Below are 57,228 nucleotides of genomic sequence, written 5' to 3'. Positions count from 1 at the left end.
GCCCGGAGCCTAAGCCGGAGATTACCAGGCGGTGACGATGGAGTCCTTGAATTCCTTGTTCACGTAGGCCTTCACTTCGGCGCTGTGGTAGGCCTTGATCAGCTTCTTGAACTCGGGCTTGTCCTTGTCCTGCTCACGCACGGCAATCACGTTAGCGTAGGGCGACTTGGGTGCTTCGATGGCAATCGCGTCGCGCGTCGGGACGAGGCCGGCGGGGATGGCGTAGTTGGTGTTCACCGCCGCGGCATCGACTTCGTCGAGCGCACGCGCCAGTTGGGCGGCGTCGAGTTCGACCAGCTTGATCTTCTTGGGGTTGTCGATCACGTCGAGCGGGGTGGCCTTGAGGCCGGCGCCGTCTTTCAACTTGATCACCCCGTTGGCCTGGAGCAGCAGCAGCGCGCGGCCGCCGTTGGTCGGGTCGTTGGGCAGCGCGACGCGGGCGCCGCTCTTCAGGTCGGCGAGCGACTTGACCTTCTTCGAGTAGATGCCCATCGGGAAGACGATGGTCTGGGCGATCGAGACGATCTTGTAGCCGCGATCCTTGACCGTGTTGTCGAGGTAGGGCTGGTGCTGGTAGCTGTTGGCGTCGAGGTCGCCGGCGGCGAGCGCGGCATTGGGCTGGACGTAGTCGGAGAACTCGACGACCTGAATCTTCAGGCCATCCTTCTCGGCGATCTTCTTCACCACTTCGAAGATCTGGGCGTGCGGGCCGGCGGTGACGCCGATCTTGAGCGGTTTGTCATTAGCTTGGGCGCTGGCGCCGACGGCGAAAGCGGCGATGCTCGCAGCCAAGAGGCCACGCAACAGACGGGAAACGTTCATCGGGATTCTCCTTGAAAGATGAATGGCGGGATTAAGGGTTTAACGATGGCTCAAGCGGCGCACGAGGCGGTCGCCGGCCGACTGGACGATTTGCACGAGGACGATCAGCACGACGACCACGAGGGCCATGACGTCTGGGAGGAAACGCTGGTAACCGTAACGGATGCCGAGGTCGCCGAGGCCGCCGCCGCCGACCGCGCCGGCCATCGCCGAGTGGCCGATCAGGCTCACCAGGGTGATGGTCAGGCCGGCGACGATGCCGGGCATGGCTTCGGGAATCAAGGCGGTGCGGATCACCTGCCAGGGCGTGGCGCCCATCGCCAGCAGGGCTTCGATCAGGCCGCGGTCGACTTCACGCAGCGCGGTTTCGACGAGGCGGGCGATGAAGGGAATGGCGGCGATGGTCAGCGGCACGATGGCCGCGGCGGTACCGATCGAGGTGCCGACCACCCAGCGGGTGAAGGGGATCACCGCGACAAGCAGAATGATGAAGGGCGTCGAGCGTACGGCGTTGGCGATGACGCCGAGGACACGGTTGAACGGCAGGTGCTCAAGCAGGCCCTGGCGGTCGGTGACCACCAGCAGCACGCCGATGGGCAGGCCCAGCAAGGTGCCGAGCGCGGCCGAGACACCGACCATCCACAGGGTTTCGATCAGCGAAGTCTGGAAAAGATTGAGCAGTTCGGGGCTCACAGCGCCACCTCCTCGACGTGGAATTCCTGCGTGGCGAGGTAGGCTTGCGCCTCGCGCAGCGCCTCGGGCGCGCCCTGCGCCGCGACGGCCGTGACGACCAGGGCGCCGAAGGGCAGGCCCTGGATCTCGTCGATGTAGCCATGCAGGATGTTGAAGACAATGCCGAAGCGTTCGCCGGCGACGGTCAGCGCCGGGCGGTCGACGGCCTCGCCGCGGAAGGTCAGGCGCCAGATGTGGCCCTGGCCGCCGGCCAGCAAGCGCTCGGCGCGTTCGCGCACGCCGGGCGGAATGTCGCTGCCGATCACTTCGCGCAGCATCGTGCGGGTGATCTCATGCTTCGGCTCGGTGAAGATGTCGGCAACGTCGCCCTGCTCCACGAGCTTGCCGTGCTCGAGCACCAGGACGCGGTGGGCGACAGCCTTGATCACCTGCATCTGGTGGGTGATGAGGACGATGGTCAGGCCCAGGCGGCGGTTGATGTCGGCCAGGAGTTCGAGGATGGACTGCGTCGTCTCCGGGTCGAGCGCCGAGGTCGCTTCGTCGCACAGCAGCACGCGCGGCTCGTTGGCCAGCGCGCGGGCGATGCCGACGCGCTGCTTCTGGCCGCCGCTGATCTGTGCCGGGTAACGGTCGCGCTGCGCGGCGAGGCCCACGAGTTCGAGCAGCTCGTCGACGCGCGCGGCGATGCGCTCCTTGGGCAGGCCGGCGAGTTCGAGCGGCAGCGCCACATTCTCGGCGACGGTCCGCGAGGAGAGCAGGTTGAAATGCTGGAAGATCATGCCGATGCGGCGGCGGACGTTGCGCAGCTCGGCGGGTTCGAGCGCCAGCAGGTCGCGGCCGTCGAACTGGACGCTGCCCTGCGTCGGGCGCTCAAGCAGGTTGAGCACACGCAGCAGCGTGCTCTTGCCGGCGCCGCTGCGGCCGATGATGCCGAAGATCTCGCCTTCGCGGATGTCGAGGTCGATGCCGTGCAGCGCCTGCACCCCGCCCGGGAAGGATTTTTCGATGCCGCGCAATACGTAGAGCGGCGTTCCGGCGGGCGAACCTGCGCCGCCCTGCCCGCCGTGACCGGTCTCGGTCGAGGACGGTGCGTCGGCCGCGGAAGCGGAAGCGGAAGCGACGGAAGAAGACGATTGCGGCGCGGCGGAGGCTCCGGTCTTGGCGATCGGCAGGGCACGGAGGACGCGCGTCAGCCACGCGGGGCGGGCGGCGGGGCGGGCCTCGAAAGGCAGGTGGCGGGTGACAGTCGTACTCATGCGTATTCCTCGGTCCGGGGCGCGTTGTGCGGCCTTTTGCCGCCCCTCGCGGCGCACGCCGGATCTCGGACGAGGGCTGCGGGGGGGCGTTGAGGAACGCACTCTACCAGCCCCGCATATACCGCCAAAGGAATGCTTTTCGATAAACATAAATCTTGCAGTTATAAGCAAATGGGAAACGATTACATTACCTTGTAAACAAAGGAATTTCCAGAAAACCGGCGCAAAACGGCGCTTCCCGAGCCCATGACCGGTTCGCCCGGCCACACTCCGGCGCGGCCCGCCGCCGCCCGTCCGCTGCGCGCAAGGGCGGCGCAAGGGAGTAAAATCGCGGCTCACCGGCCTGCGCCGCTCACCGCCTCTTGCCTTCCGTCCATGCGTTCCCTGCGCCCCCTGCTTCCGCTGCGCCTCCGTTCACGCCGTCTCCGGAGCGCCGCATGATCGGCATCTTCGACAGCGGCCTCGGCGGCCTCTCGGTGCTCGCCGCCATCGCCCGCGCCCTGCCGCGCGCCGACATCACCTACGTCGCCGACACCGCGCACGTGCCCTACGGCCCGCGCGACGACGCCTTCATCCGCGGCCGCGTGCTGGCCATCGGCCAGCTGCTCGTCGAGCGCGGCTGTACGCTGATCGTCGTCGCCTGCAACACCGCCACCGTCGCCGCCGTCACGGCGCTGCGCGAGGCGCTGCCCGGGATTCCGGTGGTCGGCGTCGAGCCGGGCGTCAAACCCGCCGCCGCGAGCACGCGGAGCGGGCGCATCGCCGTCCTGGCGACCGAACTCACGGCGCGCAGCGAGCGCCTCGCTCAGCTGATCGCCGCGCACGCCGGCGGCGTCACGGTCGACGTGCTGGCCTGCCCCGGCTGGGCGACGCGCGTCGAAACCCTGCGCCTGGGCGAACCGGGCTTTGCTGCCGAATTCACCGCCGAAGCGCGCCGCCACCTCGAAGCGACGCTGGCCGCCGGCTGCGACCGCGTCGTCCTCGGCTGCACCCACTACGCCTTCCTCGCCGAACACCTCGCGCCGCTCGTCGCCGGGCGCGCCGAACTCGTCGACGTTGCCGAGGCCGTCGCCCGCCAGTGCGAACGCCTCGCCGGCCCGGCCGCCGAGGGGACGGGCCGCCTGACCCTGCTCGCCACCGCCCGCCCCGAACGCCTCGAACAGGCGCTCATCGCCTTCGGCCTCGCCCACCTCGCCCCGCGCCTCACCGGCCCGGGCGCGTGCGTCGACGAGCGAGCGGCAACGACCTGAACCCACGCATGAACTCCGTCCTCGCCCAGATCCAGCACGACGCGCAGCAGTTCAGCGAGGCCATCGCCGGGATCATCGACTGCGACGTTGAAGTGGTCGACGTCGGCATGGTGCGCGTCGCAGGAACCGGTGCCTTCCGCCAGCGGGTGAACGAAAACATGGGCAGCCAGGGTTACGTGTATCGCCACGCGATGCAGGTCAACCGCACCATCCTGATCGAGAATCCCGGCCAGAGCGCAATCTGCACCCTTTGCGACAACAAGCTGCTGTGCGAGGAAATGCTCGACCTGGCGACCCCGATCTCGCTCGACGGCGCGGTCATCGGGGTCATCGGCATCATCTGCTCGACGCCGCGCCAGCGCGACCATCTACTCGCCGGCAAGGACAAGTACATCAGTTTCATCGAACAGATCGCCCAGCTGATCGCCGGCAAGGCTTACGAATACCGCGAGCGGCAGCGCGAGAAGGACACCTTCGCGGTCTTCCGCCGCATGATCGAGACGATGAACCACGGTGTCGTCGCCCTCGACGGCAACGGGATCGTCTGGCACGCCAACCAGTCGGCCGCGCGCCTGTTGCAGCGCCCCGACGACCTCGTCGGACGCCGCCTGTCGGTCGAACTGTCCGGCGACGTGCTCTACGATTTCGAGGAGGCCTGGCTCGACCTCGGCACCTTCCGCCTGCACGTGCTATGTACGCGCATCCGGCTGACCACCGCCGAACGCGGCGAGGTGACGCTGATCGTCTTCCAGGATGCGGCCGACTACATGGCTCCGTCCGGCATGCCGCCCCCGGAAAATCTTTCTCCCGACCGTTTCATCGGCGACTCGCCGGCGATCCGCCAGGTGCGCGCCCTCATCGACAAGATCGCCGCAGGCAAAGCCACCGTCCTCATCACCGGCGAGAGCGGCACCGGCAAGGAGGTCGTCGCCGCCGAAATCCACCGCCGCAGCCCGCGCCGCGACGCGCCCTTCGTCACCATCAATTGCGCCTCGATTCCCGAACCCTTGCTCGAAAGCGAGCTGTTCGGCTACGTCAAGGGCGCCTTCACCGGTGCCGACCCCAAAGGCCGGGTCGGAAAATTCGAGCAAGCCAACGGCGGCACCATTTTCCTCGATGAAATCGGCGACATGCCGGTCTACCTCCAGGCCAAGCTGTTGCGCGTACTGCAGGAACGGGTGGTGACCCGCGTCGGTTCGAACCAGGCGATTCCCATCGACGTGCGCCTGATTACCGCAACCAACAAGGACCTCATCGCCCTGATCGCCGACAAACAGTTCCGCGACGACCTCTACTACCGCATCAACGTCATCGAACTCACCCTGCCCTCGCTGCGCGAACGTCGCGAAGACATCGCCGAACTCACCCAGCATTTCTGCGACGAATTCGCCGGAGGTTACGGCCAAACGCGCACCAAGCTGCCCGAAGAGTTGACCAACGCGCTCTATTTCTACGATTGGCCGGGCAACGTGCGCGAACTGCGCAATGTCGTCGAGCACCTTTTCGTCATGCGCGGCGAGGCGCCCGATTTCAATTTGAGCCACCTGCCGCGGCGCATCCAGCCACAGCGCGGCGCCCGTCCAGGGGCAGCGCCAAGCGCCCACCCCGCCGCCGTCCGGCGCGACGAAGCAGCCCGCCTGGTCGAACTGCTCGAGCGCCACGGCTGGGACGTCGAGGGCAAGAAACGGACCGCGCAGGCGCTCGACATCGGCATCGCCACGCTCTACCGCCGTCTGGCCAAACACGGGCTGAACAAACGCTAGGCGCAGCCGCATTGCCGACGCGCCGGGCGAAAAAAACCGCGTACACCGAAACGACGCACGCGGAAAATACGGAGAGCGGGACGGGTGGGGGGGGGAGTGCGTCCCCGGCCTCCGGCGAGTCAGCGCCAGGCGATGGCTTCAACCTCGACCTTCACGCCGCGCGGCAAAGCGGCGGCTTGAACGCAGGAACGGGCCGGCGGCGTCTCGCCGAAATAGCGCGCATAGATTTCGTTGAAGGCCGCAAAATCGCCCATGTCGCTCAGATAGCAGGTGGTCTTGAGCACCTGACCGGCGTTCGAACCGGCGGCTTCAAGCACGGCGAACAGGTTTTTCATCACCTGTTCGGTCTGCTCGACGACACCGCCCTCGACGACGGCCATGCTGACCGGATCGAGCGGAATCTGCCCGGACGTGAACACCAGGCGCTCGAACAGGGTAGCCTGCACATAGGCGCCGATGGCGGCCGGCGCGCCAGCGGTGGCAACGATTTCTCTTTCCATGTTGTTTCCTTTCCTGCGCGGCATGCGCGCCGCGCGACATCAAAAAACCGGCCGTCACGCAGAAAGAGACGGCCGGTTTGCCAAAAACAGGCTCAGATTTCCGCGGCCTGCCCGGAAGTGTTCTTCAGCATCGCGGTAACCACCGCCGAAGCGGCGAGCGCGATGATCATGAACCAGAAGGCGCTGTCGTAGCGTCCGCCGCTCGTCTGGATGAGGTAGCCCATCACCGGGGCGGAGACGACGCCAGCCATCTGGCCGCCGAAGTTCACGATGCCCGAGGCGCGGCCCATGATCTTGGTCGGGATCTGGTCCATCAGGATGCCCCAGAAGAGCGCCATGGCGAGGAACATGAAGAAGGACGAGATGCACTGATAGAACACGGCCATGTCGGCACTCTCGACGCTGAACACGAGGTAGAGAAAGCCGGCGCTGATCACCGAGGCCACGACGTAGATCCACTTGCGCGCGTCCTTGCCCTTGTCCGACAGGTAACCGCCGAGCAGCGTGCCGACCGTGCCGCACAGGAAGGGGATGGCGGCCATGATGCCGGTCTTGGCGAGCGAGAAGCCGCGGACTTTCATCAGGTAGCTCGGCAGCCAGGACGAGAAGCCCCAGAAGGTGATGTCGAAGAGGAACCAGATCAGCGCCATCTGCCACAGGATCGGCGACTTGAGCACCTTGGAGAAGGGAATCGTCGTCTCGGCCGAGCCCTTCGGCCCGTTCTCGGCTTGCCTGTCGGCCTCCAGTTCGGCGAGTTCAGCCGGCGTGATGTGCGGGTGATCCTTCGGATCGTTGCGGATCCAGAGGTACATCCCCAGCGCGATCAAAAGCCCCGGAATGCCCATGATGATGAACACCATCTGCCAACCGAGCGTACCGATGATCGCCGCAGCGACGACGGCGGCCAAGGCCGGGCCGAGGGTATTGACCGAGGACTGGATGGCCGTCGCGCGACCGCGTTCCTTGCTCGGGAAATACGTGGCGATGGTCTTCCACGACGAACCCGGGAAGGCGCCTTCACCAAGACCGAAGAGGAAGCGCACGGCGAGCATCATCGGCAAGGTAAACACGAAACCGGTGAGCGTGGTGAAGATCGACCACCACGTGATGGCAAACGCCATCACCTTGCGCGGCCCGAACTTGTCGCCGAGCCAACCGCCGGGAATCTGGAAGCCGGCGTAGGCCAGAAAGAAAGCGCTGATGATCAGGCCTTGCTCGGTGGTGTCGATGCCCAGGTCCTTGCCGATGAACGGCAGGGACACGCTCATGATCATCCGGTCGAGGAAGGAGAACATCCAGCCGAGCCAGATGAAGAGCAGGACGGTGTAACGGGTCTTCCAGGTTTTTTGTGTGCCGGCTTGGGCCAGGCTAGATACGGAATTCATTGACCACTCCCATTGAATTGAAAAAACTCAGTACGCCTTGCGGATCACCTGTCCGCTCCGGGCATAGGTTTCCACCCCGTTCACCAGCGCAAAGGCGCCGTTGACCATCACCGCATCGATGCCTTCGGGATACTGATTGGGTTCGATGAAGGTGCCCTTGTCGATGATCGTCTCGGGGTTGAAGACGACGATGTCCGCCGCCATGCCGGGTTTGAGCTGGCCGCGGTTGGCGAGGCCGACCACCGCCGCCGGTTTGCCGGTCATCTTGTGAATGGCGGCTTCCCAGGACAGGCACTTTTCTTCGCGCACGTATTTGCCGAGCACCCGCGGGAAGGCGCCGAAGACGCGCGGGTGTGGCTTGCCCTTGCCCATCAGCCCGTCGGTGCACACGTTCTGCTCCGGCCGGCAGAGGAACTTGATGACATGTTCCTCGGTGCCGTAGAAATCGAACATGCCGACCGCGTTCTCTTCCTCGTAGAGGAGGTCGAAGGTGGCGTTGTACGGGTCCTTGCCGCGCTTCTCGCCGAGTTCGATCAGGTTGAGACCGATGGTGTCGGCATTTTTCTCGGTCTTCACGCTGGTGATGAAGATCTGGTCGAGGCCGGCAAAATCGATGAAGTTGTCCCAGCCCGGAATGCCCTGCTCGATGTCGGCGACCATCTTCTTGCGCAGTTCAGGATCGGCCAACCGTTCGAGCAGCTTGTCGGTGCCGCCCGCATGCACCCACGGCGGCAGGATGACGCCGAGCATGGTGCTGCCGGCGACATACGGATACTGGTCGAAGGAGATTTTCAGGCCCTCGCCCTGCGCCGCTTCGAGCATGCCGAGCATCTTCTCGATCAGCGGCCAGTTCTTCTTGCCGCAGACCTTCATGTGCGAGATGTGCAGATGCACGCCCGACTGGCGGGTGATGTCGATCAGTTCCTGCGTCGAGGTCAGGATGTCGTCGGCTTCACTGCGCTGATGCACCACGAAAATGCCGCCGTGGCGGGCCGTGACCTTGCACAGCTCGACGACCTCGTAGGTGTCGCCGAACGCGCAGGGCATGTAGATGAGGCCAGTGGAGAAACCAAAGGCGCCGGCGGACAACTCGCGGTCGAGGATCTCGCACATGCGGGCCACTTCCTCCTTGGTCGCCGCGCGGCCGTCAAGGCCCATCGCCTCCATGCGCACGTTGCCGTGCGGCACGAGGTAGGAAAGGTTGGTCGCCGGACGGTAGGCGGCGAGCAGCGACAGGTAGCCGTCGGTGTCGCGGTACTTCCAGTCGATCAGGTCGGTGTCGCCGTCGAGGCCGGCAATGTTCTTGCGCCAGGCCGTGATGTACTGCTCAGGCAGCGGCGCCAGTGCCACGCCGTCCTGGCCGAGCAGTTCGGTGGTGATGCCCTGGCGGATCTTGGCCGACAGCGCCGGATTGACGATCGCCGCCAGGTCCGAGTGGGTATGCGTGTCGATGAAACCCGGGCAGACGATGCGCTCGCGCGCATCGTAAACCTGCGTGCCGGGTTCGCCCTCGAAGCTGCCGATGCCGGCGATAACACCGTTCTCGACCAGAATATCGGCGACATAAGAAGGCGCCCCGCTGCCGTCAACAACCTTGCCGCCCTTGAAGATGGTTCTCACAGTTTCCTCCGCTAATCGAATCGTTGTAACTGATGCTTACCACTGCCTGCACTTCACCTTTGCGCGCCGGGCTAAGCCTTGACGCCGCACACGCTCTGCATGATTCCGTAGAAACCTTTGGCCGCGCCGACGAGCTGGTCGATCTCGATGTACTCGTCGATGGTGTGGGCCAGGCGCTCGGTCGAGGGTCCGAATCCCACCGTCGGAATGCCCGCCTCCCCGGCGTAGTGGCTGCCGTTGGTGCAGAACGAGTACTGCTGGATGCTCGGCGCCAGGCCCACGCCGCGCAGGCCGGCGAGCGCCAGCTGCACGCCTTCGTCCGCTTCGCCGAAGACCCAGCCGGGGAAGAAGCGCTCACCTTCGATGTCGTTGCCGGTAAAACACTTCTCGCGGCCGAAGGCATAGGAAACCTTGGCCTTGAACTGCGGATCGGCAGCGGCCAGTTCGGCGACCGCGTCTTGCAGCGGCGCGAGCACCGAGTCCTGGGTCTCGCCGACCAGGAGGCGCCGGTCGTAGGTGACGCGGCAGTAATCGGGCACCACCGAAGCGCCGGGATACGGCGAGGACTTGATGTCGGTGAGTTCAAGGATGCCGGGACCGAGCACGGGATGCTGCGTCGGTTCGATCCGGCGGATGCGGTCGATCAGGCGGGTCATCTGATACACCGCGTTGATCCCGGCCTGCGGGTTGGCCGAGTGCGCGGGCTTGCCAAAGGTCTCGACGACGATTTCGGCCCGGCCACGCTGGCCGATCTTGAGGTTGAGGTCGGAGGCTTCGCCGATGACCACCAGGTCAGGCTTGTAGGCTTCGCTCACGGCGCGCGCGGCGACGCCTTCGAAGCACTCCTCATGCACCACACAGGCAATGTAGATCTTGCCGGCGAAGTCGCGCTGCTTGTCCTCGGCGAAGAAGCCGGCGGCGGAGATCATCGCCGAGACCGAGCCCTTCATGTCGGTCGTGCCGCGCCCGTAGATGCGCCCGTCGGCAACCTCGCCGCCGAGCGGCGCGCGCGTCCATTTCTCGGCGTCGTAGGGCACGGTGTCGATGTGTCCGTCGAAGACCACGGTCTTGCCCGGACGCGCACCGACGAGACCGCCGACGATGTTGCCGTAGCGGTCGATGTTGATCTCGTCGAAACCGTAGGCCCGCATCATCGCCTCGATGGCACGCACGACGCCGCTTTCCTGCCCGGAAAGACTCTCCTCGCGGACCAGGGTCTGGCAGTTTTCGACGATTTGCGCGATGCGCTCTGTTGCAAACATGAACGACTCCTTTGATGACATATAGTTATTTGATGAGGCCGTAGGACGGAATCTCGCCGTCCCAGACGATGTCCAGATAGCGCTGCGGATCGGTATCCCCTTCGGTGCTGACCAGCAGCACGCGCGATTGCGCGTCGAGGCCCAGTGCGGCGCGTGCCGACGCCAGGCTCGGTGCCTGCATGAACAGTGAGAGCAGGCCGAGGGTCACCGCCCCCGACTCGCCGGAACAGACGCGCGGATCGCCAGGCAGCGGGTTGCCGTAGATGCGCATGCCGCGCGTGGCCACGTAATCCGGGCAGGAGACGAAGGCGTTCGCGTAATCGCGCAGGATCTTCCAGCCGATGGTGTTGGCTTCGCCGCAGGCGAGCCCCGCCATCACCGTCGCCAGGTCGCCGCCCACCGCCACCGGCGCGCCGCCCTTGGCACGCGCCGATCGATACAGGCAATCGGCGGCGCGAGCTTCGGCAACGATGACCTTGGGCCGCGCAGCGCCGTAGCTCGCGGTCAGGAACCCCTGCACCGCGCCGGCGAGCGAGCCCACGCCGGCCTGGATGAAGACGTGCGTCGGCGGCACTTCGCCCAGCTGCTGCAGGCTTTCGAGCATCAAGGTGCCGTAGCCTTGCATGATCCACAGCGGGATCTTCTCGTAACCGTCCCACGCCGTGTCCTGCACCACCAGCCAGCCATGCTCGGCCGCGCGCTGCGCGGTCATGCGCACCGCCTCGTCGTAGTTCATGTCCACGATCTCGGCCTCGGCCCCCTCGGCGCGGATCGCTTCCAGACGCTCGACCGACGAGCCCTTGGGCATGTAGACCACGGCCTTCTGCTTGAGCTGGCGGGCCATCCAGGCCACGCCGCGGCCGTGATTGCCGTCGGTGGTGGTGGCGAAGACCACCTCGCCAAGGCGCGCGCGCACCGCGTCGCTGACCATCACTTCATACGGCAGCTCGCTGATGTCCTGCCCCAGCCGTTCGGCGATGTGCCGGGCCATCGCGTAGGCGCCGCCGAGCGCCTTGAAGGCCTTGAGGCCAAAACGCTGCGACTCGTCCTTGACGTAGAGGCTGCGCAGGCCAAGATGCGCCGCGAGGCGATCAAGGGCCGTGAGCGGCGTTGGCGCGTAGCCGGGAATGGTGCGGTGAAATGCCAGCGCCTTGCCCAACTCGGCCCGCGAAAAATCGGCCACCGAGGTCGCCGGCGCTTGGGTGAAGGCGGTCTCGTTGAGAAACAGATCCAGCTCTTGAGGCATGAGTTCTTCCTGTTGTTGTCGTGATTTCTGTCAAACCGGCCAACGCACGTCGGCCAGAAACTCGACAACCAAGAGGCAGGATGCATGCCAGGCTCTAGACCTGCTTTTTTTCCGCATTATCTTCAGCGACTTACCACAAAATCCCCGCCTTTACCGGGGAGCTTTTCCGGCCAGACCAAGCCCATCAATCGATAAATTTATTGATAAATTATCAAGCAAATCGATAAACCGCCCTCCAGCGTCGGAGCCGCGCCGCACCTTGCGTCTTCGCCAACAGGAAAGCAAAAGCGCAGCCGGGCCCGCCGCAATCGGCCGCCCGGGGCACGGCTCACGGGCGGACAGGCACGTGCCGCGCCCTCAGCCGTTGCCGCGCAGGCGAACGAACAGGCATTTGAGCGCTTCGGCCCGGGTTTGCAGGTCGCTCGGCGGCAGCATCACGGCACGGTCGGCGGCGAGCATGGCGGGGATCGTCTTCGCCTGGCAGGACTTGGAGAAATACCAGCCCTGGATCAGGTAGATGCCGCAGGCCAGCAGCCAATCCAGATCGTCCTGCGCTTCCACCCCCTCGACCAACAATGAGACGCCCAGCGATTCGGCGGTGCCTTTGATCAGGCGAAGCAAGGCGGCCATGTGGGTGTTGCAGGCGACGCCATGCACGAACTGGCGATCCACCTTGAGTAATTTGCACTCGGTATTTTTCAGGGTCGAAAGATTGGACATCCCGGTACCGAAATCGTCGATGGCGATGCTGAAGCCGACGCGATGCAAGGAGGCGATCTGCGTCGCCAAGACCTTGTCGTTCAAGGGCTGGCCGCTTTCGGTGATCTCCAGCGTCAGCGCCGACGGTTCGACGTCGTATTCGCGCAGCAGGCTCACCAGCTTGTCGGCCAGACCTTCGGTTTGCAGCGTGGTGCGGGAAAGGTTAACCGACACCTTGGGCACCGCTGTCCCGGCCACCTGCCATTCGGCGATGTCGGCGCAGACCTTGCGGACGACGATGAAATCGAGCGTCGAGATCATGTCCAGGCTTTCGACCAGTTCGATCACCTTCCACACGGGAGTCGTCCCGTACATCGCGTCGTGCCAGCGCAGCAAGGCTTCGAAACCGACGATCCGCCCCGTGCTCACGTCGACCTGCGGCTGGTACTCGGGGTAAAAGTAGCTGCCCGGCTGGTCGTCGAAGAGGCAGGCGCGCACGCGCATGGCAATCTGGTTGCTGGCGATTTTTTCCTGATACTGGATGTTGGCGATCTGCGAGTGCTGCATCTCGGCCGCGGCTTCGTCGGCGATTTCCATCAAGGCGGCAGCGCTGGCCTGCTGCGGCTCGGCGCTGACCGAGACCATGCTCAAGGCGACCGAGACGGTGACGTTGCCAATGGTCAGTGGCGTTTCCAGATCATGCAAGGCGGCGACAAGCTCTGCCTTTTGTTGCCCGTCGACCCAAGCGAATGCGAAGCAGCCATCGCCCAGATGGGCCAGCAGTCCTTTCTCCAGCCTTGCCCTGCTCAGCCGCTCGGCCACGAGCGCGATCAACCGGTCCCGGAATTCCGCCCCGTAAATCCCGGTGACATGCAAGATGCGGTGCGTGCGCACCAGTGCCGCGTTCACTTTCTGCGTGGAGCTGTTCATCAAGGCCTGCAGCTGCTTCAGGAAACTCTGGCGGTTGGCCAGCCCGGTAACGGGACAGTGGTACTGCTGGTTGATCAGTTGCTCGAGGTGAGCGCCCAGCGATTTGAGAATCAGGCGCCCGTCCTCCCCCAGCGCGGTCGGCTGGGTATCGAACATCCAGAGGGTTCCGATCGCGAAGCCGTTCATCCCTTTGAAGGGGTACGCGGCATAGAAACGCACCTCCGGCGCACCGGCCACCAGAGGGTTGTGGGCGAACAGCGGATTGTCCAGCGCATTCTCGACCACATAGAGATCGTCCAGCGAATCGACCGCCGCGGCGCAAAAAGCGCCTTCCCGCGGCAGGCAGGTCGCCTCGATGCCATAGTGAGCCTTGATCCACACGGTATCGCTGTCGACCAGGCTGACCCCGGCGAAAGGCACCTTGCAGAGCGTCGCCAACAGCTCGACCATGCTCTGCAGCGACGTCTCGTTGTCCTCGACCACGGCCAGCAGATGCTCAAGCTCACGCACCCGGAGCGATTCGGCCTGCGCATTACGGACTTCGAAATCGAGTTCGTCGATCAGCATGGCGCGCTCCTTGAGCAAAGTAGCAAAGTGGCCGATTCGCAGCCGAAGCTGCGGAATCCGGACGTCCAACGATCGGGCATGAAACGCCCGTCCTGAATTGCGAACGCCTCACGTCACAGCCTAGCCCTTCACCCTCAATAGACAAGGCGCTCGTAAACTCCGGCGCCGGCGCTTCGCCAGTCCGAGGTACAGCACGGCGAGATTCCTGGCTATGATCACGGCTCGCGTTCGGTGTCCGTCTTCCCTTGCGGCGTCTGGCCTTCTTGGTGCAAAAGCGCGACGGCTCCCACCGCCGCCCGCGGGCACGGGGCTACAATGCAGGTTTCGCCTCATCCTCCGGTCATGCCTCCGATCTCAGCCCACTTGCCTGTTTCCCTACCCCGCGCCGTCGTCGTCGGCGGCGGGCCGGCCGGGCTGATGGCCGCCGAGGCGCTCACCGACGCCGGCCTCGCCGTCGACCTCTACGACGCCATGCCCTCGGTCGGGCGCAAGTTCCTGATGGCCGGCAAGGGCGGCATGAACATCACCCATTCCGAGCCGTTCGACGCCTTCCTCGCCCGCTACGGCGCGGCACGCGAACGCCTCGCCCCGGCGCTGGAAGCCTTCGGCCCCGAGGCCGTGCGCGCCTGGATGACGGGTCTGGGCGTCGAGTCTTTCGTCGGCAGCTCGGGCCGCGTCTTTCCGACCGGCATGAAGGCCGCGCCGCTCTTGCGCGCCTGGCTGCACCGCCTGCGCGAACGCGGCCTGCGCCTCCACGTCCGCCACCGCTGGCTGGGCCTCGATCAATGCGACGGCGGCTACCGCCTGCGCTTTGCCGCGCCGGACGGTGAAGTCACCCTCGACGCGCCGGTCGTCGTCTTCGCCCTCGGCGGCGGCAGTTGGGCCAAGCTCGGCTCGGACGGCCGCTGGACGGTGCCCTTCGCCGAACTCGGCATCGACATCGCGCCCTTCCGCCCGGCCAACTGCGGCTTTGACGTCGCCTGGAGCGAACACCTCCTCACGCGCCACGCCGGCGAGCCGGTCAAACCCGTCGCCGCGATGCTCGCGCCCGATGGCACGGGCTATCGACGAGGCGAGTTCGTCGTTTCCGAGGCCGGTATCGAAGGCAGCCTCATCTACGCCCTCGCCGCGCCGCTGCGCGACGCCCTCGAACGCGACGGCCACGCGACGCTGTGGCTCGATCTCCTGCCCGCGCACGACGCGGTCAAGGTCGCCGCCGAAGTCGCGCACCCGCGCGGCGCGCGCTCGCTCTCGAGCCACCTCGGCAGCCGCCTCGGGCTCAAGGGCGTCAAGCTCGCGCTGGTGCATGAATGCTTAAGCCGCGAGGCCATCGCCGACCCGGCGCAGCTTGCGCGCGGCCTCAAGGCGCTGCCGCTCAAACTGGCCGCGCCGCGCCCGCTCGACGAGGCGATCAGCACCGCCGGCGGCGTTCTCTTTAGCGCGCTCGATGCCGACTTCATGCTGCACGAGCACCCTGGCCTTTATTGCGCCGGTGAAATGCTCGACTGGGAAGCGCCGACGGGCGGCTACCTGCTCACCGCCTGCCTCGCCGCCGGGCGCGCCGCAGGGCAGGGCGCCGCGCGCCGCTTAAAGGCCGGAGCGTAGCGATGCACTGGGCTGGACGCACCATTCCACGCGCCCTGCAGCGCCGCTGCAGCGCCCTGTGGATGCGGCTTCCGGGCCTACTGCTTTCAGTATTCATCGCGCTGAGCGCCCCGCATTCCGGCGCTTCCGAGCGTTACGACCTCCTGCCCGGCAGCGCGCAGGCGACGCCCGTCTACGTGCGCGAATCGAACGACGCCGGCCGCGACGGACCGACCGTGCTCATCGTCGCCGCCATCCACGGCGACGAGGTCGCCGGCCACCACGCCGCCGAAGCCCTGCGCCGCGAGACCCCGGCGCGCGGGCGCTGGATCATCGTCCCCACCGCCAACCGCGCCGCCTTCGAGGCCGGCGTGCGGGCCAGCTACGACCTGCCCGACCTCAACCGCCAGTTCCCCGGTTCGCCGCACGGCGCCGCCGGCGCGCGCCTCGCCGACGCGCTGATGAATCTCGTCGCCCGCTACCGCCCGGCGCTGGTGCTCGACCTGCACGAGGCCTGGCACACGCGCGGCGGCGAACGCAACGAACTGGCCAACAGCCTGATCGTCAGCACCGCCGCGCTCGATACGGGCAAGACCTGTCGCTCGGCCACCGAACTCGTCTTCGGCTTGCTCGAAGGCCCGCCGCTGCCCGGTGGCGAGTCGCTCAACTTCCTCGCCGGGGCGCCGACCGGCAGCTTCAACCGCGAAGCCTCGGCGCGCTTCGCGGTACCGGTGATCACCGTCGAGAGCGACCGCGACGCGCCGCTCAAGGCGCGCATCGCCTACCACCGCGCGGTCATCCTGCGCCTGCTCGAAGCCATCGACGGAGCGCCGCAATGAGCCTGCTGACGGGCGCCACGGTCGGCGCCTGCCTTGCCTACCTCGGTTGGCTCGTCATCGAGCAGCGCCGCGCCCGCCGCCACCGCGCCGCCCTCGCCCACGTCGTCCATGTAAATGGCATTCGCGGCAAATCGTCGGTCAGCCGCCTGATCGACGCCGGCCTGCGCGCCGGCGGGCGGCGCGTGCTGACCAAGACCACCGGCACCCGGCCGCGTTTCATCGACGTCGACGGGCAGGAGCGGCCGGTCTGCCGGCGTGGCCAGGCCAGCATCCGCGAGCAGCTCGCGACGCTGCGCCGCGCGGCGCAACAAGGCGCCGAGGTGCTGGTCGTCGAATGCATGGCCGTGCTGCCCGAATATCAGGAGGCGAGCGAAGAACGCATGCTGCGCGCCGACGTGGCGGTGATCACCAACGTCCGCCCCGATCACCCCGAGGAGATGGGCGGCGACCTCGACGACGTCGCCGCCGCGCTCGCACTCACCCTGCCCACGAACGGCGCGGCCTTCACCGCCGACGCCGCCTACGCCGACGTCTTCGCCGCCCGCGCGGCAGGCAAAGGCAGCACCTGCGCCCTCGCCGCGCCTTGCCACGACGATCCGCCCGACTTTGCCGAGAACGTCGGCCTCGCCCTCGCCGTCTGCGAACACCTCGGCGTGCCGCGCCCCGTGGCGCTCGCCGGCATGCGCCACTACCGGCGCGACCCCGGCGTGTTCGCCGTGCAGACGCAGCCAACCCCCTGCGGCGGCACGCTCACCGTGCTCAACGCGCTGGCCGCCAACGACCCGGCGTCGGCCGCACAGCTCCTGGCGCACGCCGAAGCGGAAGGTTTGTTCCCCACCGCGCCGGGAAAAAACCGGCGCCTGCTGCTGATCAACAACCGCTACGACCGCCCGGCGCGCACCCTGCAATTCGTCGACTTCGCCCTCGCCCACGCCGCGCGCTTCGACGCTTTCGTCCTCTGCGGCCACGCCCGCGGCCTCGTCGCCCGGCGCCTGCGCCAGCGCGGCCTCGCCGCCGAGCGCCTGCTCGAACTCAAGCATTTTTCCGACCTGCCCGCCCTGCTCACCCGCCCTGGAGAGACCGTCGCCGCCACGGTCTTCGCCGTCGGCAACATCGTCGGCAGCGGCCAGGAGCGCGCCTCCTCTTCTTCGCCAAACTCAACGCCCGATGTCCGATGAACTGATCATTTTCGGCGTCCTCGCCAGCATCGTCTTTCTCGAACTGACGCAGATCTCGCCCGGCGGCGTCATCGTTCCCGGCTACATCGCCCTCCTGCTCGACGACCCGTGGCGGGTATTCGCCACCATCGTCCTGAGCCTGCTCACCTGGGGCGCGGTGCGCCTCTTGTCCGAGCACATCATTCTCTTCGGGCGGCGGCGTTTCGCGGTGTTCATCGTGGTGAGCTTCCTGCTGCGCTGGCTGTTCGGGCTGGTGAGCGCCGAGGCCGAACTGCCGATCAGCGCGGCGGTGGTCATCGGCTACCTCGTGCCCGGCATCCTGGCGCATGAGATCGACCGCCAGGGCGCGGTCAAGACGCTGAGTGCGATGCTGCTCGTCGCGATCTGCCTGCGCCTTCTCGCGCTTGCCTTCACCCGCCTCGGCGGGCTTTAAGATGCAGCGCCCGCGCTGGGAACACCGCGACTGGCTGCTGATTGCCGCGCTCGTCGTCGCCGCCACCGCCTACGGCCTGCGTGACGCCTACACCGAGTACCGCCCCTCGCCCTGGCACGCCGAAATGCTCGCCGCCGCGCGCCACGCCGAGGCCGCGCAGGCCGCCATTCGCGCCGACAAGGCCGCGCGCGGCATCGTCCTCGACCGCGCCGACGACCCCAACGCCACCGGCCTCATCGGCCCGCGCTGGAGCGGCATGACCACCACCCTCGGCGTGCTCGAAGCCAAGCGCACCACCACTAACCCCAACTTCGCCGCCCTCGCCGTCGCGCTGCTCAAGGCGTGCGGCGCCAAGCCGGGCGAGCGCGTGGCGCTGAACCTCTCGGCGTCCTTCCCGGCGCTCAATGTCGCCGTGCTCGCGGCGGCCGACACACTGGGGTTGGAGACGGTGAGCATCGCCTCGCTCGGCGCCTCGATGTGGGGCGCCAACGACCCGGCCTACCCCTGGCTGGACATGGAAGACCGCCTGCTCGCCGCGGGCCTGCTGCGCCGCGCCTCGGTGGCCGCCTCGCTCGGCGGCGCCGACGATGTGGGCAAGGACATGGACCCCGACACCCGCGCCGCCCTGCGCGCGCGCCTCGTCGCCAGCGGGCGGCCGATGATCGAGGAGGCCGATCTAAAACGCAACGTCGACGCCCGGCTCGCGCTCTACCTCGCGGGCGGGCGCCCGGCGTGCTTCGTCAATGTGGGCGGCAACCTCGCCGCCACCGGCGCCACGGCGCACACCAGCGCCGCCGTGCCGGGGCTGATCCGACCCACGGCGAAAGCCGAAAGTGGCGAAGACCAACGCCTCGGCGGCCTCATCGGCGCCTTCCTCGCGCGCGGCGTGCCGGCCATCCATCTCCTCGACATCAAGGCCCTCGCCCTCCGCCACGGCCTGCCCTACGACCCGCTCCCCCTACCCGAAACCGGAGAAGGGAGCCTCTACCGCCAGGCCTCCGTCAATCGCGGCGTCATCGCCACGGTGCTGGCGGTAGTCGCGGCTTTGCTGGCGGGGTATGTGCGCTTGGGACGGAAAAAATAAGCCGCAGATCGCAAGGCGCGAATCCAGAAGGAATCCGCCGGGAGCAACACGCCCCCGGCGGAAGGCGCTCAACCGAGCGCCGGCTGCAGACGCGCCGTGAAGTGGCGCAGAATCGGCGGCTCGTAGGTGAAGGTCAGTCCGCGCACCCGTTCCGCCCGCCGCGCCACGGTGATCAGGCAGTCGGCGATGTAGTCCATGTGGTCGTTGGTGTAGACCCGGCGCGGAATCGTCAGCCGCAGCAGTTCAAACGGTGAAGCTTCCTGCTCGCCGCTTTGCGGATTGCGCCCCAGCAGCAAGGAACCGATCTCGACCCCGCGCACCCCGCCCTCGAGGTACAACTCGCAGGCCAGCGCATGCGCCGGGAATTGATCCGCCGGAATGTGCGGCAACACCTTGCGCGCATCGACGAACACGGCGTGCCCGCCGGTGGGCGTCTGGATCGGCACCCCGCCCTCGATCAGCCGCGCGCCCAGATACGCGACCTGTCCGATGCGGTAGGCCAGCCAACGCTCGTCCATGCCCTCCTTCAAGCCGACCGCCAGCGCCTCCATGTCCCGCCCCGCGAGGCCGCCGTAGGTCACGAAGCCCTCCATCGGCACGCAACGCACCTGCACGGCGCGGAACAGGCTCTCGTCGGCCTTGAAGCAGCACAGCCCGCCGATATTCACGAGCGGGTCTTTCTTGGCGGACATGGTCATCATGTCGCCGACGGCAAACATTTCGCGCACGATCTCGGGTATCGCCATGCCGCGGCACTGCGGATCGCGCTGCTGGATGAACCAGGCGTTTTCGGCAAAGCGCGCGGCATCGATGATCACCGGCACGCCATGACGGCGCGCCAGGTCGGCGGCGGCGCGCATGTTGTCGAGCGCAACGGGCTGCCCGCCGGAACTGTTGCAGGTCACGGTGATGATCAAGCCGGCCACGTTGCCGTGTTCCTTTTCGAGCAGCGTCGCCAGCCCGGCGAGATCGAAATTGCCTTTCCAGTCATAGGGCGTCGTGGTGTCGAAGGCCTGCGGCGTCAGCACGTTGATGGCGCGCGCGCCGGCGATTTCGATGTGCGCCTTGGTGGTGTCGAAATGGTAGTTGGAAATGAAGCACGGCCGGGCGCTGCCCAGACGCTTGACGAGTTCGGGGAAGAGAATCTGCTCCGCCCCGCGCCCCTGATGGGTCGGAATCGTAAAGCGGTAATCGAAGACCTCCTGTACCACCTCGGCCAGGCGATAGTAGCTGCGGCTGCCGGCGTACGCTTCGTCGCCGACCATCATTGCCCCCCACTGGCGGTCGCTCATGGCGCCGGTGCCGCTGTCGGTCAGCAGATCGATATAGACGTCTTCGGCACGCAGCAGAAAGGGGTTCCAGCCGGCGATGGCCAGCGCTTCGTGGCGGTATTCGGGCGTGGTTTGCTTGATCGGTTCCACCATCTTGATGCGGAACGGTTCGGGAATGCGACGGGACATGATGTTCTCCTTGCGATTGCGCGCCGGCACGACGGCGAACGTGGCACCGGCGGCAGATGAGCGAAAGCCAATCCAGGCGAACGGCCTGAATCAGCGAAAAACAGCGGGCAAAGGAGGATTACCGACGGGGGAAGTCGTCGGTCAGAACCACGTCAATGTTGTACCAGCGTTTCGGGAGAACGCGCTCGGCAGACTCGATCATGACCGAAAGGGCACCGTTATTCATGGCAGCGAAGAAGCTCGCGTTTTGCGCAAATCAAACGCTGAGCGGGAGGAAGGCTCCGCCGTGACGTCCGCTACGCGAGGGCACGGAATACTCTATCACACCCACGCTGCCGCTCCGGGGCTGATCCGCCCCTGCGCCAACGCCGAAACCGGAGAAGACAAACGCTTCGGCGGCTCGATCGCCCCCTTTCTCGCGCGCGAACGATGGCTGGGAAGGCGCATGGAATCTAGCTTTCGGGCGTACAGGCCGGGAAGCGCCGCTGGATGCGGGCTCGGCGCATGGCAAATCGCAATTGATGCGAGCGGCGGCGAAGCGTAAAATTCCAATTGAATATCATTGAAATCGAAGCATCGCCCGTCCGCCCCAACGAAACACGCTCGAAACACAATCAACCGGATCGAAACGGGGCAAAAGCGGGCTCGAAGCCGGTCGATGGGAAGGGAGAAAATGAGCTTCGCCCGATTGCGCATGGCGTTCAGCCTGCGCCAATCGCTGGCCCACTGGGGGCGCGTTTATTTGTCGATCGGGCCGGTCGGCATCGTTCTCGGCGTTTTCTTCGCCGTACTCGCGCATCAGCTTTTTGAGGTGAAGGAAGGCGTCGCCGGGCGCTGGATCTTCGCCCCGCTGGCCGTGCTGTTTGCGCCCGTGTGCCTGGCCGTCCTGCCGCGTGCCTTGAAGAAATCGAGCCAGGAAGTGTGTTTCCTGATCCGCGCCTGGTCGATGTGCCTTTCGCTTTCGCTGGCGGCGGGGATGTTTCTGGGCGCGATCATCGGCGGCATGTGCCATTTCGCGTTCGACCTCGAGATGGAAACGGCGCTGTTCAAGGTCGCCGTGCCGACCCTGCTGACCTTCATCCCCTTTGGATTTGTCGTGCTGGCCAAACGCTTGCGCCAAGCCGGGATCATTTGAACGATCCGCGTTGCCGCCCCGCCTAGCCGCCGGCCGCAAACGCCGGCAGGCGCATCAGCTCCTTGCGCAGAATCAGGCGCTCGTACGGCGCAGCGCCACCGGAAAAGTCCACCGCCAGCGCCTTGGCAACCTTGCTGCGGGTTGCGTCGTTGTCGGCGAGGAAGTAGCTGCGCTGCTCGTCGATGCTGACGAGGTTAAGCAGCCAGTCGGCGTGCAGCGCACCCAGCGTGGCGCGGATGCGCGCGTGCTGATGCGCCATGATCCGGCGGGCATCCCAGATCACCAGTTGCGCCAGAACGGCGGGCCGCTCGGCCGTCGGCGGCAGGGTCTTGGCGTCGTTGCGCAGCGCGGTGCCGAGGTCGCGCTCGATCGCCGCCTGACACTCGGAAAAATACGCCGCCGGCCAGTCGTCGCCGACGCCCGCCAATGGCGCCAATGCGGCGTAGGCGGCATGGTCGCGCGCGGTCGTGACCTGCGCGCCGAAGTTGAGGGTGTTGTCGAGAATGGCCGCCAGCAGGAGCCTCGCCGTTGCCGGACGCATCTGCGCCAAGGCGCCCGCCGCGAGCCACGCCTCGTAGATTTGCGTCGCCGCCGCGCCCACATGCTCGATCCGCGCCCGTTCGCCCAGGCGCGCGTGCCAGAAGGCTTCCGCGCCGGAATGGTGGTCGTACACGGCGACAACCCGCTCGACCTCGACGATGGGATCGAGATACGCCGGATGGGAGACGTCGACCAGCACGAAGGTGTCGCTCGGGTCTGGCACATGCGCTTCCAGGCCGACATGCCCGGCCCGCAGGCTGGCGCAGATGCTGTCGTTGAGCGGCGCGCTGCTCAACGCTTTCGCCGGCTCGCCCAAAACATTGAGCAACTCGGCGCAGGCGATGCAGCCGGCATAGGCGTCGATGTCGAGGTAGGCCGAACCGGAGGTGACGATCTTCATCTTCATTTCAAAGCGATGGACGGGCGTGTTGCCGCACTCAGAGCGCACGGGTTTCCATGATGCGTGAGTGAGCGGAAAAAATCGGAGGTTCAGGCGGACGAATCGGCCAGCGCCGTTGCCGGCTCGCGGTTCGCTTCAAAGCGGCGGCTGGCCGCGACGATCGCCTCGGCGATTTCAGCGATGGCTGCAGAGCGGTTCAAGGCAAGGAAGACCGGATGCACCTTGAGGGCGAGCACCGCGATCGTCGTTGCCTCGCGGGGCGCACGCCCCCCCGGAAAAGCGTCGGGATGACGTTCGATAAACTCGGCGGCACGCCGTATCGCATCGAGCCTTTGCTGGCTCTCCGCCCTCGGGAAAGAGAAGCGCCACGCCTGCACCCGCGCGTTGATCCGCTCATTCCATTTGCCGCCGACCTGCAAGCCCGCTGCGGCCAGGACCCGGCAATCGAAGCCACGGCAAGTTGCGGGGCGGCGAGGATAGATCGAGCAGTTTCCGTCGTCCAGCATCGGGCAGGCGCCATCCGCCCGATACCCCATCACCGCGTACCCTTTTGGCATGCCCGGCGCTGCGTGCAAGAAGGGCTTGGCGATGGCCGCATGGGCGGAATGATCTGACGGCGTGAGATGAACGAATCGGCCGGCACGGCAGCACCCGCGACAGTCGCCGCAGGGCACGTCGACGGCCTCGCCGGTCTGAAAGGAATGGAGAATACGCTGCAGCCAAAGCTCGAAATCGCCGGCTGCAACCGGCTGGGTGTTGGTCATATCGGGAATGGCTTTCGTGTTATTTGCTTTCGCGCTATCTGGGCGGCTCAAACCGAGGGGAATGTCATCAATGTTGCGTCGGCTCAGCTGCGTTTAGCCATGATCTCGCGCTCGAACTTCGGCAGCCACGCGCCCTTGGCGTGGTCGAAGGTCTTGACCACGACGCGGTCGGGATAAAGAAACAACGAGTTGGTCCACAGCACCTCGCGGTCCTGCATGTCGGTGCAATGGATGTTCGTCACCCGCCCGTCGTAGAGATTGATCGGCGCGGCGAAGCTCGCGCGGCTCGGCGCGGTGTGCGTATGCCCGGACACCCACAGGAAGACCTGCGGGTTCTCGGCAAGCACGGTACGCAGCGTCGCCGCCGGCTGGGCCACGAAATTGGGCTTGTTCACCTTGTCGTTGTAACTGTCGAGCGTGCCTTCCAACGGTGCGTGGAAGAACACGAGGGTCGGCCGCTGGCGGTGGCGCGCGAGTTCCTGCCGGAACCAGTCGATCTGCGCCGGAGAAATCTCGGCCAGATGGCCGGGCGCATCGGTCGACAGGAAGATCAGCGCGTAATCACCCACCGTCGTGCTGTAATGGATGCTCGAGAGGCCAAAGGTCTCGCGGAAGCGGCGCAGCCGCGTCTCGCGTTCTTCGGCATCGCCGCGGACCGACTTGCTGCCCTTCTGGAACCTGGAATAGATGAAATCGTGGTTGCCGACCACCGGCAGCAGAGGTTTGGCCAGCGGGGCGAAGAAGGACTTGATCGCCGCATACTCGGCCGCCGAACCGTCGCCTTCGCACAGGTCGCCCACCGCCACCACGGCCTCGACGTCGCGCCAGGAATTGATCGTCTGCAGCACCTGTGCCTTGAGCGCCAGATTGTTCCCCGGCAGGTGCATGTCGCCGAGGACGACCAGATGGTGCGGTGCCGCCGACGTCGCGCTTGCCGTCGCGACCTTGGGCAGGAAAGCGCCCAGGACCAGCGCGCCGAGGGCTTTGAGGAAGGTGCGTTTGTCGTGGCGGATCATGGCAGATGGAGAGGTTCAGGAAAATGCCGAATGATACGCCCGTTCAAGCCCCGGAAGATCAGGCCGGCGTTGGGCGCAAAAGAGCGCGGCCCGCTGAGCCCTCACTTCGCCGGAGGCTCAGTACCACGGCGCGCTCAGTTCCTCGGCGGCGAACGCCTCTTGCACCGCCGGGCGCGCCAGCACGCGAGCCAGATAAGGGGCGATGTTCGGATACTCACGCGCCGGCAGGTGGCTGAAGCCGCGCGTCCAACGGCAGAGCATGAAGACGAAGGGATCGAGCACGCTGAAGCGCTCGCCCAGGAACCAGGACTGGCCGTGCGCGGCCAGGTGCTGGTCGACCTGGGTCAGCAAGTCGCCGACGCGCGCCTGAGCGTGGGTTTTCACCTGCTGCGCCCCCTCGCTGTTGCCTGCGTCGACCTTGCGCTCGGCGTGGAAATAGTCGTTGAGCGCGGTTTGCAGCGTGTTGGTCGCCCAGATCAGCCACTTGTAGGCCTGCGCCCGCTCGGGCGTGCCCAGCGGCGGCAGAAGCTCTGCCTGTGGGTGAGCATCGGCGAGATGCAGGCAAATGGCGGCGGACTCATACAACACCAGACCATCATCGACCAGCACGGGGATCACGCCGTTGGGATTGAGCTTGAGGAAGGCCGGTTGCTTCAACTCGCCCCCGGCACGATCGACCCTCCGGAGATTAAACGGGAGGCCCAGTTCGCGCAGCACGACATGCGGCGCGAAGCTGGCGTTACCGGGGAAATAGTGCAGAGTAATCATGAGGAATAGGCCTAACAAAAGGACAAGTTTGTACTACAAACAACCCGACTCTTCCGTACTCTCAGAGAAACAATCAATTTGCATAACATTGCAGAGGTCTTGCTTATAAGCGACAACCCCAAGGCCATTAGCACTATCTGTCCATCCAAGCGCGGAAAGAACGGAGTATGAGCGAGGCCGGTTGCTACCATAAAGGTTGAAAGATATCCCATTAAAAGGAGATGGCCACATGTTATGCAAATGGTTAAATACAACCTCGTTTAACACACTTAGTCGCTTTTCACCGAAGTGGTTGTACTGATTTCGCCCTGCGAAAACGACTACTCCGAGTGGTAAATCTCCAATATCGCGGCCAACGCAAAATCTGGCTGGCAAAGAAAAAATCTCATGCTTCTTCCAACGTGTGGTCGGATTTTCTTTTAGCAGTCGATTGATCTCGGTTTCGAACCGGATAGCGTTCTCGGATTTTTCGCCGAGCACCGCGAAGCGTTCAATCGCGACATAGGCAATTTGAAGGATCGAGCCAGCAATAATTTCTCTTGCGACATCGGTGCTTGAGAACATGTGTTTTCGCCGTTCGAGATCATCGCGAGTCTTTGATTTTGTCAGGTCAACCAAGGCCTGAATTTTCTGCCAGCCATATTCATTGAGCAAGCGAAACAATCCCTCTACCGCAGGAGCGGTCTCAACCATGTAGGAACGAGCGTTCTCCATTAAGTGCTAACGTGAAGTTAAGAGGTGCAAGGTTCGACGCTTGGCTGTTTTTCGCGTGTGATTGTAAGCACTCTTGAATTGGGTTTCTCGACGCGATGCCTACGCAATCTCTCCCGCATCCTACGCCTTGCCATCGGCATCAACAATTGCCTTTTCGATGCTCTGGAAAACGCATCCAGATGCGCCTTCCAGCCGTGCCACGCCCGGATCAAGCCTCCATGCGACGAAGGGCGCCTCAGCGCCCTTCGTACGTGCCATGCCGCTGACTGCGGTCCGCCTTATTTGTCGAACGCGAACCCCTGCGCCAGCGCCACTTCCGCCGTCTTGCGCGCGCAGCCGCGCTCAAAGGCCGCTGCCGTATTGGCCGACCAGGGCAAGCCGTCAGCGCGTCCAGTCGATTGCCAGTGGGCCATCAGCGTCTGGTCGTAGGCCGCAATCCCGGCCGCGAGGGTATCGCCGCAATAGGTTTCGTCGTGCCGGTAGGTGTCGAGCGGCAGGCGCGGTTTCTGCGCTGCCGGCTGATCGACGTGGCCGAGGCTGACGCCGACCATCGGGAAGGTCAGCGGCGGCAGTTCGAGCAGGTCGATCATCCCCTGCGAATCCTGCCGGATGCCGCCGATCGGGACGACGCCAAGGCCCAGCGCGCGGGCGGCGGTCATCAACGTCGCCAGGGTGATTCCGGCGTCGACCGCGCCGATGGAAAAGCCTTCGGCCGTGGCGTGGAGCTTCTGGGTCTGGCCGGCCATTTCGATCGCCAGCCGGGTCTTGTGGAAATCGACGACGACCACCACGAAGACCGGGGCCTTGGCGATCCACGGTTGGTTGTTGGCGAGTTGGGCGATCTTCGCGCGCCGCGCCGCGTCGCGCACGACGACCAGCGAAATGTGCTGGCCGTTGTTCGACGTCGGCGCGCGCTGGGCGGCGTCGACGATCTCCGCCAGATCCGCATCGCTCACCGGCGTATCGAGAAAGGATCGGTCGCTGCGGTGCGTCTGCAGGAGGCGCAGGGTTTCGTTGCTCATGGTTTCTCTCTGAAAGAAGGCGTGGCGCGCGCCATTCCGGGCGCATGCTCACGGGGCGTTTCGGTGCGGAAGAACTATAGCCGAAAGCGGCGGCACAACGGCCGCTTCAACGGGCTCGCGATGGTCTGCTCAATGCCCTGGAAGGCGCATCCAGATGCGCCTTCCAGGCCTGCCATGCCAGGATCAAGTCTCCATGCGCCTTGCCGGGCATCGCTCCGAAATGAATCCCCAAAGGGCGTGAGCAAGGCTGTGGACAAGGACAGAACAAAGCACCTAGCGCCATGACGCAAAAGGCTTTTCAGACGACGCTTCTTTTTTAGGCAACCTGACATGAAACGGCAGGGGCGCCACCGATGCGGCACGTTGCGGGCCGGGCGCGCCCCATCGCTTAAGCCTAAGCCTCTTCCAAGAAGCAAACGGGGCAACGTGCCTGCGCACGCCGCCCCGTTGTTTGCCGGGCCTTCGCCGTGACTACGGCTTCAAGCCATACACCGCCGATCCGTCGCCGTTGTCCTTGACGAGGCGGATGCCCGGGTGCTGCGCGAGGAAGCGCGCGGCATTGCTGGACGAGAGGAAGGTCGCTTCCACCGTGCCGGTGGGGGCGATGCGCCAGTTGCCGTCGGCACTCGGGTTGATCTTGCTGCCGGCGCTCTGGCTCAGGTAGTCGACCAGGGCTTGCCGGTTTTCGTCCGGCGCGTCGAGCACGACCTTGGCGCCGGTAACGCCGGGGAAGTTGCCGCCGCCGTAGGCGCGGTAGTTGTTGGTGGCGACGATGAAACGGGCTTGCGGGTCGATGGGTTTGCCGCCGAAGCTCAGGTTGCGGATGCGCTGGGCGTTGGGGTTGGCGAGTTGGCCGTTGATGGCGTAGCGCGCCGGCTGGGTGACGTCGATCTCGTAAGTCACGCCGTCGATGACGTCGAAGTTATACGAGGGGAAGGCGTCATTGACCAGCGCCTGCTGCGCCGGGCCCTTGGGGTCGATCTGGTGGAACTGCCCGGCCGACATTTCCAGCCATTCGCGCACCTCGGCGCCGGTCATCAGCATCGCCTTGAGGGTGTTGGGGTAGATGTAGAGGTCGGCGACGTGCTTGATCGCCAGCGGGCCGGCGGGAATGTCGGTGAAGTAGCTCCAGCCCTGGCGCCCGCCGGTCTTGAAGGGCGCGGCGGCCGACAGGATCGGCAGCTTTTCGTAGTCGGTGCCCTGCATGGCGCGTTTGACGTAGGCGGTCTGGGCGTTGGAGACGATCTGCACCGAGGGGTCGTCGGTCACGAGCGAGAAGTAGCTGTAGATCGGCGCGCTGCTCTCGGCGACCTGGCTGCGCACGTAGTCGAGCGTCTGCGCGTGCTCGGTGGCGATCAGGCGCTCGACCATCGGGTCGGCGTCGACCAGCGACTTCTTGGCGGCGCGATCGAAGATCGGGCGGATGTGGGCGCGGCTGTCGACCACCTGCCAGCGGCCGGCGGGCTTGTCGAGCGTGAGGTCGATCACGCCGAGGTGGTCGCCCCAGCGGCCGGGCATGACCGAGGGCACGCCGTTGATCGTGCCGCGTTCGAGGTCGACCTTGGGATGGCTGGCGAAGGCCTTGCTCGGGAATTCGGCGTGCGCGTGACCGAAGAGGATGGCGTCGATGCCGATCACTTCGGCGAGCTTGGAGACGGCGTTTTCGCCGAGCTGGCCGACCTCGCCCTTCTCGAAGCCGGAGTGGGCGATGGCGACGACGAGCTGGGCGCCCTTGCCGATCATTTCGGGCACGTAGCGCTCGGCCATTTCGACCATCGAGCGGGTCGCCACCTTGCCTTCGAGGTTGGCCTTATCCCACTGCATGATCTGCGGCGGCACGAAGCCGATCACGCCGATCTTGAGCGCCTGCTTCGCGCCCTTGGCGTCGACGAAGCTGCGGTCGAGGATGACGTAGGGCGTGAACGCCGGCGTCGGATTGGCGCTGTTCTGCTTGCCATCGGCGAGAACCACGTTGGCGCTCACATAGGGGAACTGGGCGCCCGAGATGGCGCGCCGCAAGAAGTCGAGGCCGAAGTTGAATTCGTGGTTGCCGAGGTTGGCCGCGTCGTACTGCAACGGGTTCATCACCTTGTACGCCGGGTGCGTCTGCCCCGCCTTGAGCGGCTTGATCTTGGCCATCACGTCGCCGAGCGGGTTGCCTTGCAGCAAGTCGCCGTTGTCGAAGAGCAGGCTGTTGGGCGCTTCGCTGCGCGCCGCCTTGATCAGGGTGATGGCCCGCGCGAGGCCGAACTGCTCGGTCGCTTTGTCCTGGTAATAGTCGTAGCTGAGCAGGTTCATGTGCACATCGGTGGTTTCCAGGATGCGCAGCTTGAGGGGTTCGGCCAGGGCGGGGTGGGCGCAGAGCACGAGGGCGCTGGCGACGGAGAGGGTGCGCAGAAGTCGCATGGGAGGGCTCCAATGAGGGGGCTTGAACGGACGCGGGAGAGTCTTCAGCACTGCTGGAATACCGGGAATGCACGCAAAACGCAGGATGGAAACCGGCCGCATGTCTTGAGCGCCGCCCCCACCCGTAACCACTGCCTGCCCATCCTACGCCGTGCCATTGGCATCCGCAACGCGGCAGGCACCGGTAAAGTCAGCCGCTCAATCGACCCAGCCGGAGGACAACTGTGGTGAGTTGCGGGTCAGCAGCACTGCCGGAATCAGCTCGACCGTCTTGGGCAAGGGCTTGCCTCGGATCAGCGCCAGGCCGTATTCGACGGCTTTCTCCGCCTGCACGTCGGGCAGTTGGGCGACGCTCGCCACGATCAGCGAATCGGCGTCCTTCAGCCGGGCTTTGACGCGCGGCGCGCCGTCGACGCCGACGATCACGAACTCCGAACGCCCGGCCTGGCGGGCGGCCTGTTCGACGCCGATGGCCGTGGGGTCGTTGATCGCGAACACGGCGTCGATGCGCGGGTGCAGCGTCAGCAGATCGGTCATTTTGGAGAAGCCGCCTTCGACGCTGCCGCCGCCGTCGCGTTCGGAAGAGAGCACCTGGATTCCCGGGAATTGGGCGAGCTTTTCCAGGCAGCCGGAAACCCGATCGGTGATCGCCGAGACGCGCGGACCGTTGAGGATCACCACCTTGCCGCGCCCGTGCAGACGCTCGGCGATGTGCGCGCAGGCCAACTCGCCGGCCTGAACGTTGTCGGTCGAGATCGTCGCGTCGGCACCGCGCGCCCGGACATCGACCGCGATGACGCGAATGCCGGCGGCTTGCGCCTTGCGCACGGCGGTTTCGATGTCGATCGGGTCGACCGCTGTAAGGATGATCAGGCCGACCTTTTTGCGGATGAAGTCGTCGATTTGCGCCTGCTGGCGCTGCAAGTCGTAGGCGCTGGACGTCACGCTGACGCGAACCTCCGGCCCGAGCAACCGCTGGGCGGCGGTCTCGACGCTGCGCGCGATGCGGACAAAAAACGGGTTGCCGAGGTCGGTCACCGAAACGCCGATCCGGCGCAACGGCGCCGAATCCCCGGCGTCCGCCGCCAGCCCCGGCACGCTGCAAGAAAGCGCCAGCAACCCGAGCGCCCAGCGCCGCCAGTGCTGCCAAGGCCCTCGCGCCCGGCTGTCCTGGGGCCGGGGAAACTTCTGGGCAGAAGGCATGCCTCGCTCGGCACGCGGTCGCACAACACTCGTCATCGTCCAGGCACTCCGGGCTGAAACGCGGCCACGGCTTTCCGCACCGCCGCGTCGAACTGGTGGATCGTAAACGGTTTGTTCAACAGCACGTCGCCGTCCTCTAGGCCAAAGCGGCTCATCAGCCGCTCGACCGGCAGGCCGGACATCAAGATGCGTGGCAGTTCGGGATGGCGGCGGGCGACTTCGCGCATCAGTTCGACGCCATGCATGCCGCCACCGAAGTCGACGTCGGAAAGCAGCAGCGACACCGGCGTTTGCCCGCGCACCGCCATCCCCTCCAAGGCCGCCAGGGCTTCTCTGGCTGACGCGGCCTCGGTCACCGCATGGCCGGTCGCGCGCAGGACGTCGGCCAGTGCGGCACGCACCTCCGGGTCGTCTTCGACGAGCAGGACTGACAAGCCCGCAACGGCATCCTCCGCTTGAGCTGCCGGCAAATCGGCCACGATCTCGGGGCGTCGCGATGGCAGGCGCAGGACGAACACGCTGCCGGCGCCCGGTGCACTCTCGACTGCGATCTCGCCGCCCGACTGTTTGACGAAACCATAAACGATGCTCAGGCCCAGGCCATTTCCCGACCCCGCCTTGGTGGTGAAGAAGGGCTCGAACACGCGCTCGCGCACCGTTTCGTCCATGCCCTGCCCGCTGTCAGCCACCTCGACGCGAACGACATCCCCCCCGGCTTCGTCGCGCGTGCGCAAGGTCAGGGTGCCGCCGGCCGGCATCGCGTCGCGGGCGTTGATGGCCAGGTTGAGCAAGGCGTTTTCCATCTGCCCGCGGTCGACCCAGGCGCACGACTGCGGCGCCTGCAAGTCGAGCACGACAGCGACCCCCTGGCCGACGCTGTACTCGATCAGGTCGGACAACTCGCGCACGAAGACGTCGATCTCGACTGCCGTCGGCGCCAGCGGCTGCCGCTTGGCGAAGGCCAGCAGGCGATGGGTGAGCGTGGCCCCGCGCTCGGCCGCCGAGCTGGCGCGCCCGGCAAAGCGTTGGCCGGCCGCCGAGAGTTCGCCGCACTCCTGAAGCAGGTAAAGGTTACCGGTGATCGCCGCCAGCAGGTTGTTGAAGTCGTGCGCGACGCCGCCGGTGAGTTGCCCCAGCACTTCCATTTTCTGCGCCTGGCGCAGCTCGGCCTCGACGCTGCGACGTTCGGTCAGGTCGCTGTACAGCGTAACGAAACCGCCGCCCGGCATCGGGTTGCTGCGGAACTCGACGACCCGGCCGTCAGGAAAGGTTTGCTCGAAGCGGTACACCTGATGTTGCCGCGCCTGATTCAAGGCCCCCAGCAGCCCCGGCTCGGGGCTTCCATCGTTGATCTGCTCCGGCAGCAGGGCCTGGATTTCCGCCAGACTCATGCCGTGCGCGACGGCATCGCTGCGCAGTTGCAGCAAGGCCGGGTATTGCCGGTTCCAGGTCACCAAGCGGCCATCGCGGTCGAACACCGAGAGGCCGTCCTTCATGCTCTCGACCACCGTGGCCAGCAGATTGGTCTGTTCGATCATATCGGCGGCCATGCGCCGCACGGCTCGGGCGTTGTCGCGGAAAACCTCGAAGGCGCGCGCCAGGGCGCCCAATTCGTCGGGGCGCGAGGTTTCGGGGGTGGACTGCTCGGTATCGCCTTGCGCCAGGCGACTCATCACCTGGGTGATGCCGCCGAGGCTCTTGACCATGCGGTTGACGGCCCGCATCCCGAGCACCGCCACCCCGACGCACAGCAGCGTCAGGACGGCGATGCCGAACATGCCCGAACGTACGGCGCGGTTGATCGATGCGCCCTGCCGGTCGGCGCGTTGCTGGACGTCGCGCACGTAGGCCTCGACGCGTTCGCTCAGGCGCTCGGCCTCGGCCCGCGTGCGCGCCACCAGAAAGGCCTTACGCTCGCGCAGCTCGAACTGCTGCGCGCGCAGCATGAAGACGTTGCCTGGCCCTTCGAGGTTGTCGCGGACGAGGTTGAGCACGCGCTGCGCGGCGAGGTTGTCGCGCTCGATCCGCGCCAGTTGGAACTGCACGTGCTGACGCAAGGCCTCGAGCAAGCGCGGCTCGGTCACCTCGATGGCGAGCGCCGAATCGCGCAGGACGGCATCGATCCGCTCCATCGACGCGACACCGCCGGCCAGCGTGCTGCGCGCACGTTCGAGGCGATAGAGGTACTCGCGCAGGTCTTCCTGCAGGAACAGATCCTGGCGCGTAATTTCGATCAGTTCTTCGATGCTCGCCTTCAGGGCGGCCAGCGCCGGCCTGACGTCGAGCTCGCTGCCGCGGGCCTGGGGCAAGGCTGCGGCCAGCTGCTCGGCTTGCGTGAGCCGCGTGCGCAGGGCGCTGGCCTCGGCCTGCAGCTGGAACGGGCGATTGCTCTCGGCCACGTAGGGCGCCATCGCGGCGATGGCCGCCGTCCGCTGCGACAGTTCGAGCGAACGCGCAACCTCGGGCAAGACGTGCGTCTGAAAGTCGTGCAGCGCGTCGCGGGTGTCGCGGATGCCCCACCAGCCCACCAGTGCCAAGGCCATGGCCGAGAGGAAGAGCACCGCAAAGGTGAGCAACAGGCGGCTGCGAACGCTGACCGGGAAAGGCCAGCCGCCGCGCAGCCAGCGGCGGAGCCCGCCGAGCGCGGCAGAATCAGACGCAGGCGGACGTTCAGGGTTTCGCGTCGGCACGCGCCCCCCCGCGCTCGAGCACGCCCCGGAAGACGTAGCCCATGCCCCGCTCGGTACGGATGAACCCCGGCTGACCAGGATTGGCCTCGATCTTGCGGCGCAGCCTGAGGATCAGCACGTCGATGCTGCGATCGAACACCTCGGTGTGTTCGCCGCGCATGTGTTCGAGCAACTGGTCGCGCGAAAGGACACGATTGGCGTTCGCCACCAGGGCTTCTAGCAAGGCGTACTCGCCCGGGGTCAGGGCGCAGGGTCTGGCGTCGCGGTCGCACAGGGTGCGCGCCGCAAAGTCCATCGTCCAGGGACCGAAACGGGCACTCTCGGGCGCCAGCGCCGGCTCTGGCGCAGCCGGGGCGGCCTCCGTTGCGCCTCCCCGCTCGCCGGCACGGCGGATCAAGGCCCGGACCCGCGCCAGGAGTTCGCGCGGGTTGAACGGCTTCATCAGGAAATCGTCGGCGACCAGCTCCAGGCTGAGGATGCGGTCGGTCTCGTCGCCCTTGCCGGTCAGGATCATGATCGGGATGGCGGAATCCTGGCGCACCGCGCGTGCCAGCGCCAGGCCGTCCTCACGCCGCAGGCGCAGGTCGAGGATCAGCAGCGCGTGATCGCCCGCGGCCAGCGCGCGCTGCATTTCCGTGCCATCGGCGACGGCCTGGGCGCGGAAACCGCCCGATTCGATCAGGTCGATCAGCAGGTCGCGCATGTCCTGCTCGTCGTCGACGATCAGGATGCGCGGCGGGTAAGGCGTTGGCGTCAAACGCATGCATGCTCCAGGCGCCGGGTCGCGGCGTTCGTGTTCAGGCGGGGCACGGTCGGGGGTGATGACTCGTGCAATGCGTATGGCGTGATCATACCCGAGGCCATCGCGCTCGGGGTTCGTCTGCCGCCGCGAATGATCGCGCAGCCGCGGGCGGCCATTGTTTCAATTGTTTCAAAGCACGGCCGGAACTGAAATCTGGCATTAACGCCCGCCGCGTCCAATGCCCAGCGCAAACCGCAAACCCACCGCTTGGCAGTGCTTTGGCTCAGCCTGTCGTTCGGGCCAGGTACAGGGGCGGCGGCTGCTGTCAGGAGGAGGCCGGCGCGGGCGCGCCGCCTCGCAGAAGCTGGTGCTGCAAGGATGCGATCACACGACATCCGGGCAAGCGCTGGTTGGATCGTTGTTCTTATCAGGAGAGCCTCATGAAACAACGTTTGATTCCGCTGTTGCTCGCTTCGTTGTCCGTTTTTGCGATCGGCTCGGCCTCGGCGGCCGGCAAGGAACTGAAGTCCGTCGGCCTGACCGTCGGCGACATGGCCAACCCCTTCTTCGTCGCCATGGGCAAAGGCACCGAGGACGCGGTCAAGAAGATCAATCCCAAGGCGACGGTGACGGCGCTGTCGACCAAGTACGACCTGAACACCCAGGTCGGACAGATCGAGAACTTCATCGCCAACAAGGTCGACCTGCTGCTCGTGAACGCCGTCGATCCGAAGGCGATCGCACCGGTGCTCAAGAAGGCACGCGCAGCGGGGATCGTCGTGGTGGCCGTCGACGTCGGGGCCGAAGGCGCCGACTACACGGTCATGTCAGATAACGTGACAGCCGGCGCGAATGCCTGCGAATACATCGCCAAGAAGCTGAGCGGCAAGGGCAACGTGGTGATCGTCAACGGCCCGCCCGTCACCGCCGTGGTCGATCGCGTCGCCGGCTGCAAGCAGGTGTTCGCCAAGACGCCGGGGATCAAGATTCTCTCCGACAACCAGGACGCGAAGGGCAGCCGCGACGGCGGCATGGCGGTGATGCAGAACCTGCTGACCGCCCATCCGAAGATCGATGCCGTCTTCGCCATCAACGACCCGACGGGGATCGGCGCTGAACTGGCGATCAAGCAAGCCAAGCGCCCCGGCGTCTTCATTACCGCGGTCGACGGCGCGCCCGACGCGGTGGCGGCGCTGAAGGATCCGAAGAGCCTGTTCGAGGGCAGCTCCGCCCAGAACCCCTACCAGATGGCCAGCGACGGGGTGAAGATCGGCTACGAGATCATGAACGGCAAGAAACCCGCCGAGCCCGTCAAACTCCTGCCGGTGCCGCTGATCACCAAGGAAAACCTCAAGGATTACCCGGGTTGGGTGAAGAACTGAGGGCGAACGCATCCGGCCGCGCTTGAAGGCCCCGCACCCGCCAGCCGGCCTGGCGACGGAGGCGTCGTCCGTGAGAGACGCTTTCCGTCGTTCCCCTGAGTCTTGCCGCAGGAGTTGTACGCATGAGCGAGGTGGTTCTCCAGATGCAAGGCATCTGCAAGCGCTTCGGGGCGACCCGGGCGCTCAACGATGTCCATTTGACGGTGCGCAGCCATGAAATCCACGCCCTGATGGGCGAAAACGGCGCCGGCAAGAGTACCTTGATGAAAGTGCTTTCGGGCGTCTATCAGCCCGACGCAGGCACCCTGCACGTGGACGGCAAGCCGGTCGTCATTTCGTGCACCACCGATGCGCGCAGGGTCGGCATCAACCTGATCTACCAGGAACTGTCGGTGGCGACCAACCTGACGGTCGCCCAGAACGTCTTTCTCGGGAGCGAGCTTCGCACCCGTTACGGCACCGCCGACACCGCAGCGATGGAGGCGCGGACCGACGAGGTGTTGCGCAGCCTGGACGCCCCCTTTCGCGCCCATACCCACGCCAGCACGCTGTCGATCGCGCAGCAGCAACAGGTCGAGATCGCCCGCGCCCTGATCCACCGCGGCCGCATCCTGATCATGGACGAGCCGACGGCGGCGCTCTCCGAGCGCGAAACCGAGGCGCTGTTCAAGATCGTGCGCAAGCTGCGCGACGAAGGTATCGCCATCATCTACATCAGCCACCGCATGGCCGAAGTCGATGCGCTGGCGGATCGCGTCACCGTCCTGCGCGACGGCGGCTACGTCGGTGAACTGACGCGGCGCGAACTCGAACCGGGGCGCATCGTGCAGATGATGGTCGGTCGGCCGCTGGGCGATTTTTACCAGCAGAAGACGGGGCGCACGCGCGGCCGGCCGGTGCTTGCGCTTGAGCACATTTCCGGCGGCAAGGTCCGGCCGGCGACGCTTACCGTGCATGCCGGCGAAGTCCTGGGACTGGCCGGGCTCGTGGGCGCAGGGCGGACCGAACTGGCCCGGCTCATTTTCGGCGCCGACCGGCGCGAGTCCGGCGTGCTGCGCCTTGACGGCGAAGTCGTGACCATCGACGAACCGCTCACGGCCATCCGCCTGGGCATCGGCTACCTGCCCGAAGATCGCAAGGGCCAGGGCCTCTTCCTGCAACTGTCGGCACTGGCCAACACCGCGATCAACGTGGTCAGCCAGCACAGCCGGGCGGGCATCATCGACCATCCGGCGCTGAACGCGCTCACCCAGGCGGCGATCGCCCGCCTGAGCATCAAGGTCGGCGGCCCGGACGGCATCGTCGGCGGGCTTTCGGGCGGCAACCAGCAGAAAGTCCTGCTCGCGCGCTGGCTGGAGATCCGCCCCAAGGTGCTGATCCTCGACGAGCCGACACGCGGCGTCGACGTCGGTGCGAAAGCCGAGATTTACCGGATCATCAACGAACTGGCGGCGCAAGGCGTGGCCATTCTGGTGATCTCGAGCGAACTGCCGGAAATCATCGGCATCTGTGACCGTGTGGTGGTCATGCGCGAAGGCGTCATCACCGGCGAATGCCAAGGCGAAGCGATCAATCAAGAACACATCATGACACTGGCCACGCATGCCGCGCATACCGCGCAGGCCGCGGCCTAGGCCAGAGATCGGGGGACAAAAATGAACACTGTGGCCAACACCACCCAAGCCGCCGGCGAGGGCCAACTGCGAAAATCGACGGGCAGCCTGCTCTTCGAGCGCCTGGGCATGCTGCCGGTGCTGATCGTGATGTACCTCGTGTTCTACGGCCTGACGGTTTACTACAGCGCCGACGGGACGTCGAACTTCATCTCCAGCGCCAACAACATGAACATCGTGCGCCAGGTGGCGATCAACCTGGTGCTCGCCTCGGGAATGACCTTCGTCATCCTCACCGCCGGGATCGACCTCTCCGTCGGCTCGATGCTGGCGGTGGCGGCCGTCCTCGGCATGCACGTCTCCTTGCTTGAATCGATGGCCTGGCTGTCCCTGCCGACCTTCATCGGCGTCGGCCTGCTCTGCGGCCTCCTGAACGGCGTGCTGGTGGCCTACCTGGGCATGAACCCCTTCGTCGTCACCCTCGGCACTCTGACCGCCTTTCGCGGCGCGGCCTACCTGCTCGCCGACGGGACGACGGTACTCAACAGCAACATCCCCAGCTTCGACTGGCTGGGGAACGGCGACTTCCTCGGCATTCCCTGGCTGGTCTGGGTCGCCGCGGCGGTGGTGCTGCTCTCCTGGTTCATCCTGCGCAAGACCATCCTCGGGCTGCACATCTACGCGGTCGGCGGCAACCCGACGGCGGCTCGGCTCACCGGCATCAAGGTGTCGTCGATCCTGCTCTTCGTCTATGCCATCAACGGCCTCTTCTCGGGCATCGCCGGCGCCATGTCGTCGAGCCGCCTCTACGCCGCCAACGGCAACTGGGGAACCGGCTACGAGCTCGACGCCATCGCCGCCGTCGTGCTCGGCGGCACCAGCCTGATGGGCGGCGTCGGTTCGATCTGGGGGACGGTCATCGGCGCGCTGATCATCGGGGTGATGAACAACGGCCTGACCATCCTCGGGCTCTCGTCGTTCTGGCAATACGTGGCCAAGGGCGTCGTCATCATCCTCGCCGTCCTGCTCGACAAATGGCGCCAGCAACAGAACGCCGGCAACTGAACGGTTTTCCCTTCCCTTTTTCTGCCCCTCAACCCTGATCCCTGATGAATCCTCGCGATGTATTTAGGTCTTGACCTCGGCACCGGCTCGGCCAAAGCCCTGTTGCTCGACGCCAACGGCGCCACGGTCGGCGAAACGAGTGCCGCGTACCACGCCGTCAGCCCCCATGCCGGCTGGAGCGAAATCGACCCGGAAATCTGGCTGCAGGCGCTCACGACGTGCGTCCAAGCCCTGCCGGCGGGCGCTCGCGCCGCCGTCAAAGGCATCGGCCTTTCGGGGCAGATGCACGGCGTGGTGCTCTCCGACGCCCAAGGCAACGCCCTGCGACCCGCCGTCCTGTGGCTGGACACCCGTGCCGTCGCCCAACTGGCACGCTATCCGACCCTGGCTGACAGCCTCAAACGCCTGGGCAATGCGCCCTCGGCCGGCATGGCTGGCCCGATCCTGCTCTGGCTGGCGGAACACGAGCCCATCGGCCTGCAAGCCGCGCGCTGGGCGCTGCAGCCCAAGGACTGGCTGCGCCTCCGGTTGACGGGGATCGCCGGCAGCGAGGCGTCCGACGCCAGCGGGACGCTCCTCGCCGACCGGCAAGGACGCTGGGACCGTTCGCTGCTGGAAACCCTGGGCCTGCCCGACCGCCTGCTCGCCCCGCACTTTGCCTCGCACGAGGCGGCCGGAACGCTGACGGCGAGCGTGGCCGCTGCCTGGGGACTGCCTGCAGACACTCCGGTGGCCGCCGGCGGCGGCGATACCCCGGTCGCCGCGCTGGGAAGCGGTCTGCTGCTCGACGGCTCGGCCCAGCTGACCACGGGCAGCGGCGCCCAAATCGTGGTGCTGCGCCACACCTTGCCCGCCCCGTCGGCCAAGCTCAACAGCTACCGCACGGCCGCACCGCCCGAGTTGCCGCGCTGGTACACGATGGCGGCGATGCAAAATGCCGGCGTCGCGCTCGAATGGGCGCGCCGCACCCTGGGGCTCGACTGGCCGGCGGCATATGCCGCGGCCTTCGGAAGTTCGCTCCGCACCGACGACGAACTGTTTTTCCTGCCCTACCTCGGCGGCGAGCGCACGCCCTGGATGGATGCGCAGGTTCGCGGGGCCTGGGTCGGCCTCAGCCCGGGGACGGACAACGGCGCCCTGATGCGCGCAGCCTTCGAAGGCGTCGCTTTCGCGATCCGCGCCGGCCTCGATGCGTTGCACGCGCAGGGCACGCGCCCAACCCAGCTGCGCCTGGCCGGCGGCGGCTCGGTACACCGCGCCTGGCAACAACTGTTGATGGACGTCTTGCAGTTGCCGCTCGAAGCCGTCGACTGCCCCAACGCCTCGGCCCGCGGCGCCGCCCTCCTCGGTGGCCTGGCCGCGGGGCACTGGAGCACCGCCGACCTGTACGCGCTGGCGCCAGCGTGCCACCCCGTCGGCGAGCCGGCGAGCGTGCGCTACGCGCTTCCGTATCGGCGCTTCTGCGATCTGTATGCCCGCCTCGCAGGCTGGTTCGGACGGGACGGATTGCAAACCGAGAATTAATCGCCGGCCCCGGCAAGGGCTTCGACGAAGGAAGGAGTTTTGATGTTTCTGGGAATCGACCTCGGCACCTCCGAAGTCAAATTGCTGTTGCTGTCCGAGGCGCAACGGGTGCTCGCGGTCGCGGGGGAAAAGCTCCCGCAGTCCCGCCCTCTGCCCGGCTGGTCGGAACAATCCCCCGCGGCATGGTGGGCGGCAACGAGCCGTGCTGCCGCTCGCCTGCGTGCCGCCGAACCGCAAGCGTTCGCGGCGATCCGGGCGATCGGCCTGTCCGGGCAGATGCATGGCGCCACCCTCCTCGACGTCCGGGATCGGGTGCTGCGCCCGGCCATCCTCTGGAACGACACCCGCGCCGCCGCCGAATGCGAGGAGCTGAGCGCGCGTTGCCCCGCGCTGCCCGCCATCGCCGGCAACCTCGCCATGCCCGGATTCACCGCGCCCAAGCTGCGCTGGGTCGCCAAGCACGAACCTGATCTCTTCGCCCGCACGGCCGCGGTCCTGCTGCCCAAGGACTACCTGCGCCTGTGCCTGACCGGCGAGAAAGTCGGCGAGATGTCCGACGCCGCCGGCACGCTGTGGCTGGACGTGGCCCGACGCGACTGGTCGGACGAACTCCTGGCGGCGACCGGCCTCGCCCGCCGCCACATGCCGCGCCTTGTCGAAGGCAACGCCGTCTCCGGCACCGTGCTGCCGGCCGTGGCCCAGGCCTGGGGCCTGCCGCCTGGCGTGATCGTGGCCGGCGGCGGCGGCGACAACGCGGCCAGCGCCGTGGGCATCGGCGCCGTCTCGCCGGGCGACGGCTTCATCTCGCTGGGAACGAGCGGCGTCGTCTTCGTCGTCACCGACTGCTTCCGCCCCAACCCCGCGTCGGCCGTCCACGCCTTCTGCCACGCCCTGCCGGAGCGCTGGCACCAGATGAGTGTGATGCTCTCGGCCGCCAGCGGCCTCGCCTGGCTCACGCGGCTGACCGGTGCCAAGGACGAAGCCAGCCTGCTCGCACAAATGCGGGCTTTGCCACAGGAGGCCCTCGAACGCGCGCCCGTGTTCCTCCCCTACCTCTCGGGCGAACGCACCCCGCACAACGATGCCGCCGCGCGCGGCGCCTTTCTCGGCCTGGACCACGACACCTCGGCGGCCACGTTGGCCTATTCAGTGCTCGAAGGCGTGAGCTTCGGCCTCCTCGACGGCATGAGCGCCTTACGTGCGGCCGGAACGCAGGTCGAACGTCTGGCCTTGGTCGGCGGCGGGTCGAAAAGCCCGGAATGGGCGCAGCTGCTGGCCAGCGGCCTGGAAATCGAAATCGTCACCGCCCCCGGCGCCGAGGCCGGCGCCGCGCTGGGTGCCGCCCGCCTTGGCTGGCTCGCAGCGAGCGGCGACGAAGCGGACGTGTGCACTGCGCCCGAGGGCGGTCAGCGCTTCCGCCCGAACCCGGCGCAACGGGAACGTCTGCTTCCGCGCTACGAGAAATTCCGCGCCGCCTACCCGCGACTGAAGGATCTGTTTGCTAACAGGGCATGAGGGAGCGTAACGCCGGGGGTTGCGTCCCGAATCATGTGAAGATCATTGCGCCACGCCCCCGGCATCGCGGTCGGTGAGGCCTGTTCCGGGTTTGGCGGCATAATGCCGCCTGCTCGCTCGTCGAGGTTTGAGGTCGACGCGAGCGCCTTCACGCCAAATTCGTTCCAAACGCGTTTTCAACGCATTCTCAACCCAACCAAGAAAGCCCCTCACATGCCGGATGCGCACATCTGGGTCGATGCCGACGCCTGCCCCGGCGCGATCAAGGACATTCTCTACCGCGCGGCCAACCGGGCCGAAATCCGGCTGACCTTGATCGCCAACCAGATGCTGCGCGTGCCGCCCTCGCCCTGGATTCGGGCGCTGCAGGTGCCGTCGGGTTTCGACGTCGCCGACGCACGCATCGCGCAGGAGGCGCAGATGGGCGACCTGGTGGTGACGGCCGACGTGCCGCTGGCGGCGCAGGTGATCGCCAAGGGCGCATTGGTGCTCGACCCGCGCGGCGAGTTGCTGGACCAAAGCAGCATCGACGCGCGCCTGACGTTGCGCAACTTCATGGAAAGCCTGCGCAGCAGCGGCGTCGACACCGGCGGCCCGCCGGCCCTCTCGGCGGCCGACCGGCAGGCCTTCGCCAATCAGCTCGACCGCTGGCTGGCGAAACTCAAGCGCTGACGCCGACCGGAAGCGCCCCAGGATCGCCCATCCATGCGCCCTCCCGCCGGCCTGCAGGGCGCATGGAGGCTCGCGTCCAGGGCCATGAAAAACGCGCCGTCCCTCTCGGGATGCGGCGCGTGGCTTTGCGGTGCGGCGTTCAGGCCAGGATCAAAACCGCTCAGAATCTGTACGAATAGTGCGCTGACATGAAAACCATGTACGGGTCTTCGTACTTGCCGCCGATCACCGGGCTCGGGTCGCGCAGCGTGCTGCTGCGCAGGTATTCGGCGGCGATGCCGAGTTCGGACTTGGGCGACAGCGTGTACTGGACGCCGGCACCGAAACGCCAAGCGTCCGATGCCGGCAAGGCGTACGAGGCCTGATTGTTGTGCTTGTAGAAGCTGCTGTCGTAGGCCACGCCGGCGTTGATCCGGGTCGTCCCGCTGTACTGGTACTGGGCGCCGAGGGCGACGTGCCAGGTGTCCTGCAGCTGCAGCTTGCTGGTCGTCACGCCGCCGCGGGTTTCCACCGAGGCGTGCGAGAAGGCGCTCCAGTCCTGCCAGCCGAGGTTACCGGTCATCGCCCAGCGGTCAGAGAGTTTCTGGTAGACGCTGAACATCAGCTGCTGCGGCGAATTCACGCTGGCGGCGACGGGGAAGGTGTGCGTGCCGCCGAGGCCGGTGTTGACCGTGGCATCGACGTTGAAGTCGTAATCGACCTTGCTCGTCCATACGAGGCCCAGGCGCATCGCGGCCGAGGGCTCGTACATCACGCCGACGCGGCCGCCGAACTGCCAGTCGCCGTCTTTCTGCTCACGCTCGCCGCTGCCGTCCACCGCCAGCCGCTTGAGCTTGAAGAGGCCGTAGTTGGCGGTTAGGCCAGCACCGACCGACCACGTGTCGTTCACCCGGTAAGCGATCGTCGGCTGCAGGGTCATCGCCATCAGCGTCGACTCGGTGGTGAGGTTACGGCCAGCCCAGTCGTCGCCGTAATTGAGCTTGAGGCCGAAGTTGCCGTAGGTGGCGAGACCGATCTTCAGGTCGTTGCTGATGCTGTGGCTGTAGAACAGGCTCGCGCCCGGCATCCAGCCGACGACGTTGCCCGGGCTGCCGCCGCCGAAGGTCTGCTGCGCCTGGCTGTTCGCGCTCACCGAGTAATCGACGCCGCCGTAGAGGAGCTGCGCGCCGGTCGAAAGCTGGTTGCCGCTCAGGCGCGTCATCCCGGCAGGATTGCTGTAAACGGTGGACGCATCCTCGGCGCGAGCGGCGGTGCCTGCGCCGGCGAAACCGAGGTCGGAGGTCGCCACTTCGTAGAGGTAAAGGCCACCGGCGTGGGCCAGCACGGGAGAGATCAGGGCGACCGCCGCTGCACGACGAATGAATGAAGCTCGCATCGGTGTTCCTTTCAAAGCCTTGAATCGAACCGGGCCACGCTAGCAGAATTTGCATTTGGCATCAAGCCAAACCCCTTAAAAGCCGTTCAACACGCCCGTCTCGTCGGGCACAAACCAAGGCACGGCGGGGACCTAAAGCCACCCCAGCATCAGCCCGGAACCGATCATGAACATGCCGACGGCGACCAAGCGCTGCACGGCGCTCAGGGTGACCTTGTGCATCAGCCGTTTGCCGACGTAGGCGCCGAGAAAAGCGCTGAGCGCGCCGACGGTCACCGGCAGCGCCAGCGCCTCGGCCTGTGCCGGCGGGACGGCCAGCGCAGCGTGGCCGTAGGCCGTCAGGCGCACTCCGTCGACCAGCGCCGCAAGCACCGCGCCTGTGGCGACGAAGCCCTCCTTGGAAAGACCGGCCTTGATCAGGAAGGCCGAACGCAGCGCGCCTTGGTTGCCCGACAAGCCACCGAAGAAGCCCGACAAGGCGCCGCCGAGCGGCAACCAGCGCGGCGCGAAAGCCAGTGCCTGGAAGCGCGGCGACAGCTCGAGCAGGGCGAAGACGACGATCAGCGCGCCGATCAGCGCCTTGATCGGGGTGACTTCGTAGCGCGTTCCGGCGAGCAGGTAGTGGCCGAGCGCGGGCAGCCGGTCGACGGCGCCGAGCGCCGCAGCCCCGACCAAGGCGGCCAGCGCCGCCGGCAGGCCGAAACGGAGGACGACCCGCCAGTCCGCCGCGCGGGCGAGCAAGCCGAGCTTGAACAGGTTGCTGGCCAGGTGCACCACCGCCGTGGCGGCGATGGCGAGCGGCACGGGGAAAAACAGCGCGAAGACCGGCGTCATCATCGTGCCCAGGCCGAAGCCGGAGAACAGCGTCAGGGTCGAACCCACCAGCGCGGCGAAAGCGATGAGTGCCAGTTCCATGCAGCGTTCCGGGCGTAAGATGAAAGACATGAGGGGCCGAAAAACCGGCCCGGTTTCAGGGTAGCGCCCGGCGTCGAGCGTGTCCAAGGCTTTCCAAGCTTCCCCCGGCTTCAGGGGTCGGATCGCGCCATATCGCGTTGAGGCACGCGCCCGGCGACCGGCGAACGGTTGAATTTCCGGCCCCCCGGGCTAGAGTCAGACCAAAGGGCGCAGCGCCCCACCGGACAAGCGTCGACGAACGAGGACAGGACATGCACAGAGCCGTTTCCGCGGAATTTCTCAAGGCGTGGCAGGCGTTCGCCGATCGCGTGGCCGATGCAGCGCAGGTGCCGGCCGCATTGGTGATGCGGGTATGGCCCAAACAGATCGAAGTGCTGGTGACCAGCCTCGGCGCGGGCAATCCCTACGAAGCGCACGAACGGATCGACCTCGGCACCGGCCTCTACTGCGAGACGGTGATGCGTCGGCGTGAGTCCTTGCAGGTGTCCGACGCACGGAGCGATCCAGACTGGGCGCACAATCCCGACGTGAAGCTGGGCATGATCAGCTACCTCGGGGTGCCGCTGCTGTGGCCGGACGACAGCATCTTCGGCACGGTCTGCGTGCTCGACCGCAAGTCGCGCAATTACGACGCCAAGACCTTGCGCCTGCTGCAGGCGCTCAAGGCGCTCATCGAGGACGATTTTCGCCTGATCGACGCCGGCCAGAGTACGCCGCCTGAGCGCTATGGCCCACACTGGCAGGCGTTCGAACGCTGCCTCGCCGAACTGAAGGCCGAGCGACTGACAGGCGCATGCTCGCCACCGTATTGAGCGCCAGCCACCGGAGCGGGTTGCGGCAGCAGGCGCACGATGCCAACGCCCGTTTCGACGGTTGGTTTCGACGGCCTGTCAGTTCCCCTTCACATCGCCTTCCCGTCTGGGGTCTGCACCACCGAACCACCCGTCGCGAGTGCGTTCGATGAAATGCAATCCGCTCGGCAGGCTGACCTCGCGCAGCTCATGCCCGCGCCGCTTGAGCGCGTCGAGCGTCGCGGCCGGGAAGCGCTTTTCTTCGAGCAAGGTCGGGCCGTTGAGCGAGCCGAAGTTCGGCAGGTCGATCGCGCGCTGGGCGTCGAGGCCCCAGTTGAGCATGCCGTAGAGGGTCTTGGCCGTGTAGTGGATGATCAGGCTGCCGCCCGGGCTGCCGCCGGTGATCAACACCTGCCCGCTCGCCTTGTCGCTGACGAGGACGGGCGACATCGAGGAACGCGGCCGCTTGCCCGGCTCGACCCGGTTGGCGACGGGCCGGCCGTCGTCGTCGCGCGGGGTGAAGCTGAAGTCGGTGAGCTGATTGTTGAGCAGAAAACCGCGCACAAAAAGGCGCGAGCCGAACACCGCCTCGATGGTGGTGGTCATCGCCAGAACGTTGCCGTCGGCATCGACGATGCTGAGGTGGCTGGTGCCGTACTCCGGTTGCTCGGGCATGCTTGCATACGCAATCTTGGTCCCCGCCGGAACGCCGGGCTTGGCTTTTTTCATGCTCGTCTCGCCGATGCCGCGCGCGCGTTCGGCAAGGTAAGCGGGGTCGAGCAGGCTCAACCAACGTCCGGCCGGCGGATCGGTAAAGGCCGGGTCGGCAACGTATTGCGCACGGTCGGCATAGGCCAGCCGCGCCGCCTCGCTGTAGAAATGCACGAAATCGGCCGAGGGCCGCCCGTCCGCGCCGAGGCGCAGGCTTGCGGCCGGGCTTCGCTCAAGCAGGCCGAAGATCTGCCCGATGGCCAGCGTGCCCGAACTTGGCGGCGGCATGCCGCAGACCGTATAAGCCCGGCTCGCCGGCGTGTAGTCGAAGCACAAGGGCGCACGTTTCAAAGGGAGATACTCCGCCAGGTCGGCAAGCGTCATCCGCCCCGGGTTGCTCGGGTGCTTTTGCACGGCGTCAACGATGGCCTGCGCCAACGGGCCGCGATGCAGGGCGTCGGCGCCTTCGCGGGCCAGCAGGCGAAGGACCGCGGCGTATTCCGGGTTTTTCAGCAGATGCCCGACCGGCCAGGGCTTGCCGTCGGCATCAAAAAAATACTTCGCGGCGGCGGGGTCGGTTTTCAGGTGGTAGTCGCTGGCCAGCAGGGTATGGAAGCGATGGCTGACCTCAAAGCCTTGCTCGGCCAGGGTGATGGCCGGCTCGAACAGCCGGGCCCAGGGGAGTTTGCCGTGTTCCCGATGCGCCAATTCCAGGGCGCGCAGCGCGCCGGGAACGCCGACCGAACGCCCGCCGACCACGGCCTCGGTAAAGCCCATCGGTTTGCCGTCCGGGCGCAGGAACAGCCTTTCATCGACGGCGGCGGGCGCGGTTTCACGGCCGTCGTAAGTTTCGATCCGCCGGCCGTCGGAATGAACGATGAAGGCGCCGCCGCCCACCCCGCTCGATTGCGGTTCAACGAGGGTCAGCACCAGTTGCACGGCCACCGCGGCGTCGACGGCGCTGCCGCCGGCCTTGAGGATGGCGTAACCGGCGGCCGTGGCATGCGGATTGGCGGCCGCCACGGCAAAGCGCCGCGTGGCCCAGCCGGGCTTGTCGACGTAGCCCGAAGCGCCTTCGGGGGAAATCGGAGGACTGCTCAATGCGGCCGTCGGGGCGGCCCAGGACGAAAGCGGCGCGACGAAGGACGCAATGAGCAGCGCGGCGCAGCAGACGAGGCGGATGGAATTCAAGGTCTCACTCCGGCAAGGGCAAGGACGCAAGGGACAGGATGCGCCCCGCCTGCGCGAGGCAGGCAAGAGGCTCGCACCGCGCTGCACCTGGGCGGGGCACCGCGCGGCGAGGGTTCGCCCCCTCCGAGGCGAAGCATGCTGCTTACGGCGCCTTGAGGAAGGCGCCAAGGCCCTGGCCGACGAGGTCGGCGTAGGCCGGAACGGCGTCGAGCACCAGGGCGCGCTCGGGCGTCTCCGAGCTGTAGGCGGCGAAGATGGCCTGCAGCCCGGCGACGTGGCGGGCGACGCGGGTGGCGAGCGGCCAGCCCTTGTCGTCGAAAGGCACGAAGAGGCGGCCGAGTTGTTGCGCCCGCACGTAGAGCTCGTCCCTGCCCTGGGTGATCAGGGCTTCGTTGGTCACGCCGCGCAGCCGGCCCTGCGCCGGATTGGTCGTTTCCATCAACAGCGCCAGGGTGCCGGTGGCATCGCCCAGTTCGCGGTGCGAGAGGCCGCGCAGCTTCACCGGCGAGGGTTCGAGGCCCATGGTGATGTCGTCGAACTCGAGGTTGAGCAGCGCGATCGAGGCGATCTTCATCGCCCGCTCGTGCGCCACGATGGCGTTGACCACCGGGTACTCGGGCGAGGCTTCGTGCAGGTCGACGGTGATGTCGATCTTCTCGGCGCGGATCAGACTGGTGATGGCATAGGCGACCTTCTCGGTGAAGGTGCCGTCCGGCCGGCCGGGGTAGGCGCGGTTGAGGTTGCGCGTTTCCGAACCGGAGAGCTTCTGCCCGGACGAAGCGTGCACGTAGATGTCCGGATCGGGCCACTGGTCGGCGGGGCTGGTGGCGCGCGAACCGTAGCGGAAGCGGCGCGGCCCGCCGGCCGTTTCGACGGTGAAGTGGCGCGGCGTGCCCTCCATGTAGTCGGTGTGCGTCAGCGTCGAAGCGTTGGCGAAGGGAATGACGTAGAGCTTGCCCGAAGTCGGCATCGCGTTTTCGATCAGCACGATGGCGGCCATGAAGCCCGAGGGCTCGTTGCCGTGCGTGCCGCCGAGCACCAGCGCGCTGGCGCCGGGCTTGCCCGAATCGAGGACGTAGATGTCGGTGTCGCCGCGAGTGCCGGCAATGCCGTCAAAATACTGCGAGAGCTTGACCACTTTGGTGACCCCAGCCCCCTGCTTGACCACGTCCGGCTCGCGCATGCTCAGAGCATCGGGAACGACGATGGCAAGCACGGCGAGGACGAAGATCAGGATGGCGAGCGAGAGGCCGAGGCTGCGGCGGTCGTCGAATGGTTTGGTTTGTTTCGTTTCCATTTTCTTCGCCTCACACCACCATCAGGGCTCGCATGACGAGCGGGATGAGCACCAGCGCGGCGTTGAGCTTGAGCGCCACGCTCTTTTGCGAGAACAGCTCCATCGCCACCAGCACCAGCGCCAGGACGACGATCAGTCGATAGATCAGCGTCATGATCAGACTCCCAGGAAGGCGGCGATCGGGTTGGCGAAGACGATCATCAGGAGACCGACAAGCACTGCGGCCACCGCCGGCCAGAAGCACAGCTTGGCGATCTCGCCGTAGTCGTTCACCCCGATCAGCTTGGCGGTGACCACAGGAGTCAGCGCGACGGGCGGCATATAGCTGCCCATGGCGCCGATCAGCGAGAGCGCGGTGAGGACGATGATCTGGTTCTGTCCGAGCATGGCCAGCGCGAACGGCACGCCAAGCACGCTGGCGCCGCCATAGACCGAAACGCCGCCGAAAATCGGCAGGATCAGCGCCACGCCGGCGAGCATCAGAGTGCTGGGCAACGACAGCGCCCCGATGACCACCGAGCCGCGGATGCCGGTGAGCGTCATCACTTCGATCAGCATGCCGACGCCGAAGAGGATGCCGATCACGGGCAGGATTTCGCTCACGCCATCGCGCGCGCAGCGCAGCGGATTGACGCGTTTGCCGCTCATCAGCGCGAGCACCGCGCCGATCAGGAAGGTGAGCGGCAGGCGCGGATCGGGAAACCAGGTCGGAAAGGCCTTCGGCCCGACCATGAGGACGAAAACGACGAGCAGCGGCAGATAGAGGCCGAAGCTGCCCTTGCCGCCTTCGGCGCGGCTGCGCTCGATGACGAGGGCCAGTTTGTCGCGCTGCACGTGGCGGTAGCCGAGGTAGAGGCTGGTCAGGATGGCGAGCGGCAGCGAGGAGAGGAGCAGCGGCAGCTCGAAACCGATGTAAGGCAGGTCGATGCCGCCGCCGATGGTCATCACCAGCACGTTCACCGGCGGCGCGATCATGCCATAGACCGCGGCGCTGGAAATGAAGGCGCCGGCGACGATCAGCGGCAGCCCGAGTTCGACGAGGATGGGCGCGACGATGGCGCCGGTGCCGAGCACCGAGGCGGTGCAGGAACCGGTGATCATGCCCGGGAACATGATGACCACGGTGAGCGCGATCAAGAGTTGCAGCGGCGAGCGGCCGAAGGCGACGATGATGGCGCGCGTGAGTTCGGCGAGCAGCCCGTTGGCCTCGATGATCTTCATGAAGATCATCGCCGCGATGAGCACCAGGCCGACGTCGAGGTAACCGAACATGCCCTCGACGAGCTTGTCGAGGTGCAGGTCGCCATCGCCGGCGAGCAGCAGAATGAGCACCGAGGTGGCGGCCAGGCTGAGCGACACCGGCCACTTGGCGACGACGACCAGAACCACCAGCACGACCGCCATGAGCAGCAGGAACATCAATCCTGTTGTCATACAAAGACTCCGAGTTCTCCCCCGCCCCCAGCGCCGGGAATGCGGGGGGCAGAAGCGTTCATGAAAGAAGGATTACTTGAAGGCCTTGGCGAGCGGTTCGCCAACCTTGGTGATCTTCTCGACGCTGTCGAGCGGGATCTTGCCGTTGCCGGTGAGCTTGGTGAACAACCCGTCCTTGTTGCCGTCGGCGACGACGATGACGTAGTCGCACGCGGGCACGGTGTCGGTCAGGAACTTGTCCGAAAGGTCGCCGCGCCGGCCTTCGCCGCCGACGTGCAGGCCGATGATCTTGAAGCCCTGTTTCTTCGCTTCGGCGATCAGCGCCTTGGTGCGGTCGAGCTCGGCCTGGGTCGAAATGCCGGCGGCGCCGAGGCCCTTGGAGCTGCCGCCGAGGACGACGACCAGCGACTTGCCGCCACTGCCGGCGAGCGCCGGGGCGGCAATGCGCGCGTCGAGCTTGTACGGCACCTTGGCGCGGTCGAGCAGAACCTTGACCATCTCGATGTCGGCGCTCTGGCCGGAAGACGTCAGCACGGCGGGCTTGTCGGCGATCGGCGCCTTGAGCGCAAAGGCCGATTGCGCGTGGGCGGCAAAAGCGAGGAAGAAGGTACAGGCGGCAAGGGCGATACGTTTCATGGCAAGGCTTCCAGTTTCAGGGACTAGGCGAAATCCCGTCCCCCGGAACGCGCGCCGGGGGCGGGGCGAATCAAATCGAAACATCGACGAGGGGCACGAAGCGGGCAGGCATCGCGCCCCGGCGATCATCAGTAGGCGACGACGCGTCCGTCGCGGCGCGGGTCGGCGCCGCCATCGAGCCGCTTCGCGCTGCGGTCGAAGAGCACCGCCTGCACGCCGCCGAAGAAGGGATCCCAGTCGCCCTTGACGACGACCTTGTGGCCCATTTTCTCGAGCGCATTCTTGGTGTTGATCGAGACCCGCCCTTCGAGGTTGTACTCGCCGGCCTGCATGCGGAAGAAGCGCGGCGCCATGGTGGCCTGCTGGATCGGCATCTTATGGTCGATGACGTTGGAAATCACGCTCGCCACCGCACCGATGATGCGCGTCGCGCCCGGCGCGCCGATGGTCATGAACGGCCGGCCTTCGGGATCGATCATCAGGGTCGGGCTCATCGACGACAGCGGACGCTTGCCCGGTTCGATCGAGTTGGCCGAGCCGGGTTTCGGCACGAAGTCATCCATGTGGTTGTTCATCAGGATGCCGGTGCCCGGAACGATCACGCCCGAACCGAAGAAGTAGTTGATCGACTTGGTGATCGCGACCATGTTGCCCTTGCTGTCCATGACCGAGAGGCTGGTCGTCGAGCCGGATTCGAAGCGCGACGGATCGCCGGCGGAGACGCTCTCCATCGGTTTTTCCATGTCGATCTTCGACGCCAGGCTGATCGCGTAGGGCTTGCTCGTCAGGCCCTCGAGCGGAACTTTGACGAAATCGGTGTCGGCCATGTACTTGGCGCGGTCGGCGAACACCAGCTTCATCGCCTCGCTCCACAGGTGCAGCGTGGCCGGCGTGCCGTCACCGAGCTTGGCGACATCGAAGGTCTCGAGGATGTTGAGCAGCTGGATGACGTGGGTGCCGCCCGAGCTGGCCGGCGGGGTCGAGTAGAGCGTGTAGCCGCGGTAGCTGCCGGTCACCGGTTTGCGCACCTTGGGCTCATACGCCGCCAGGTCGGCCTCGGTGAGGATGCCGCCCGTGTCCTTGACGGCGGCGACGATCTTCTTGGCCAGCTCGCCCTTGTAGAAGCCGTCTTTGCCTTTCTTGGCGATGAGCTCGAGCGTTGCCGCAAGCTCGGGGTTCTTGATCGTGTCGCCCAGTTCGTAAGGCAGGCCGCCCTGCGTGTAGATCGCCGCGGTGGCGGGGAATTTGTTGATCTTGGGCAGTTCGTCGGTGATGATCTTGGCCAGGTTCACCGTGACCGGGATGCCTTTTTTCGCCCAGTCGATCGAAGGCTGGATGATCTGCGCGCGGGAGAGTTTCTTCGAGCCGAATTTCTCCAGCCCGTAGAGCAGGCCGGCGACTTCGCCCGGCACGCCGGAGGCCAGGCCACCGACCACGTTGGCGGCGTTGAGCACCTTGCCGTCGGCACCGAGCGCGTACATGTCGGGCCGCGCGGCCGCCGGTGCGGTTTCGCGGAAATCGATGACGACCGCATCCTTCATGCCAGCCAGCTTGACGATCATGAAGCCGCCGCCGCCGAGGCCGGAAGCGTTGGGTTCGAGCACGCCGAGCGCGAAGGCGGTGGCCACCGCGGCATCGACCGCGTTGCCGCCCTTCTTCAGGATGTCGACGCCGACCTGCGAAGCCTCGGGCTTGGCCGCGGCAACCGCGCCGTGACCGCCCTGCGCGCCGCGCGCGTAGAGGTTGACCGGGGTCTGGGCGAGGACCGTCCCGGACAGGGCCGAGACGGAAAAAGCACAAAAGGACAGCGTCAGCATTTTCCAGCGCATGAGAACTCCCTTCCGCAATGATTTTCGAGTTTCGACTCTATCACTTTCGAAAACGCCAGTGTGACGACATAATTCGCCTCATTTGTATCGCTGAAATCTACAATCGATGAGCGCTTATGATCATTTCTCCGGCGTCGCCGTTTTCGTCATGGTCGTCGAAAGTGGCAGCTTCGCCGCCGCCGCCAACCGCCTCAATCTCTCGCGCTCGGCCGTCGGCAAGACGGTCGCCCGGCTCGAGGAGAAGCTCGGCGTCAAGCTGATCCACCGCACCACGCGCACCCAGAGCCTGACCGAGGACGGGCAGCTCTTTTACGAACGCTGCCTGCGCGCGGTCAACGAGGTCCGCGAAGGCGCGGCGATGCTCGACTCGGGCCGCCTCTCGCTGCAGGGCAAGCTGCGCATTTCGGTGCCGGTACTTTTCGGCTGCCGCTGTGCGGCACCGATCCTCGTCGCCCTGGCGCAGAAAACGCCGAACCTCGAACTCGAGATCGATTTCGACGACCGGCGCGTCGACGTGATCAAGGAGGGCTTCGATTTCGTCGTCCGCGCCGGCCCCTTGCGCTCGGAAGCCGAGCGCAACCTGGTGGCGCGCAAGCTGGCCGAGCAGCGCATGGCCGTCTGTGCCGCGCCGGCCTATCTCGAAGCACACGGCGTGCCGCGCGAACTCGACGAGCTCTACAGCCACGAATGCCTGGTGTATTACCGCTCCGGCCAGGCTCGGGAATGGGCTTTCGCCGGTCACGACGACACGCCACTGCGCCTGCAACCGCCGTCGCGCCTGCTGCTCGACAACTATGAAGCCATCGCCGACGCGGCCGTCGCCGGCTGCGGCCTGGCCTGGCTGCCTTACTGGCTGGTGCGCGACCGCATTGCCAGCGGCCGGCTGGTGCATGTCCTCGAGGATAAGTCGAGCCAGGCCGTCGAGTACTACGCGCTGTGGCCGAAAACCCTGCACCTGCCGCTGCGCACGCGGGCCGCGCTCGACGAACTGGCGCACCACCTGCCGTCGCTGATGTAGGCAACGTCCTTAGCGGGTGGCCGGCTCGATCCCAGGCCCCGGCACGGCCGAGTCCAGAAAGACGAAATTGATCGCTGGCGGGTTCCAGCCCGGGGCGCTGCGCAGCACTTTCTCGACCGAGGCATTGAGTCTGACCGTCACCCGGAAGTCGTCGCCAAAGGTGGTGTCCCAGCGCGGCAGCACCTGCTTCAGGTACTCGAGTTCGTGGGCCTCGTCGACGATCACGCCCATCGTCTCGAGCAGGCTGAGCTTGGGCCAGTGCTCGCCGCCCGGACGGCCGTAGGTGACGACGCTCATGAAACGGGTGAAGTCGGAGTAGAACGGGTCGGAGGGGTCGATCACCTTGCCGTTGGAATAGATCCCGTCCATCAGGTAGGTGATCCGGTACTGGCCGGGTTGTCGCTGCGCCCACTGGTAGATGATTTCGTTGGTGGCATAGCCGAGACACAATTCGAGATGACCGCCGACGATGTAGATGTGGCGCGGCATCACCTTGAAGGAAATCTCGCCGCCTTGCGAACGCACCCAGTGGTCGGGCGCGCAGTCCTCCATGAAGTAATGCTCGATCGGCGTTTCGTCCACCAGATAGACGACCGGCATGCCGCGCCCCTTGGCGAAGCGCACGGCTTCGTCGACTCCGCGCTTGCTGGCAAAACGGGCATCGTGCGCCGAGGTGGCGTGCACCACGATGAGCGCGGCATCGCCTTTGAGCGCCACCTGTCCGGGTGGCGTCAAACGGGGCTCGGGGCAGGACGCCCACGCCGGCGCCGCCCCGAAGAGCAGCGCCGCAGCACAGGCCAGCGCGCGCAGCGCGGCGAAGAGGTGATGGACGGAGGTTGCGGACACGGAGCCACTCCCTGAAGGTTGGGGATCGAGAGCGGCATCTTAGCGACCCACCGAGCACCGGGAAACGCTGACAGCGGATGGCGGTCGCCGCAGACGGGGCGACCGCGGCAATTCCGCAACAGACGCGGCGGCTTAAGGCTAGGGCGCGACGTGCTTGAAGCGGCTCAGGTGCGCCTCGAAATCGGGCAGCGCACGCTGGTAGGGGGAGGTCATCAGCGGCGACGAGATCATGAAGTCGGCCGAGGCCCGGTTGCATGCCACCGGGACGTTCCAGACCACGGCGATGCGCAGCAGGGCCTTGACGTCCGGATCGTGCGGCTGCGGCTCGAGCGGGTCCCAGAAGAAGAGGATGAAATCGATCTCCCCTTCGGCAATCCGCGCGCCGATCTGCTGGTCGCCGCCGAGCGGGCCGCTGCGCAGCTTCTCGACCGGAACGCCGAGCACCTTCTCGAGGAGCGCGCCGGTCGTTCCCGTGGCGCAAAGCTGGTGCCTGAGCAGCGTGCCGCGGTTGAAGCGCGCCCACTCCATCAGGTCTTTCTTCTTGTTGTCGTGCGCCACCAGGGCGATGCGTTTGCGCGGAGGGACGGGCGTGGCCGGGCTGCCGGGCTGGCCGCCCGTGACCGGTCCGCTCGCGTTGTGTTCCGGAGGTTCGACGTGCTTGGCGTTCATGCGGTTCTCCTTTGTTTCAATCCTTGTTATGAGGACAGTGTACCTGCCCTTTGCGACATCACAATGACAGCAAGATCGGCAACGACGTTCCTAGCCATTCCATCGGCGCCCAAACGGCATAAAAAAACCCCGGTACGGCATACCACCGCGACCGGGGAAAGGATGGGCGAAAAACCCCGACGGAATCAGTAAACGCCTTGAGCGAGCATGGCGTCGGCGACCTTGACGAAGCCGGCGATGTTGGCGCCGTCGACGTAATTCACGAAGCCGTCCTTGCCCGTGCCGTAACGCACGCAATTGGCATGGATGTCGTGCATGATCTGGTGCAGACGCGCATCGACCTCGTCACGCGACCAGGGCAGGCGTTGCGCGTTCTGCGTCATTTCCAGGCCGGACGTCGCCACGCCGCCGGCATTGGCGGCCTTGCCCGGCGCATAGAGGATCTGCGCGTCGATGAAGGCGTGCACCGCCTCGAGGTTGGACGGCATGTTGGCGCCCTCGGCGACGCATTTGACGCCGTTGGCGACCAGCAGGCGCGCCGCTTCGCCGTCGATCTCGTTCTGCGTCGCACAGGGCAGCGCGACGTCGACGGGCACATGCCAGGGCGTTTTTCCGGCCACGTAAGGCAGGCCGAAATGCGCCGCGTAGTCTTCGACGCGGCCGTAGCGGTGGTTCTTGATCTCCATCAGCACAGCCAGTTTCTCTGGCGTGAAGCCCGATTCGTCGACCACCGTGCCCGACGAATCCGACGCCGTGATGACCTTGGCGCCAAGCGCCATGGCCTTCTCGATCGCGTACTGCGAAACGTTGCCCGAACCGGAAACCGAGACGCGCAGCCCGTCGAGGCTCATGCCGCGCATGGCGAGCATGTCCTGCACGAAGTAAACGAGGCCGTAGCCGGTGGCTTCGGGACGGATCAGGCTGCCCCCGAACGACAGCCCCTTGCCGGTGAACACACAGCCGGACTGGTTGGAAAGCTTTTTCATCATGCCGGCCATGAACCCGACCTCGCGCCCGCCGACACCGATGTCACCGGCCGGGACATCGGTGTCCGGCCCGAGGTGACGGTGAAGTTCAAGCATCAGCGCCTGGCAGAAACGCATCACTTCGCCGCGGCTCTTGCCCTTGGGGTCGAAATCCGAACCGCCCTTGCCACCGCCCATCGGCAGCGTGGTCAGCGCGTTCTTGAAGGTCTGCTCGAAGGCCAGGAATTTGAGGATCGAGAGGTTGACCGAGGGGTGGAAACGCATCCCGCCCTTGAAGGGGCCGATCGCCGAACTGTGCTGTACACGGAAAGCGCGGTTGACCTGCGTCTGGTTGCGGTCGTCGGTCCAGGCGACCCGAAACTGGATCGCGCGCTCGGGTTCCACGAGACGCTCCAGCAACCCGGCCTCGGCGTACTGCGGATGCGTGGCGATGAAGCTCCACAGGCTGTCCATCACTTCTTCCACCGCCTGATGGAATTCGGGCTGCTGCGGGTCGCGCGCCTTCACGTAAGCGAGGAAGTCGGCCAGATTGCTGTATTTCATGCTGTCTCCAAAGCAGGTTTTATAGGTATGGATTGATGGATTCGACGCGGCGCTCACGGCCAGTCCTCGGATTCAGGATTCGCGGGGCGCGTCACCCACCGTGTCGAGCAGGACGTCGTTTCTTCCAACTCGACACCACAGCTGCTTCGGAAAAGCCGGCACGAACCGGGAGGTCCGCGACAAGCCTGATTCTATCGGCGTTTGCCGCCATTCCAGCGGTGCCGACCTGTACGATTTTCGATCGCCAACGCGCACTTCTTTAATGCCGCAACGGAACAATATGATTCCCATTCGGAATCATGAACCTCCCTATGCCATACCGCTTATGCGCCGTCGCGACATTGCGCCTGCGGGGAGGGCGGGGACAAAACGGCTGCATGATATAGTTGCGCCTGCGCGCCGCACGGCCGGAGGTCGCCTGTCGACCCTCGCCCTGCGGCCTTTTCCTTGCCGCAGAAAGTCCTCCGATGAGTTCCGCCCAGACGCCCGCTTCGCCCCTCTTCCCGCCCGACATCCTGCGCGACGTCCAGAAGCGCCGCACCTTCGCCATCATTTCCCACCCCGACGCGGGCAAGACCACGCTGACCGAAAAGCTGCTGCTCTTCGGCGGCGCGATCCAGCTCGCCGGCACGGTCAAGAGCCGCAAGAGCGCGCGCCACGCGACCTCGGACTGGATGGAGGTGGAAAAGCAGCGCGGCATCTCGGTCACCAGCTCGGTGATGCAGTTCGAATACCAGGGACATACGGTCAACCTGCTCGACACGCCGGGGCACGAGGATTTCTCGGAAGACACCTACCGCGTGCTGACCGCCGTCGATGCGGCGGTGATGGTGATCGACGCGGCCAAGGGCGTGGAAGCGCAAACGATCAAGCTGCTCGACGTCTGCCGCATGCGCAACACGCCGATCATCACCTTCATCAACAAGCTCGATCGCGAAGTGCGCGATCCCTTCGAACTGCTCGAAGAGATCGAGTCGGTGCTGCGCATCGAGTGCGCACCGATCACCTGGCCGATCGGCATGGGCAAGACCTTCCGCGGCGTCTATCACCTGGGCGACGACAGCCTGTTGCGTTTCACGCCGGGCGAGGAGAAGCGCGTCGAAGCCGAGCGCATCTCGGGCATCGACAACGCGCTGCTCGATCAGGATCTCCCGCTCGAAGTCGGCAAGCTGCGCGACGATGTCGATCTCATCCGCAGCGCCAGCAGCCCCTTCGACCTCGTCGACTTCCTCGCCGGCCAGCAGA

General features: G+C 66.1%; 49 protein-coding genes. 18 read left to right on the top strand and 31 right to left on the bottom strand.

Translation table 11 applies throughout. The annotated features are described in order from the left end of the window. Positions 1–21: 21 nt before the first annotated feature. Genes QMB55_RS10110 through QMB55_RS10100 form a run of 3 tightly spaced genes read right to left on the bottom strand, consistent with a single transcriptional unit; the run spans position 22 to position 2,771 of the window. Positions 22–822, bottom strand: coding sequence for a MetQ/NlpA family ABC transporter substrate-binding protein (locus QMB55_RS10110; protein ID WP_497588577.1), 801 nt, complete (start codon positions 820–822; stop codon positions 22–24). Between the two features lie 39 nt (positions 823–861). Further along, positions 862–1,515: a methionine ABC transporter permease gene (locus tag QMB55_RS10105; protein WP_497588576.1), complete on the bottom strand. Its 654-nt coding sequence runs from the start codon at positions 1,513–1,515 to the stop codon at positions 862–864. Next, complete coding sequence (locus tag QMB55_RS10100; RefSeq protein WP_497588575.1) at positions 1,512–2,771, bottom strand: methionine ABC transporter ATP-binding protein; 1,260 nt, start codon at positions 2,769–2,771, stop codon at positions 1,512–1,514. The genes QMB55_RS10105 and QMB55_RS10100 overlap by 4 nt, the downstream gene beginning before the upstream one ends. Before the next feature lie 437 nt (positions 2,772–3,208). Between QMB55_RS10100 and murI the strand changes: the two genes are divergently transcribed. Both murI and QMB55_RS10090 read left to right on the top strand, forming a co-directional pair. Further along, positions 3,209–4,021: a glutamate racemase gene (gene murI / locus QMB55_RS10095; protein WP_497588574.1), complete on the top strand. Its 813-nt coding sequence runs from the start codon at positions 3,209–3,211 to the stop codon at positions 4,019–4,021. 8 nt (positions 4,022–4,029) lie between these two features. Beyond that, entirely contained in the window at positions 4,030–5,784 is a 1,755-nt protein-coding gene (locus QMB55_RS10090; RefSeq protein ID WP_497588573.1) for a sigma-54 interaction domain-containing protein, read from the top strand. 119 nt (positions 5,785–5,903) lie between these two features. Here QMB55_RS10090 and QMB55_RS10085 read toward each other — a convergent pair whose 3' ends face one another. The 6 genes from QMB55_RS10085 to QMB55_RS10060 all read right to left on the bottom strand — a co-directional run bounded on the left by QMB55_RS10085 (position 5,904) and on the right by QMB55_RS10060 (position 13,993). Then, positions 5,904–6,284: a RidA family protein gene (locus QMB55_RS10085; protein ID WP_497588572.1), complete on the bottom strand. Its 381-nt coding sequence runs from the start codon at positions 6,282–6,284 to the stop codon at positions 5,904–5,906. A gap of 92 nt (positions 6,285–6,376) precedes the next feature. Beyond that, entirely contained in the window at positions 6,377–7,669 is a 1,293-nt protein-coding gene (locus tag QMB55_RS10080; RefSeq protein ID WP_497588571.1) for an MFS transporter, read from the bottom strand. 27 nt (positions 7,670–7,696) lie between these two features. Beyond that, positions 7,697–9,289: an N-acyl-D-amino-acid deacylase family protein gene (locus QMB55_RS10075; protein WP_497588570.1), complete on the bottom strand. Its 1,593-nt coding sequence runs from the start codon at positions 9,287–9,289 to the stop codon at positions 7,697–7,699. Positions 9,290–9,360: 71 nt separating this feature from the next. Then, entirely contained in the window at positions 9,361–10,551 is a 1,191-nt protein-coding gene (locus QMB55_RS10070; RefSeq protein ID WP_497588569.1) for a YgeY family selenium metabolism-linked hydrolase, read from the bottom strand. A 25-nt stretch (positions 10,552–10,576) separates the two neighbouring features. Further along, a complete protein-coding gene (gene dpaL / locus QMB55_RS10065) occupies positions 10,577–11,797 on the bottom strand; it encodes a diaminopropionate ammonia-lyase (protein WP_497588568.1) in 1,221 nt (406 codons plus the stop codon). A 357-nt stretch (positions 11,798–12,154) separates the two neighbouring features. Continuing rightward, entirely contained in the window at positions 12,155–13,993 is a 1,839-nt protein-coding gene (locus QMB55_RS10060) for an EAL domain-containing protein (protein ID WP_497588567.1), read from the bottom strand. A gap of 342 nt (positions 13,994–14,335) precedes the next feature. Between QMB55_RS10060 and QMB55_RS10055 the strand changes: the two genes are divergently transcribed. Genes QMB55_RS10055 through pgsW form a run of 5 tightly spaced genes read left to right on the top strand, consistent with a single transcriptional unit; the run spans position 14,336 to position 19,111 of the window. After that, positions 14,336–15,598 (top strand): TIGR03862 family flavoprotein, encoded by a 1,263-nt coding sequence (locus QMB55_RS10055; RefSeq protein ID WP_497588566.1) that lies wholly within the window; start codon positions 14,336–14,338, stop codon positions 15,596–15,598. A 2-nt stretch (positions 15,599–15,600) separates the two neighbouring features. Beyond that, positions 15,601–16,416 carry a succinylglutamate desuccinylase/aspartoacylase family protein gene (locus QMB55_RS10050; protein WP_497588565.1) on the top strand — a complete coding sequence of 272 codons (816 nt, stop codon included), beginning with the start codon at positions 15,601–15,603 and terminating at the stop codon, positions 16,414–16,416. Next, positions 16,413–17,594, top strand: a complete 1,182-nt coding sequence (pgsB, locus tag QMB55_RS10045) for a poly-gamma-glutamate synthase PgsB (RefSeq protein WP_497588564.1) — start codon at positions 16,413–16,415, stop codon at positions 17,592–17,594. The genes QMB55_RS10050 and pgsB overlap by 4 nt, the downstream gene beginning before the upstream one ends. Beyond that, positions 17,584–18,027, top strand: coding sequence for a poly-gamma-glutamate biosynthesis protein PgsC (pgsC, locus tag QMB55_RS10040; protein ID WP_497588563.1), 444 nt, complete (start codon positions 17,584–17,586; stop codon positions 18,025–18,027). Before pgsB ends, pgsC begins: the two co-directional genes overlap by 11 nt. A gap of 1 nt (position 18,028) precedes the next feature. Further along, positions 18,029–19,111, top strand: a complete 1,083-nt coding sequence (gene pgsW / locus QMB55_RS10035) for a poly-gamma-glutamate system protein (protein ID WP_497588562.1) — start codon at positions 18,029–18,031, stop codon at positions 19,109–19,111. Between the two features lie 68 nt (positions 19,112–19,179). Here the strand turns inward: pgsW and QMB55_RS10030 are convergent, their stop codons facing one another. Further along, positions 19,180–20,571 (bottom strand): tryptophanase, encoded by a 1,392-nt coding sequence (locus QMB55_RS10030; RefSeq protein WP_497588561.1) that lies wholly within the window; start codon positions 20,569–20,571, stop codon positions 19,180–19,182. Here QMB55_RS10030 and QMB55_RS10025 point away from each other — a divergent pair. Continuing rightward, on the top strand, positions 20,570–21,115 hold the full coding sequence (locus QMB55_RS10025) for a hypothetical protein (protein ID WP_497588560.1): 546 nt from the start codon (positions 20,570–20,572) through the stop codon (positions 21,113–21,115). The genes QMB55_RS10030 and QMB55_RS10025 overlap by 2 nt on opposite strands. Before the next feature lie 129 nt (positions 21,116–21,244). Next, positions 21,245–21,706: a hypothetical protein gene (locus QMB55_RS10020; RefSeq protein WP_497588559.1), complete on the top strand. Its 462-nt coding sequence runs from the start codon at positions 21,245–21,247 to the stop codon at positions 21,704–21,706. Positions 21,707–21,728: 22 nt separating this feature from the next. On the opposite strand, the gene QMB55_RS10015 is transcribed toward QMB55_RS10020, so the two are convergent. From QMB55_RS10015 to QMB55_RS09970, 10 genes are all read right to left on the bottom strand, one after another. Continuing rightward, positions 21,729–22,646: a hypothetical protein gene (locus QMB55_RS10015; RefSeq protein ID WP_497588558.1), complete on the bottom strand. Its 918-nt coding sequence runs from the start codon at positions 22,644–22,646 to the stop codon at positions 21,729–21,731. A gap of 89 nt (positions 22,647–22,735) precedes the next feature. After that, positions 22,736–23,410: a YkgJ family cysteine cluster protein gene (locus QMB55_RS10010; RefSeq protein WP_497588557.1), complete on the bottom strand. Its 675-nt coding sequence runs from the start codon at positions 23,408–23,410 to the stop codon at positions 22,736–22,738. Positions 23,411–23,493: 83 nt separating this feature from the next. Next, entirely contained in the window at positions 23,494–24,426 is a 933-nt protein-coding gene (locus tag QMB55_RS10005; RefSeq protein ID WP_497588556.1) for a metallophosphoesterase family protein, read from the bottom strand. Positions 24,427–24,543: 117 nt separating this feature from the next. Next, complete coding sequence (locus tag QMB55_RS10000; protein WP_497588555.1) at positions 24,544–25,194, bottom strand: glutathione S-transferase family protein; 651 nt, start codon at positions 25,192–25,194, stop codon at positions 24,544–24,546. Positions 25,195–25,227: 33 nt separating this feature from the next. Beyond that, a complete protein-coding gene (locus QMB55_RS09995) occupies positions 25,228–25,887 on the bottom strand; it encodes a hypothetical protein (protein ID WP_497588554.1) in 660 nt (219 codons plus the stop codon). Between the two features lie 299 nt (positions 25,888–26,186). Then, the gene (locus QMB55_RS09990) at positions 26,187–26,930 is read right to left on the bottom strand and encodes a nitroreductase family protein (protein WP_497588553.1); all 744 of its coding nucleotides are present in this window, start codon (positions 26,928–26,930) and stop codon (positions 26,187–26,189) included. 471 nt (positions 26,931–27,401) lie between these two features. After that, a complete protein-coding gene (locus tag QMB55_RS09985; protein WP_497588552.1) occupies positions 27,402–29,336 on the bottom strand; it encodes a bifunctional 2',3'-cyclic-nucleotide 2'-phosphodiesterase/3'-nucleotidase in 1,935 nt (644 codons plus the stop codon). Between the two features lie 198 nt (positions 29,337–29,534). After that, the gene (locus QMB55_RS09980) at positions 29,535–30,539 is read right to left on the bottom strand and encodes an ABC transporter substrate-binding protein (RefSeq protein WP_497588551.1); all 1,005 of its coding nucleotides are present in this window, start codon (positions 30,537–30,539) and stop codon (positions 29,535–29,537) included. Positions 30,540–30,571: 32 nt separating this feature from the next. Beyond that, the gene (locus QMB55_RS09975; protein ID WP_497588550.1) at positions 30,572–33,229 is read right to left on the bottom strand and encodes a PAS-domain containing protein; all 2,658 of its coding nucleotides are present in this window, start codon (positions 33,227–33,229) and stop codon (positions 30,572–30,574) included. After that, complete coding sequence (locus QMB55_RS09970; RefSeq protein ID WP_497588549.1) at positions 33,210–33,992, bottom strand: winged helix-turn-helix domain-containing protein; 783 nt, start codon at positions 33,990–33,992, stop codon at positions 33,210–33,212. Before QMB55_RS09970 ends, QMB55_RS09975 begins: the two co-directional genes overlap by 20 nt. Positions 33,993–34,411: 419 nt before the next feature. Between QMB55_RS09970 and QMB55_RS09965 the strand changes: the two genes are divergently transcribed. From QMB55_RS09965 to QMB55_RS09940, 6 genes are all read left to right on the top strand, one after another. Beyond that, positions 34,412–35,353, top strand: a complete 942-nt coding sequence (locus QMB55_RS09965; protein WP_497588548.1) for an ABC transporter substrate-binding protein — start codon at positions 34,412–34,414, stop codon at positions 35,351–35,353. A gap of 122 nt (positions 35,354–35,475) precedes the next feature. Then, positions 35,476–36,987 (top strand): sugar ABC transporter ATP-binding protein, encoded by a 1,512-nt coding sequence (locus tag QMB55_RS09960; protein ID WP_497588547.1) that lies wholly within the window; start codon positions 35,476–35,478, stop codon positions 36,985–36,987. Positions 36,988–37,008: 21 nt separating this feature from the next. Next, entirely contained in the window at positions 37,009–38,031 is a 1,023-nt protein-coding gene (locus tag QMB55_RS09955; protein ID WP_497588546.1) for an ABC transporter permease subunit, read from the top strand. 57 nt (positions 38,032–38,088) lie between these two features. Then, positions 38,089–39,555, top strand: coding sequence for a xylulokinase (locus QMB55_RS09950; RefSeq protein ID WP_497588545.1), 1,467 nt, complete (start codon positions 38,089–38,091; stop codon positions 39,553–39,555). A 42-nt stretch (positions 39,556–39,597) separates the two neighbouring features. Further along, positions 39,598–41,070, top strand: coding sequence for a xylulokinase (xylB, locus tag QMB55_RS09945; RefSeq protein WP_497588544.1), 1,473 nt, complete (start codon positions 39,598–39,600; stop codon positions 41,068–41,070). A gap of 213 nt (positions 41,071–41,283) precedes the next feature. Further along, complete coding sequence (locus QMB55_RS09940; RefSeq protein WP_497588543.1) at positions 41,284–41,742, top strand: YaiI/YqxD family protein; 459 nt, start codon at positions 41,284–41,286, stop codon at positions 41,740–41,742. A 160-nt stretch (positions 41,743–41,902) separates the two neighbouring features. On the opposite strand, the gene QMB55_RS09935 is transcribed toward QMB55_RS09940, so the two are convergent. Next, on the bottom strand, positions 41,903–43,117 hold the full coding sequence (locus QMB55_RS09935) for an OmpP1/FadL family transporter (RefSeq protein WP_497588542.1): 1,215 nt from the start codon (positions 43,115–43,117) through the stop codon (positions 41,903–41,905). Between the two features lie 132 nt (positions 43,118–43,249). Then, positions 43,250–44,032 (bottom strand): TSUP family transporter, encoded by a 783-nt coding sequence (locus tag QMB55_RS09930; RefSeq protein ID WP_497588541.1) that lies wholly within the window; start codon positions 44,030–44,032, stop codon positions 43,250–43,252. A gap of 251 nt (positions 44,033–44,283) precedes the next feature. Between QMB55_RS09930 and QMB55_RS09925 the strand changes: the two genes are divergently transcribed. Continuing rightward, positions 44,284–44,844 carry a GAF domain-containing protein gene (locus tag QMB55_RS09925; RefSeq protein ID WP_497588540.1) on the top strand — a complete coding sequence of 187 codons (561 nt, stop codon included), beginning with the start codon at positions 44,284–44,286 and terminating at the stop codon, positions 44,842–44,844. Between the two features lie 78 nt (positions 44,845–44,922). Here the strand turns inward: QMB55_RS09925 and QMB55_RS09920 are convergent, their stop codons facing one another. From QMB55_RS09920 to ggt, 6 genes are all read right to left on the bottom strand, one after another. Continuing rightward, entirely contained in the window at positions 44,923–46,725 is a 1,803-nt protein-coding gene (locus QMB55_RS09920; RefSeq protein WP_497588539.1) for a gamma-glutamyltransferase family protein, read from the bottom strand. A 142-nt stretch (positions 46,726–46,867) separates the two neighbouring features. Next, the gene (locus QMB55_RS09915) at positions 46,868–48,022 is read right to left on the bottom strand and encodes a succinylglutamate desuccinylase/aspartoacylase family protein (protein ID WP_497588538.1); all 1,155 of its coding nucleotides are present in this window, start codon (positions 48,020–48,022) and stop codon (positions 46,868–46,870) included. A 10-nt stretch (positions 48,023–48,032) separates the two neighbouring features. Continuing rightward, complete coding sequence (locus QMB55_RS09910; protein ID WP_497588537.1) at positions 48,033–48,176, bottom strand: hypothetical protein; 144 nt, start codon at positions 48,174–48,176, stop codon at positions 48,033–48,035. 2 nt (positions 48,177–48,178) lie between these two features. Further along, complete coding sequence (locus QMB55_RS09905; protein WP_497588536.1) at positions 48,179–49,456, bottom strand: TRAP transporter large permease subunit; 1,278 nt, start codon at positions 49,454–49,456, stop codon at positions 48,179–48,181. Between the two features lie 72 nt (positions 49,457–49,528). Then, positions 49,529–50,092: a DUF6305 family protein gene (locus tag QMB55_RS09900; RefSeq protein ID WP_497588535.1), complete on the bottom strand. Its 564-nt coding sequence runs from the start codon at positions 50,090–50,092 to the stop codon at positions 49,529–49,531. A gap of 128 nt (positions 50,093–50,220) precedes the next feature. Continuing rightward, positions 50,221–51,921 carry a gamma-glutamyltransferase gene (gene ggt / locus QMB55_RS09895; protein ID WP_497588534.1) on the bottom strand — a complete coding sequence of 567 codons (1,701 nt, stop codon included), beginning with the start codon at positions 51,919–51,921 and terminating at the stop codon, positions 50,221–50,223. Between the two features lie 106 nt (positions 51,922–52,027). Between ggt and QMB55_RS09890 the strand changes: the two genes are divergently transcribed. Continuing rightward, the gene (locus QMB55_RS09890) at positions 52,028–52,939 is read left to right on the top strand and encodes a LysR family transcriptional regulator (RefSeq protein WP_497588533.1); all 912 of its coding nucleotides are present in this window, start codon (positions 52,028–52,030) and stop codon (positions 52,937–52,939) included. Positions 52,940–52,948: 9 nt separating this feature from the next. Here the strand turns inward: QMB55_RS09890 and QMB55_RS09885 are convergent, their stop codons facing one another. The 3 genes from QMB55_RS09885 to gdhA all read right to left on the bottom strand — a co-directional run bounded on the left by QMB55_RS09885 (position 52,949) and on the right by gdhA (position 55,983). After that, complete coding sequence (locus tag QMB55_RS09885; RefSeq protein WP_497588532.1) at positions 52,949–53,785, bottom strand: hypothetical protein; 837 nt, start codon at positions 53,783–53,785, stop codon at positions 52,949–52,951. A 138-nt stretch (positions 53,786–53,923) separates the two neighbouring features. Beyond that, the gene (locus QMB55_RS09880) at positions 53,924–54,454 is read right to left on the bottom strand and encodes a methylglyoxal synthase (protein ID WP_497588531.1); all 531 of its coding nucleotides are present in this window, start codon (positions 54,452–54,454) and stop codon (positions 53,924–53,926) included. Positions 54,455–54,639: 185 nt separating this feature from the next. Next, entirely contained in the window at positions 54,640–55,983 is a 1,344-nt protein-coding gene (gene gdhA, locus QMB55_RS09875) for an NADP-specific glutamate dehydrogenase (RefSeq protein WP_497588530.1), read from the bottom strand. Between the two features lie 467 nt (positions 55,984–56,450). On the opposite strand from gdhA, the gene QMB55_RS09870 reads away from it, so the two are divergent. Next, positions 56,451–57,228 (top strand): GTP-binding protein (locus tag QMB55_RS09870; protein ID WP_497588529.1); only part of this gene is annotated, 778 nt, incomplete at its 3' end.

The sequence above is a fragment of the Propionivibrio sp. genome (assembly GCF_041441355.1).
Classification (GTDB): domain Bacteria; phylum Pseudomonadota; class Gammaproteobacteria; order Burkholderiales; family Rhodocyclaceae; genus Propionivibrio.
This window is presented reverse-complemented; position numbering and strand designations above follow the sequence as displayed.

Excerpts from the sequence above, each read along its gene's own strand:
- QMB55_RS10110 (WP_497588577.1), bottom strand. The coding sequence starts at position 822 with ATGAACGTTTCCCGTCTGTTGCGTGGCCTCTTGGCTGCGAGCATCGCC.
- QMB55_RS10100 (WP_497588575.1), bottom strand. The coding sequence starts at position 2,771 with ATGAGTACGACTGTCACCCGCCACCTGCCTTTCGAGGCCCGCCCCGCC.
- murI (WP_497588574.1), top strand. The coding sequence starts at position 3,209 with ATGATCGGCATCTTCGACAGCGGCCTCGGCGGCCTCTCGGTGCTCGCC.
- QMB55_RS10090 (WP_497588573.1), top strand. The coding sequence starts at position 4,030 with ATGAACTCCGTCCTCGCCCAGATCCAGCACGACGCGCAGCAGTTCAGC.
- QMB55_RS10085 (WP_497588572.1), bottom strand. The coding sequence starts at position 6,284 with ATGGAAAGAGAAATCGTTGCCACCGCTGGCGCGCCGGCCGCCATCGGC.
- QMB55_RS10080 (WP_497588571.1), bottom strand. The coding sequence starts at position 7,669 with ATGAATTCCGTATCTAGCCTGGCCCAAGCCGGCACACAAAAAACCTGG.
- QMB55_RS10070 (WP_497588569.1), bottom strand. The coding sequence starts at position 10,551 with ATGTTTGCAACAGAGCGCATCGCGCAAATCGTCGAAAACTGCCAGACC.
- dpaL (WP_497588568.1), bottom strand. The coding sequence starts at position 11,797 with ATGCCTCAAGAGCTGGATCTGTTTCTCAACGAGACCGCCTTCACCCAA.
- QMB55_RS10060 (WP_497588567.1), bottom strand. The coding sequence starts at position 13,993 with ATGCTGATCGACGAACTCGATTTCGAAGTCCGTAATGCGCAGGCCGAA.
- QMB55_RS10055 (WP_497588566.1), top strand. The coding sequence starts at position 14,336 with ATGCCTCCGATCTCAGCCCACTTGCCTGTTTCCCTACCCCGCGCCGTC.
- QMB55_RS10050 (WP_497588565.1), top strand. The coding sequence starts at position 15,601 with ATGCACTGGGCTGGACGCACCATTCCACGCGCCCTGCAGCGCCGCTGC.
- pgsB (WP_497588564.1), top strand. The coding sequence starts at position 16,413 with ATGAGCCTGCTGACGGGCGCCACGGTCGGCGCCTGCCTTGCCTACCTC.
- pgsC (WP_497588563.1), top strand. The coding sequence starts at position 17,584 with ATGTCCGATGAACTGATCATTTTCGGCGTCCTCGCCAGCATCGTCTTT.
- pgsW (WP_497588562.1), top strand. The coding sequence starts at position 18,029 with ATGCAGCGCCCGCGCTGGGAACACCGCGACTGGCTGCTGATTGCCGCG.
- QMB55_RS10025 (WP_497588560.1), top strand. The coding sequence starts at position 20,570 with ATGATGTTCTCCTTGCGATTGCGCGCCGGCACGACGGCGAACGTGGCA.
- QMB55_RS10030 (WP_497588561.1), bottom strand. The coding sequence starts at position 20,571 with ATGTCCCGTCGCATTCCCGAACCGTTCCGCATCAAGATGGTGGAACCG.
- QMB55_RS10020 (WP_497588559.1), top strand. The coding sequence starts at position 21,245 with ATGAGCTTCGCCCGATTGCGCATGGCGTTCAGCCTGCGCCAATCGCTG.
- QMB55_RS10015 (WP_497588558.1), bottom strand. The coding sequence starts at position 22,646 with ATGAAGATCGTCACCTCCGGTTCGGCCTACCTCGACATCGACGCCTAT.
- QMB55_RS10010 (WP_497588557.1), bottom strand. The coding sequence starts at position 23,410 with ATGACCAACACCCAGCCGGTTGCAGCCGGCGATTTCGAGCTTTGGCTG.
- QMB55_RS10005 (WP_497588556.1), bottom strand. The coding sequence starts at position 24,426 with ATGATCCGCCACGACAAACGCACCTTCCTCAAAGCCCTCGGCGCGCTG.
- QMB55_RS10000 (WP_497588555.1), bottom strand. The coding sequence starts at position 25,194 with ATGATTACTCTGCACTATTTCCCCGGTAACGCCAGCTTCGCGCCGCAT.
- QMB55_RS09995 (WP_497588554.1), bottom strand. The coding sequence starts at position 25,887 with ATGGTTGAGACCGCTCCTGCGGTAGAGGGATTGTTTCGCTTGCTCAAT.
- QMB55_RS09990 (WP_497588553.1), bottom strand. The coding sequence starts at position 26,930 with ATGAGCAACGAAACCCTGCGCCTCCTGCAGACGCACCGCAGCGACCGA.
- QMB55_RS09985 (WP_497588552.1), bottom strand. The coding sequence starts at position 29,336 with ATGCGACTTCTGCGCACCCTCTCCGTCGCCAGCGCCCTCGTGCTCTGC.
- QMB55_RS09980 (WP_497588551.1), bottom strand. The coding sequence starts at position 30,539 with ATGCCTTCTGCCCAGAAGTTTCCCCGGCCCCAGGACAGCCGGGCGCGA.
- QMB55_RS09970 (WP_497588549.1), bottom strand. The coding sequence starts at position 33,992 with ATGCGTTTGACGCCAACGCCTTACCCGCCGCGCATCCTGATCGTCGAC.
- QMB55_RS09965 (WP_497588548.1), top strand. The coding sequence starts at position 34,412 with ATGAAACAACGTTTGATTCCGCTGTTGCTCGCTTCGTTGTCCGTTTTT.
- QMB55_RS09960 (WP_497588547.1), top strand. The coding sequence starts at position 35,476 with ATGAGCGAGGTGGTTCTCCAGATGCAAGGCATCTGCAAGCGCTTCGGG.
- QMB55_RS09955 (WP_497588546.1), top strand. The coding sequence starts at position 37,009 with ATGAACACTGTGGCCAACACCACCCAAGCCGCCGGCGAGGGCCAACTG.
- QMB55_RS09950 (WP_497588545.1), top strand. The coding sequence starts at position 38,089 with ATGTATTTAGGTCTTGACCTCGGCACCGGCTCGGCCAAAGCCCTGTTG.
- xylB (WP_497588544.1), top strand. The coding sequence starts at position 39,598 with ATGTTTCTGGGAATCGACCTCGGCACCTCCGAAGTCAAATTGCTGTTG.
- QMB55_RS09940 (WP_497588543.1), top strand. The coding sequence starts at position 41,284 with ATGCCGGATGCGCACATCTGGGTCGATGCCGACGCCTGCCCCGGCGCG.
- QMB55_RS09935 (WP_497588542.1), bottom strand. The coding sequence starts at position 43,117 with ATGCGAGCTTCATTCATTCGTCGTGCAGCGGCGGTCGCCCTGATCTCT.
- QMB55_RS09930 (WP_497588541.1), bottom strand. The coding sequence starts at position 44,032 with ATGGAACTGGCACTCATCGCTTTCGCCGCGCTGGTGGGTTCGACCCTG.
- QMB55_RS09925 (WP_497588540.1), top strand. The coding sequence starts at position 44,284 with ATGCACAGAGCCGTTTCCGCGGAATTTCTCAAGGCGTGGCAGGCGTTC.
- QMB55_RS09915 (WP_497588538.1), bottom strand. The coding sequence starts at position 48,022 with ATGGAAACGAAACAAACCAAACCATTCGACGACCGCCGCAGCCTCGGC.
- QMB55_RS09910 (WP_497588537.1), bottom strand. The coding sequence starts at position 48,176 with ATGACGCTGATCTATCGACTGATCGTCGTCCTGGCGCTGGTGCTGGTG.
- QMB55_RS09905 (WP_497588536.1), bottom strand. The coding sequence starts at position 49,456 with ATGACAACAGGATTGATGTTCCTGCTGCTCATGGCGGTCGTGCTGGTG.
- QMB55_RS09900 (WP_497588535.1), bottom strand. The coding sequence starts at position 50,092 with ATGAAACGTATCGCCCTTGCCGCCTGTACCTTCTTCCTCGCTTTTGCC.
- ggt (WP_497588534.1), bottom strand. The coding sequence starts at position 51,921 with ATGCGCTGGAAAATGCTGACGCTGTCCTTTTGTGCTTTTTCCGTCTCG.
- QMB55_RS09890 (WP_497588533.1), top strand. The coding sequence starts at position 52,028 with ATGAGCGCTTATGATCATTTCTCCGGCGTCGCCGTTTTCGTCATGGTC.
- QMB55_RS09880 (WP_497588531.1), bottom strand. The coding sequence starts at position 54,454 with ATGAACGCCAAGCACGTCGAACCTCCGGAACACAACGCGAGCGGACCG.
- gdhA (WP_497588530.1), bottom strand. The coding sequence starts at position 55,983 with ATGAAATACAGCAATCTGGCCGACTTCCTCGCTTACGTGAAGGCGCGC.